This window comes from Stenotrophomonas sp. STEN009 (assembly GCF_056760395.1).
This window is the reverse complement of record NZ_JBRRES010000027.1, coordinates 1-54,706: the sequence shown is the minus strand read 5'-3', so window position 1 is coordinate 54,706 and position 54,706 is coordinate 1. Positions and strand designations below refer to the sequence as shown.

General features: G+C 67.5%; 53 protein-coding genes, 1 pseudogene and 1 riboswitch. Of the genes and pseudogenes, 22 read left to right on the top strand and 32 right to left on the bottom strand.

The features are described 5' to 3' along the window. Positions 1–58: 58 nt before the first annotated feature. The 3 genes from ACVOMM_RS13405 to oleC form a co-directional block, all read right to left on the bottom strand. Positions 59–214 (bottom strand): DUF1328 domain-containing protein, encoded by a 156-nt coding sequence (locus ACVOMM_RS13405; RefSeq protein WP_004153593.1) that lies wholly within the window; start codon positions 212–214, stop codon positions 59–61. Positions 215–335: 121 nt separating this feature from the next. Then, positions 336–1,325, bottom strand: a complete 990-nt coding sequence (oleD, locus tag ACVOMM_RS13400; protein WP_111186525.1) for a 2-alkyl-3-oxoalkanoate reductase — start codon at positions 1,323–1,325, stop codon at positions 336–338. Further along, positions 1,322–2,980 carry an olefin beta-lactone synthetase gene (gene oleC / locus ACVOMM_RS13395; RefSeq protein WP_065182050.1) on the bottom strand — a complete coding sequence of 553 codons (1,659 nt, stop codon included), beginning with the start codon at positions 2,978–2,980 and terminating at the stop codon, positions 1,322–1,324. The genes oleD and oleC overlap by 4 nt, the downstream gene beginning before the upstream one ends. Positions 2,981–3,084: 104 nt before the next feature. Here oleC and ACVOMM_RS13390 point away from each other — a divergent pair, with 104 nt between their 5' ends. Next, positions 3,085–3,516, top strand: coding sequence for a YkgJ family cysteine cluster protein (locus ACVOMM_RS13390; RefSeq protein WP_053518425.1), 432 nt, complete (start codon positions 3,085–3,087; stop codon positions 3,514–3,516). 92 nt (positions 3,517–3,608) lie between these two features. Here the strand turns inward: ACVOMM_RS13390 and ACVOMM_RS13385 are convergent, their stop codons facing one another. The 4 genes from ACVOMM_RS13385 to ACVOMM_RS13370 form a co-directional block, all read right to left on the bottom strand. Next, positions 3,609–4,499, bottom strand: coding sequence for an alpha/beta fold hydrolase (locus ACVOMM_RS13385; RefSeq protein ID WP_053518424.1), 891 nt, complete (start codon positions 4,497–4,499; stop codon positions 3,609–3,611). A 61-nt stretch (positions 4,500–4,560) separates the two neighbouring features. After that, a complete protein-coding gene (locus ACVOMM_RS13380; protein ID WP_008264841.1) occupies positions 4,561–5,577 on the bottom strand; it encodes a 3-oxoacyl-ACP synthase III in 1,017 nt (338 codons plus the stop codon). Between the two features lie 103 nt (positions 5,578–5,680). Continuing rightward, a complete protein-coding gene (locus ACVOMM_RS13375; protein WP_053518422.1) occupies positions 5,681–5,998 on the bottom strand; it encodes a DUF4156 domain-containing protein in 318 nt (105 codons plus the stop codon). A gap of 97 nt (positions 5,999–6,095) precedes the next feature. Then, the gene (locus tag ACVOMM_RS13370; protein ID WP_053518421.1) at positions 6,096–8,945 is read right to left on the bottom strand and encodes a M16 family metallopeptidase; all 2,850 of its coding nucleotides are present in this window, start codon (positions 8,943–8,945) and stop codon (positions 6,096–6,098) included. A 415-nt stretch (positions 8,946–9,360) separates the two neighbouring features. On the opposite strand from ACVOMM_RS13370, the gene ACVOMM_RS13365 reads away from it, so the two are divergent. Both ACVOMM_RS13365 and ACVOMM_RS13360 read left to right on the top strand, forming a co-directional pair. Continuing rightward, complete coding sequence (locus tag ACVOMM_RS13365; protein WP_065182052.1) at positions 9,361–9,837, top strand: XAC0231 family protein; 477 nt, start codon at positions 9,361–9,363, stop codon at positions 9,835–9,837. A gap of 69 nt (positions 9,838–9,906) precedes the next feature. Beyond that, positions 9,907–10,386 (top strand): tRNA (cytidine(34)-2'-O)-methyltransferase, encoded by a 480-nt coding sequence (locus ACVOMM_RS13360; protein WP_061479351.1) that lies wholly within the window; start codon positions 9,907–9,909, stop codon positions 10,384–10,386. A 141-nt stretch (positions 10,387–10,527) separates the two neighbouring features. Here ACVOMM_RS13360 and ACVOMM_RS13355 read toward each other — a convergent pair whose 3' ends face one another. Further along, entirely contained in the window at positions 10,528–11,691 is a 1,164-nt protein-coding gene (locus tag ACVOMM_RS13355; protein WP_043400717.1) for an acyl-CoA dehydrogenase family protein, read from the bottom strand. 257 nt (positions 11,692–11,948) lie between these two features. Between ACVOMM_RS13355 and ACVOMM_RS13350 the strand changes: the two genes are divergently transcribed. Further along, entirely contained in the window at positions 11,949–13,625 is a 1,677-nt protein-coding gene (locus ACVOMM_RS13350; RefSeq protein ID WP_481526353.1) for an electron transfer flavoprotein-ubiquinone oxidoreductase, read from the top strand. A 65-nt stretch (positions 13,626–13,690) separates the two neighbouring features. After that, on the top strand, positions 13,691–14,092 hold the full coding sequence (locus ACVOMM_RS13345; protein WP_053518416.1) for a c-type cytochrome: 402 nt from the start codon (positions 13,691–13,693) through the stop codon (positions 14,090–14,092). Here ACVOMM_RS13345 and ACVOMM_RS13340 read toward each other — a convergent pair. Continuing rightward, positions 14,086–17,688 (bottom strand): ATP-binding protein, encoded by a 3,603-nt coding sequence (locus tag ACVOMM_RS13340; RefSeq protein WP_481526352.1) that lies wholly within the window; start codon positions 17,686–17,688, stop codon positions 14,086–14,088. The two genes, ACVOMM_RS13345 and ACVOMM_RS13340, sit on opposite strands and share 7 nt — an antisense overlap. 75 nt (positions 17,689–17,763) lie before the next feature. Between ACVOMM_RS13340 and ACVOMM_RS13335 the strand changes: the two genes are divergently transcribed. The 5 genes from ACVOMM_RS13335 (at position 17,764) to pnuC (ending at position 23,202) form a co-directional block, all read left to right on the top strand. After that, a complete protein-coding gene (locus ACVOMM_RS13335; RefSeq protein WP_053518414.1) occupies positions 17,764–18,402 on the top strand; it encodes a response regulator in 639 nt (212 codons plus the stop codon). Between the two features lie 188 nt (positions 18,403–18,590). After that, complete coding sequence (locus ACVOMM_RS13330) at positions 18,591–18,974, top strand: glycine zipper 2TM domain-containing protein (RefSeq protein ID WP_253118345.1); 384 nt, start codon at positions 18,591–18,593, stop codon at positions 18,972–18,974. 124 nt (positions 18,975–19,098) lie between these two features. Beyond that, a complete protein-coding gene (locus ACVOMM_RS13325) occupies positions 19,099–20,223 on the top strand; it encodes a phosphotransferase enzyme family protein (protein ID WP_481526351.1) in 1,125 nt (374 codons plus the stop codon). A gap of 43 nt (positions 20,224–20,266) precedes the next feature. Continuing rightward, positions 20,267–20,361: riboswitch (TPP riboswitch) on the top strand. A 70-nt stretch (positions 20,362–20,431) separates the two neighbouring features. After that, a complete protein-coding gene (locus ACVOMM_RS13320; RefSeq protein ID WP_481526350.1) occupies positions 20,432–22,621 on the top strand; it encodes a TonB-dependent receptor in 2,190 nt (729 codons plus the stop codon). An 8-nt stretch (positions 22,622–22,629) separates the two neighbouring features. Further along, positions 22,630–23,202 (top strand): nicotinamide riboside transporter PnuC, encoded by a 573-nt coding sequence (gene pnuC, locus ACVOMM_RS13315; RefSeq protein WP_053518445.1) that lies wholly within the window; start codon positions 22,630–22,632, stop codon positions 23,200–23,202. Between the two features lie 16 nt (positions 23,203–23,218). On the opposite strand, the gene ACVOMM_RS13310 is transcribed toward pnuC, so the two are convergent. The 3 genes from ACVOMM_RS13310 to ACVOMM_RS13300 form a co-directional block, all read right to left on the bottom strand. Next, on the bottom strand, positions 23,219–23,638 hold the full coding sequence (locus tag ACVOMM_RS13310; protein WP_481526349.1) for a hypothetical protein: 420 nt from the start codon (positions 23,636–23,638) through the stop codon (positions 23,219–23,221). Between the two features lie 73 nt (positions 23,639–23,711). After that, positions 23,712–24,686 (bottom strand): Dyp-type peroxidase, encoded by a 975-nt coding sequence (locus ACVOMM_RS13305; RefSeq protein WP_065174161.1) that lies wholly within the window; start codon positions 24,684–24,686, stop codon positions 23,712–23,714. A 220-nt stretch (positions 24,687–24,906) separates the two neighbouring features. Next, positions 24,907–25,482, bottom strand: coding sequence for an OmpO family porin (locus tag ACVOMM_RS13300; protein ID WP_065174160.1), 576 nt, complete (start codon positions 25,480–25,482; stop codon positions 24,907–24,909). A gap of 320 nt (positions 25,483–25,802) precedes the next feature. Here ACVOMM_RS13300 and ACVOMM_RS13295 point away from each other — a divergent pair, with 320 nt between their 5' ends. Then, positions 25,803–26,327, top strand: coding sequence for a DUF6622 family protein (locus ACVOMM_RS13295; protein ID WP_346480086.1), 525 nt, complete (start codon positions 25,803–25,805; stop codon positions 26,325–26,327). Positions 26,328–26,361: 34 nt separating this feature from the next. Here ACVOMM_RS13295 and arsH read toward each other — a convergent pair whose 3' ends face one another. Beyond that, positions 26,362–27,102 carry an arsenical resistance protein ArsH gene (gene arsH, locus ACVOMM_RS13290; protein ID WP_481526348.1) on the bottom strand — a complete coding sequence of 247 codons (741 nt, stop codon included), beginning with the start codon at positions 27,100–27,102 and terminating at the stop codon, positions 26,362–26,364. Between the two features lie 17 nt (positions 27,103–27,119). Here arsH and ACVOMM_RS13285 point away from each other — a divergent pair, with 17 nt between their 5' ends. Genes ACVOMM_RS13285 through arsB form a run of 3 tightly spaced genes read left to right on the top strand, consistent with a single transcriptional unit; the run spans position 27,120 to position 29,052 of the window. Beyond that, entirely contained in the window at positions 27,120–27,449 is a 330-nt protein-coding gene (locus tag ACVOMM_RS13285; RefSeq protein WP_053518034.1) for an ArsR/SmtB family transcription factor, read from the top strand. Between the two features lie 38 nt (positions 27,450–27,487). After that, positions 27,488–27,991, top strand: coding sequence for an arsenate reductase ArsC (locus ACVOMM_RS13280; RefSeq protein WP_065182163.1), 504 nt, complete (start codon positions 27,488–27,490; stop codon positions 27,989–27,991). Positions 27,992–28,005: 14 nt separating this feature from the next. Beyond that, a complete protein-coding gene (gene arsB / locus ACVOMM_RS13275) occupies positions 28,006–29,052 on the top strand; it encodes an ACR3 family arsenite efflux transporter (protein ID WP_459062550.1) in 1,047 nt (348 codons plus the stop codon). Between the two features lie 82 nt (positions 29,053–29,134). Here the strand turns inward: arsB and ACVOMM_RS13270 are convergent, their stop codons facing one another. Both ACVOMM_RS13270 and ACVOMM_RS13265 read right to left on the bottom strand, forming a co-directional pair. After that, a complete protein-coding gene (locus ACVOMM_RS13270) occupies positions 29,135–29,659 on the bottom strand; it encodes a transporter (RefSeq protein ID WP_128989278.1) in 525 nt (174 codons plus the stop codon). 363 nt (positions 29,660–30,022) lie between these two features. After that, positions 30,023–30,349, bottom strand: a pseudogene (locus ACVOMM_RS13265) (winged helix-turn-helix transcriptional regulator); the annotation flags it as partial. Between the two features lie 115 nt (positions 30,350–30,464). Here ACVOMM_RS13265 and ACVOMM_RS13260 point away from each other — a divergent pair. The 4 genes from ACVOMM_RS13260 (at position 30,465) to ACVOMM_RS13245 (ending at position 33,772) form a co-directional block, all read left to right on the top strand. Next, positions 30,465–31,451, top strand: coding sequence for an MDR family oxidoreductase (locus tag ACVOMM_RS13260; RefSeq protein ID WP_481526347.1), 987 nt, complete (start codon positions 30,465–30,467; stop codon positions 31,449–31,451). A gap of 26 nt (positions 31,452–31,477) precedes the next feature. After that, on the top strand, positions 31,478–32,263 hold the full coding sequence (locus tag ACVOMM_RS13255) for an SDR family NAD(P)-dependent oxidoreductase (protein WP_481526346.1): 786 nt from the start codon (positions 31,478–31,480) through the stop codon (positions 32,261–32,263). A 562-nt stretch (positions 32,264–32,825) separates the two neighbouring features. Beyond that, positions 32,826–33,197 carry a hypothetical protein gene (locus ACVOMM_RS13250; RefSeq protein ID WP_065174145.1) on the top strand — a complete coding sequence of 124 codons (372 nt, stop codon included), beginning with the start codon at positions 32,826–32,828 and terminating at the stop codon, positions 33,195–33,197. A 95-nt stretch (positions 33,198–33,292) separates the two neighbouring features. Continuing rightward, the gene (locus tag ACVOMM_RS13245; RefSeq protein ID WP_481526345.1) at positions 33,293–33,772 is read left to right on the top strand and encodes an SgcJ/EcaC family oxidoreductase; all 480 of its coding nucleotides are present in this window, start codon (positions 33,293–33,295) and stop codon (positions 33,770–33,772) included. Positions 33,773–33,923: 151 nt separating this feature from the next. On the opposite strand, the gene ACVOMM_RS13240 is transcribed toward ACVOMM_RS13245, so the two are convergent. From ACVOMM_RS13240 to ACVOMM_RS13220, 5 genes are all read right to left on the bottom strand, one after another. Then, positions 33,924–34,949 carry an NAD(P)H-dependent glycerol-3-phosphate dehydrogenase gene (locus ACVOMM_RS13240; RefSeq protein WP_053518041.1) on the bottom strand — a complete coding sequence of 342 codons (1,026 nt, stop codon included), beginning with the start codon at positions 34,947–34,949 and terminating at the stop codon, positions 33,924–33,926. 19 nt (positions 34,950–34,968) lie between these two features. Beyond that, positions 34,969–35,487 carry a protein-export chaperone SecB gene (secB, locus tag ACVOMM_RS13235; RefSeq protein ID WP_004153553.1) on the bottom strand — a complete coding sequence of 173 codons (519 nt, stop codon included), beginning with the start codon at positions 35,485–35,487 and terminating at the stop codon, positions 34,969–34,971. Between the two features lie 100 nt (positions 35,488–35,587). Further along, entirely contained in the window at positions 35,588–36,025 is a 438-nt protein-coding gene (locus ACVOMM_RS13230; RefSeq protein ID WP_053518043.1) for a rhodanese-like domain-containing protein, read from the bottom strand. A gap of 56 nt (positions 36,026–36,081) precedes the next feature. Next, the gene (locus ACVOMM_RS13225; protein ID WP_053518045.1) at positions 36,082–36,507 is read right to left on the bottom strand and encodes a hypothetical protein; all 426 of its coding nucleotides are present in this window, start codon (positions 36,505–36,507) and stop codon (positions 36,082–36,084) included. 32 nt (positions 36,508–36,539) lie between these two features. Further along, on the bottom strand, positions 36,540–37,007 hold the full coding sequence (locus tag ACVOMM_RS13220) for a YiiD C-terminal domain-containing protein (protein ID WP_053518047.1): 468 nt from the start codon (positions 37,005–37,007) through the stop codon (positions 36,540–36,542). A gap of 35 nt (positions 37,008–37,042) precedes the next feature. On the opposite strand from ACVOMM_RS13220, the gene ACVOMM_RS13215 reads away from it, so the two are divergent. From ACVOMM_RS13215 to ACVOMM_RS13205, 3 genes are all read left to right on the top strand, one after another. After that, positions 37,043–37,849, top strand: coding sequence for a uroporphyrinogen-III synthase (locus tag ACVOMM_RS13215; RefSeq protein ID WP_053518049.1), 807 nt, complete (start codon positions 37,043–37,045; stop codon positions 37,847–37,849). 104 nt (positions 37,850–37,953) lie between these two features. Next, positions 37,954–38,940 (top strand): uroporphyrinogen-III C-methyltransferase, encoded by a 987-nt coding sequence (locus ACVOMM_RS13210; protein ID WP_279942037.1) that lies wholly within the window; start codon positions 37,954–37,956, stop codon positions 38,938–38,940. Further along, complete coding sequence (locus ACVOMM_RS13205) at positions 38,937–40,247, top strand: heme biosynthesis HemY N-terminal domain-containing protein (protein ID WP_053518053.1); 1,311 nt, start codon at positions 38,937–38,939, stop codon at positions 40,245–40,247. Before ACVOMM_RS13210 ends, ACVOMM_RS13205 begins: the two co-directional genes overlap by 4 nt. 97 nt (positions 40,248–40,344) lie before the next feature. Here ACVOMM_RS13205 and ACVOMM_RS13200 read toward each other — a convergent pair whose 3' ends face one another. Then, the gene (locus tag ACVOMM_RS13200; RefSeq protein ID WP_111186508.1) at positions 40,345–41,640 is read right to left on the bottom strand and encodes an acetyl-CoA C-acetyltransferase; all 1,296 of its coding nucleotides are present in this window, start codon (positions 41,638–41,640) and stop codon (positions 40,345–40,347) included. Between the two features lie 93 nt (positions 41,641–41,733). Between ACVOMM_RS13200 and ACVOMM_RS13195 the strand changes: the two genes are divergently transcribed. After that, positions 41,734–42,621 (top strand): hypothetical protein, encoded by an 888-nt coding sequence (locus ACVOMM_RS13195; RefSeq protein ID WP_128989265.1) that lies wholly within the window; start codon positions 41,734–41,736, stop codon positions 42,619–42,621. Positions 42,622–42,772: 151 nt separating this feature from the next. On the opposite strand, the gene ACVOMM_RS13190 is transcribed toward ACVOMM_RS13195, so the two are convergent. The 11 genes from ACVOMM_RS13190 to ACVOMM_RS13140 all read right to left on the bottom strand — a co-directional run bounded on the left by ACVOMM_RS13190 (position 42,773) and on the right by ACVOMM_RS13140 (position 54,323). Next, entirely contained in the window at positions 42,773–43,393 is a 621-nt protein-coding gene (locus ACVOMM_RS13190; RefSeq protein WP_481526344.1) for a superoxide dismutase family protein, read from the bottom strand. A gap of 32 nt (positions 43,394–43,425) precedes the next feature. Then, positions 43,426–43,992 (bottom strand): superoxide dismutase family protein, encoded by a 567-nt coding sequence (locus tag ACVOMM_RS13185; protein WP_053518061.1) that lies wholly within the window; start codon positions 43,990–43,992, stop codon positions 43,426–43,428. Positions 43,993–44,085: 93 nt separating this feature from the next. After that, positions 44,086–45,534, bottom strand: coding sequence for a nitrogen regulation protein NR(I) (gene ntrC, locus ACVOMM_RS13180; protein ID WP_065174140.1), 1,449 nt, complete (start codon positions 45,532–45,534; stop codon positions 44,086–44,088). Beyond that, positions 45,527–46,588, bottom strand: a complete 1,062-nt coding sequence (locus ACVOMM_RS13175) for a two-component system sensor histidine kinase NtrB (protein WP_053518064.1) — start codon at positions 46,586–46,588, stop codon at positions 45,527–45,529. The genes ntrC and ACVOMM_RS13175 overlap by 8 nt, the downstream gene beginning before the upstream one ends. 65 nt (positions 46,589–46,653) lie before the next feature. Continuing rightward, the gene (locus ACVOMM_RS13170; RefSeq protein WP_481526343.1) at positions 46,654–48,699 is read right to left on the bottom strand and encodes a TonB-dependent receptor; all 2,046 of its coding nucleotides are present in this window, start codon (positions 48,697–48,699) and stop codon (positions 46,654–46,656) included. An 82-nt stretch (positions 48,700–48,781) separates the two neighbouring features. Next, positions 48,782–49,063 (bottom strand): hypothetical protein, encoded by a 282-nt coding sequence (locus tag ACVOMM_RS13165; protein WP_481526342.1) that lies wholly within the window; start codon positions 49,061–49,063, stop codon positions 48,782–48,784. 144 nt (positions 49,064–49,207) lie between these two features. Next, positions 49,208–50,161, bottom strand: coding sequence for an alpha/beta fold hydrolase (locus ACVOMM_RS13160; protein WP_065182072.1), 954 nt, complete (start codon positions 50,159–50,161; stop codon positions 49,208–49,210). Between the two features lie 184 nt (positions 50,162–50,345). Beyond that, entirely contained in the window at positions 50,346–51,506 is a 1,161-nt protein-coding gene (gene mltA / locus ACVOMM_RS13155) for a murein transglycosylase A (protein WP_481526341.1), read from the bottom strand. Between the two features lie 144 nt (positions 51,507–51,650). Then, entirely contained in the window at positions 51,651–52,397 is a 747-nt protein-coding gene (locus ACVOMM_RS13150) for an N-acetylmuramoyl-L-alanine amidase (protein WP_065182073.1), read from the bottom strand. A gap of 137 nt (positions 52,398–52,534) precedes the next feature. Further along, the gene (gene amt / locus ACVOMM_RS13145; RefSeq protein ID WP_053520267.1) at positions 52,535–53,962 is read right to left on the bottom strand and encodes an ammonium transporter; all 1,428 of its coding nucleotides are present in this window, start codon (positions 53,960–53,962) and stop codon (positions 52,535–52,537) included. A gap of 22 nt (positions 53,963–53,984) precedes the next feature. After that, on the bottom strand, positions 53,985–54,323 hold the full coding sequence (locus tag ACVOMM_RS13140) for a P-II family nitrogen regulator (protein WP_004134334.1): 339 nt from the start codon (positions 54,321–54,323) through the stop codon (positions 53,985–53,987). Positions 54,324–54,706 lie beyond the last annotated feature (383 nt).

Here is a 54,706-nt window from a genome sequence, read left to right as displayed (position 1 = left end):
AAACAACCGCTTCCGCCGGAGCAGTGCCGGCCATCGACCGGCACTGCTCCGGGGCTCACTAGCCGCGCTTGCGGAACATCGAGATCACCGCCAGGACCAGGAACACCACGAACAGGATCCAGGCAATGTTGCTGGCCGCGCCGGCGATGCCGGAGAAACCGAGCACGGCGGCGATGATGGCGATGACGAAGAAAATGACGGCGTAATGCAGCATGGCGCTCCTCGCAGATATTCGGCCGTGGGTGGCGTGGGGTCCATCCTCCCGGTCCGGCGGTGTGCAACCGGTGATGGCCGGTTCTGCGCGCGATGAAGTCTTCAGCGCCGTGAGGCTGCCGTCATGACGACGCGGCCTGCAGCCGACGCAGCCCTTCCTCGATGCTGACCTGCGGCACATAGCCGAAATCACGGCGCGCCGGCTCCATGCTGTACCAGTGCGGCGTGCACAGCTGCTCGGCGAGGAAACGCGTCAACGGCGGCTCGCCGCGCAACCGCAGCAGCGGCCACAGGCGCTCGCAGATCGCACCGATCCGGTAGGCGGTCCTGAAGCTGATTGCCTTCTCCACAGGGGGGGCGCCCACGGCCTGCAGCAACTTGTTGACCAGCTCGCGCATCGGCAGTGGCTCGCCATTGGAGATGAAGTAGGCCTTGCCGGCGCAGGCCGCCGCCGGGCCCAGCGCCTCGAATGCCAGGAAGTGCGCCAGCGCGGCGTTGTCGATGTAGGTGGTGTCGACCTTGTTGCTGCCATCACCGACCAGGCGCAGCCGGCCCTGCCGTGCGCGCTCGGCCAGACGCGGCACCAGCTGCTGGTCGCCCGGCCCCCAGATCAGGCGCGGACGCAGCGCCACCGTGGCCAGCGTCGCGTCGTTGGCGGCCAGCACCCGTTGTTCGGCGATCGCCTTGGTCGCCGCGTACGGCGCCTGGAAATCCTCGCCGTAGGGCACCTCGTCCGCGCCCAGTCCTTCCACCGGGTGGGTGGCACGATGGGTCACGCTCGGTGTGGAGGTATAGACCAGCCTGCCGATGCCATGCGCACGGCAGGCAGCGATGACATTGTCGGTGCCGACCACATTGGCCTGGTGGTAGCTGTCGTAACTTCCCCAGGCACCGGCCTTGGCACCGTTGTGGAATACCGCATCGACACCGGCCACCGCATGCAGCACGGCCTGCGGGTCCGCCAGGTCGCCACGGATCTGGCCCACTCCCAGCGCCTGCAGCGCCGGGTAGTGGCTGCGGTTGAATGCCAGCACCTGGTGGCCGCGCTCGACCAGCCCGCGGCACAGCGCCTGGCCAAGGAAACCACCACCACCGGTGACCAGGATCTTCATGCGCGCTTCTCCAGTTCGGCGCTGGCCCAGACGGCGAGCTTCTCGCGGCCGATCTTGGCGTTGTGACGGATATCGACGGGAAACGCCGGATGCACCAGGAAGTGCTGCAGCCCGGCCTCGGGCAGGCGTGCGCCGGCAAGGGCGCGCAGCACTTCATGCAGCGCCGGGCTGTCGGACTGTCCACGCTGCAGCTCCACGCACAGGACCGGCACCTGCGCGCCCGCGGGACCCACGCCGACCAGCGCGGTGCGTGCCACGCCCTGCACCGTGTTGAACACCGGCTCGACCTGTTCGGTGTAGAGCGGGCCGTGCGGGGTTTCCACGCGCTGGGTCTTGCGTCCGCAGAACCACAAACGGCCCTGCGCGTCGAAATAGCCGACATCGCCCATGCGATGCACGATGCGGGTACTGCCATCGGCCAGCGTTTCGGCAATCTTCGCCGCAGCGGTGGCCTGCGGGCGATTGAAATAGCTGTCGGTGGCGGTGGGGCCGGCCACGGTGATCTCGCCCACCTCGCCGGTGGCCAGCACGCGCACCTGCGACCAGTCGGCCAGCGGTGCATCGTCGATGGCGATGATGCGCACTTCGTTCGGGGCCACCACGTTGCCCACGCAGGTACCCGCACCGCCCTCGGTGGCCGCACGGGTGCGCTCCAGTTCATGGCCTTCCACCACCGCCACCGGCAGGCATTCGGTGGCACCGTACGGCGTCCAGAACTGCGCGCCGGCCGGCAGCAGGCCACGGATGGTGGCGACCACATCCGGCGGAACCGGGGCACCGGCCGAGGTCACCCGGGTCACCGACGGCAGCGGCCGGCCATGGCGGGCCAGGACCCGCATCAGCGCAGGCGAGCCGAACAGCTGGGTCACGCCGAAGCGTTGGATCGCATCATGCAGGCGTGCCGGATCGGCCTGCGCGGGCCGCGTGGGGTCCATGTCCGGGATCACCGAGGTCAACCCCAATGCGGGATCGAACAGGGCGAAGGGCGGGAAGGTCGGCAGGTCCACCCCGCCGGCCTCCATGCCGAAGGCGCTGCCCAGCAGCTCGATCTGGCCCAGGAAATGGCGATGGCGGTAGACCACGCCCTTGGGCACGCCCGTAGAGCCGCTGGTGAACAGGATCGCGGCCATGTCCTCGCCGTCGGTGGCCGCCAGCATCGGCCCGGCCTGCGCGCCCGCGCGCTCCAGCGCGGCCAGGGTGGTCCCGCCCCAGGCCAGCCGCCGTCCCACCGTGACCAAGCGGGTCGCCGACGGCGCCCAGCGCAGCGCCAGCCGTGCCACGTGGGCCAGCGGGATGCCGATGAAGGCCTCCGGCTGGGCTTCGTCCAGGCACTGCTTCAGCGCGCGCCGGTCGATGCCGGGATCGACCAGCACCGGCACCGCACCCAGCTTGAACAGGGCGAACATCAGCAGGAAGAACTCCGGCGAGGGCCGCACCATCACCACCGTGCGCACGCCGCGCCCGATCCCGTAGCCGGCCAGGCCGGCGGCCATGGCGTCGCTGCGGGCATCCAGCTGCCGATAGTCCAGGGTCACATCGTAGGCCGCCATGCCGTTGCCGGCGCCGCGGCGGCCGGGGCAGCGGATGGCGATCTGGTCGGGGCGTTCACGGGCCAGTTCAGGCAACCGCGCAGCAATGTTGCAGGGTCGGTTCATCCGTTCATTGTCGCCGCTTACGGAATTTCTTGCGCGGCGGCTCACTTCGTGGAAAATCCGCAGCCTCGTTCCCGATTCCGACTGCCGCCCGAGGCGGCTTGCCCATGCAACACCCCTGCATGACCTGCGGCGCCTGCTGCACCCAGTACCGCGTGGCCTTCCACTGGATGGAATCGGACGAGGTCACCCCGGGCGGCGTGCCCCACCAGCTGACCGAAGTGCTCGACCCGCATCGCCTGTGCATGCGCGGCACCCACTCCAAACCGGTGCGCTGCGTGGCACTGGATGCGCAGATCGGCGTGTATTCGCGCTGCACGATCCACCCCAACCGGCCCAGCGTGTGCCGCGAAGTGGATGCCTCATGGGAGTACGGCAAGGCCAGCCCGCAGTGCGACAAGGCCCGCATCGCCTACGGCCTGGACCCGCTGACGCTGGCCGACTGGCGCTGGCGCGACGAGGCGGACAACGACGACGATCATCCGGACGACAACGGCAGCAGCCCGTCGTCTCCGCCGCAGGCGCCGATCGCGGCGTGACGGTCGGGGTCGGTCCCGTTTCCGGCACGGAAGGGCTCTGACTCCCTGTACGACAACGCCGGGCATGGCCCGGCGCTACCGAGGGGATCCGATCAGATCGGGTTCGCGTCCAGGAAGGCGCGGATCTCCGGCACCAGCACCTCGTGCTTGTCTTCCAGCACGTAGTGGCCCGCGTCCTTGAAGGCATGCACCTGGGCCTGCGGCAGCGCCGCCTGGAAGCCCTGCAGGAAATGGTGGTCGAACACGAAGTCGCGCAGGCCCCAGCCTATGAAGGCCGGGCGATCGGCAAACGACGGCAGCGCCTTGCCTGCACGCTCCAGCAGCGACCACGCCTTGTCGGCCGGGCCCAGCGGAATGTCCTGCATGAAGCGGATGGTGCTGATGCGGTTGGCATAGCTGTTGTACGGCGATACATACGCGCGGCGCACGTCGGCGGGCATCTTCCGCTCAACGCCCAGCCACGATGCGCCGGCGGAGAAGGCATTGAAGGTGCGGATGATCCACTCGCCGATCTTCCAGTGCCGTCCGAGCGCGATCTGCCACGGCATCTTCTTCGCTGCCGGCATCGGGAACGCGGCGGTGTTGAGCACCACCAGCCGCTTGACCTGCGCGTGGTGCGACAGCGCCCAGCCAAAGCCGATCATGCCGCCCCAGTCGTGCACGGCCAGGGTCACCGGGCCGGTGATGCCCAGGTGCCTGAGCAGCGCATCCAGGTCATCCACGCGCGATTGCAGCGTGTACGCATAGCCACGGTCATCGGGCTTGTCCGACAGGCCCATGCCGATGTGGTCGGGCACGATGCAACGGTACTTGTCCGACAGGCCGGCCACCAGCGTGCGCCAGTAATAGCTCCACGACGGATTGCCGTGCACCATCACCACCACCTCACCGTCGCGCGGGCCCTCGTCGAGATAGTTCATCGACAGGCCGGGGCGAACCTCGAAGCGTTGGGGATGGGCGGGGTAACCGGGAAGCTTGGACATCGGGTCGCACCTGTAAAAAGGGCCGGTAGTACCGGCCCCAGGATTCAACGCAGGGGTCTGTTTACCAGACCACTTCGGCCATCGAGCAGTTCAGGCCCGAGCCGATGCCCAGAAGCGCGATGCGATCACCCTTCTTCAGCTTGCCCAGCTGCTTGAGCTTGCTCAGCACGATCGGTACCGACGCCGGGCCGATGTTGCCGTGCTCGCCGAAGATGGTCATGACCTTCTTCGGGTCGATGCCGAAGTTCTTGATGAATGCTGCGGTGTGCGGCTGGCTGACCTGGTGGATGACGAACTGGTCCAGTTCTTCCACCGCCCAGCCCAGCGCGATCTTGGCCGCAGTGAACGTCTTCTGCGCCAGCTTGATGCCTTCGATCAGCAGCAGGCGGGTGTCGGTCACCATGCGGTCCAGGTTGCCCAGGCACAGCTGGTTCCATTCGGTCGCCGAACGGGTGACGCCGCCCTTGTAGCGCGGGGCATCCGGCACCAGTTCCGAGCGCGCCATCACCATGGCGGCAGCGCCCGAACCGGTGGTCAGCGCCGCCAGTTCGTTGCGGAAATCGTCGGCGGTGACGTCCGGCGCGGTCATGCGCTCCAGCGTCTTCTCGTACACCAGGTTGGCGGTTTCGCCATCCACCACCAGCGCATAGTCGATGTCACCGCGCTCGATCATGCGCGCCGCGATGTCCATGCCGTTGATGAAGGCCAGGCAGGCATTTGCGACATCGAACGTCATGCATTCGTCGCTGACACCCAGATTGCCCGAGACGATGGAGGCCGTGGACGGCTCCAGGTAGTCGCGGCTGACCGAGGTATTGACCAGCAGGCCGACCTGGGTGGCTTCGATGCCGGCATCTTCCAGTGCCTTGCGACCGGCCATGGTGGCCGCGTCCGAGGCCAGCACGCCGTTGTCCCACAGGCGGCGGGCGTGGATGCCGGCGATATCGCCGAGCACGTCGGTGCGGATGCCCAGCCGGTCCAGCGTCGGCTGCAGGCGTTCGTTGATTTCCTTCGTCGTCAGCGTATGAGGCGCATCGACGTGTGCCAGGCCGGCGATCGAGACATTCTTGAAGAGCATCGAGGTTAGCGCCAAGGCTCAGGCAAAAGGGGGCGCTATTCTATAACCCCCCGGGCCTTCACCGCATCTTTACGAATTCAGGCTTGCCCGTATGGTGAAGGATTCAGCGCGGCGGGCACTGGAAGGCGGCAAAGCGCTGGCTGCCATCGGCCGGCGGTGCGGCGGCCTGTACGGCATTGGCGCCGGCGCTGGGGGCCTCGTTGCGGGCCAGCGTTTCCAGTTCTTCCTGCACGCGCAGCGGGTTGCGGTTGTAGAAGCCGACCTTGCTCTTCACGGTGACCACCACCTCGCCCTTGGTGATGCAGCCGGTCGGCGCCGGCCCGGCCGGCAGCACGCGGACGGTCTTCCCGGCCGGTTCGATCGGCACCCAGGTACAGGCGGTGACGGTGAGCAGCAGGGAGGAAAGCAGCAGAACGCGCATGGGCAGATCCTGGAAGGGTATGAGGGGGATTCTGCCTGAACCGCCTGAATCGAGGGTAGCCGGGAGGCCTGCCCGCCGTGGCGGGCAGGCCTGTCCCTTACTTCTTGACCGGCTTGCCTTCGGCATCCAGCACGGTCACCTCGCCCAGGTTCAGCGCGCGCACGGCCGCCTCGGTCTGCTTGAGGTCGCCCACCACTACCCAGGTCAGCGCCTGCGGCTTGATCTCGGCCGCAGCCTGCTGCACCTGGGCCGGCGTCATCGCCTCGATCTCGGCCTTGCGACGCAGCACATAGTCATCCGGCCGCTTGAACTGCACGATGCTGCTGATGGTCGCGGCGACCGCACTGGCGGTCTCATAGGCGCCCGGCAGGCTCAGCGTCTGGATGTTGCGGATGCGGTTGACCTCGGCAGCGGTGGCCGGCTTGCTGCCCGTGCTGAACTCGACGATTTCCTTCTGCATCTCGGCCAGCGCCGGGCCGGTCTTGTCGATCTGCACGGGGGCACTGGCCGCCCACGGCCGCTGTCCGACCGAGTTCGGCGCACTGCTGCGCGCGCCATAGGACCAGTGCTTGTCCTCGCGCAGGTTCATGTTCAGGCGCGAGGTGAAGTCACCGCCGATCACACCGTTGGCGATATCGAAGCGGGTCGAGCTGGCGTCACTGGACGGCGGCACCACCTGGCCGGCGAACAGGTTTGCCTGCACCGCACCCGGCTGATCGATCAGGAACACGCGCGGGCCCTTCGGCAGCGCCACATCGGTGGCCGCCTTCACCTGCGGCGCATCGCCCGTGGCCTTCCAGTCGCCCAGCTGCTTGTCCAGCAGGGGCACGATCTCGGCCAGCGTGGTATCGCCAACCACGATCAGGGTGCCATCCTGCGGGCGCAGCCAGTCGCGGTGGAAGTCGACCAGATCCTCGCGGGTGAGGCTGCTGATGGCCGCTTCATCGCCGCTGCCAGTGAACGGAATGGCGTACGGATGGCCTTTGCCGTACAGCAGCGGCGGCAGCACGCGCATGGCCACCGCGTTCGGGTTGACCTTCTCCTGCTGGATGCCGGCGATCCAGGTGGCCTTGACCCGGTCGATCTCGGCCTGTTCGAAGCGCGGCTCGCGCAGCAGATCGCGGTACAGGGCCAGCGATGGCACCAGGTTCTCCTTCAGTGCCGACAGGTCCACGGTCACCGAATCCAGGCCGGCACCGGCGTCCAGGCTGGCACCCAGCGCATCGGCGGCATCGGCGAAGGCCAGCGAGCCGAGCTTGCCGGCGCCTTCGGTCATCAGGTTCATGGTGAAGTTGGCGGTGCCCGGCTTGCGGCCCTGGTCGGCGGTGAAGCCACCCGGGAACTGGTAGCTGAACTGCACCACCGGAATCTCGTGGCGCTCGGCCAGCACCACCTGGGTGCCGTTCTTCAGCGTGGCGCGCTGCAGGGCGGGGAACTTCAGCTGCGGGAATTCACGGGTCTGCGGCACGCCGGCCTTGCGGTCCACCTGCTCCGGCAGAGTGCTGTACTTCGGGTCCACCGCCGGCACGTTGAACGGCTTCGGCGCCTGTGAGGGATCTTCCTTCAGCGCCACGCGCTCGCCCGGTTCGACCACCAGCGTGTGGCTGCCGACGTCCAGCCACTGTGCGCCCAGGCGCTTCAGGTCGGCCGCGGTCGCCTTGTCGATGTTGGCCAGCGACGTGCGGAAGCAGCCCGGGTCGCCGGTGTAGACCGCGCATTCGGCCAGTGCGTCGGCCTTGCCACCGAAACCACCGATGCGCTCGATGCCGCGGATGAACGCTGCGCGCGAGCCGGTCTTGGCACGCGCCAGCTCGTCGGCCGTGGGGCCCTCCTTGATCAACCGGTCCAGTTCTTCGTCGATGATCTTCTCGACCTTGGCCGGATCCTGGCCCTGCTTCACCGTGGCCATGACGATGAAGTTGGAACCCAGCTGCGAGGCGTAGGCGCCGGCGCTGATGTTGTCCACCAGCTTGTCCTGGTGCTGCAGTCGCTGGCTCAGGCGCGAGGACTTGGCGCCGCCGAGCACATAGGCCAGCAGCTGCAGCTGGTCGACGTCGGTGGTGCCGACCTGCGGCACGTTCCAGGCGCGGTAGATGCGCGACTGCGGCACCTTGTCGGTCATCGTCTCGCGGGTGTCGGCCGGGCGCTTGGCCACGTCGACCTTCGGCTGCGCCATGCTCGGACCGGCCGGGATGCTGCCGAAGTAACGGGCCACCTTCTCCTTGGCGGTGGCCACGTCGATATCGCCCGCCAGCACCAGCACCGCGTTGTTCGGGCCATACCAGGTGCGGAACCAGGTCTTGACGTCATCCAGCGAGGCCGCGTTGAGGTCGTTCATCGAGCCGATCACGCTGTGGTGATACGGGTGGCCGGCCGGGTACATCGCACGGTTGAGCTTCTCCCAGGCCTGGCCGTAGGGCTGGTTCTCGCCCTGGCGCTTCTCGTTCTGCACCACGCCACGCTGCTCGTCCAGCGCCGCCTGGTCGATCGCACCGAGCAGATGGCCCATGCGGTCCGACTCCATCCACAGCGCCATGTCCAGCGCGGTGGTCGGCACGTTCTCGAAGTAATTGGTGCGATCGGTATTGGTGGTGCCGTTCTGGCCGGTGGCACCCACCTGCTTGAACGGTTCGAAATACTCGCCGTCGTGGTTTTCGCTGCTCTGGAACATCAGGTGTTCGAACAGGTGGGCGAAACCGGTGCGGCCCGCAGGCTCGTCCTTGCTGCCGACGTGATACCAGACGTTGACCGCCACGATCGGCGCCTTGCGATCGGTATGCACGATCACGCGCAGCCCGTTGGGCAGGGTGAACTGCTCGAACGGAATATCGACCTTGGCCGGCGTGACCGTCTTGGCCGCCAGTGCAGGAGTGGGCGCGAGCGTGCCCAGGGCAGTGCTGAGGGCAACAGCGAGCAGTGCAGCACGCGGGCGCAGGGCGAGAGACATTTCCGGATCCTTGGTCACGTTGGTGAAGCCCGATCCTAGCGCGCCCATCCGGGGCCCGGAATCCGCCAGCAGTCACTGGGGGTGTTTGCCCCCGTAGCCGTTCAGGGCCTTGTCGGCGGCCCCCGACAGCAGTCACGTCTCCCCCGCCCCTGCGTCCGGACAGTGTCCGCGCCCCCTCGGATGGACAGGTGTCCGCCCCGCGGACACTTTCCGACGGGAGAAAAACCCTTTCAAATCAATGATTAAAAGTTGGCACGGGGTTTGCTTGGTACTTCCTGCGCCAAGAAGGGCTTCAGACAAAAGCTGACTGAAGACTGAACAAATGCAAGAAATCGAAAATTTCCCTTGCATCCCCCGAATTGGTGTTCTACCTTACTACCACACCACCGCTCAACAACACTAAACAGGCCCCGTCATGAACGCCAAGACCATTGCCATCGCCATCGCCCTGATCGCCGGCACCGCGGTTGTTTCGTCGGTGCAGGCCTCCGAATCCATCAAGACCCTGGCCACCGTGCAGGTTCGCCCGGCCGCCGACCAGCTGGCCCAGCAGGCTTGGGAACAGGCCAGCGGCATTCCGACCCTGGCCACCGTGGAAGTGCGCCCCAGCGCCGACCAGCTGGCCGAACGCGACGGCTTCACCGCCGCCCCCGTCGCCGCCGCCCTGCCGATCACCACCCTGGCCGCGGTGGAAGTGCGCCCGAGCCTGGAACAGCGCGTCGCCCTGGCCGCCGAACTGGAAGCACAGCGCTACGCCGCCACCCTGGCCGCCGCCGCCACCAGCGTCGCCAACCAGGTGATCGTCAACCTGCCGACCCTGCAGGTGCGTCCGAGCGCGGCCGACCTGCAGGCCCTGGCCACCGAAACCGCCCAGGTCCTGCTGCGCCCGTAAGCGGTGCCGCCCTGCCCCGCGCAGGGCGCGCGCCGTAAAGCAGGCCGCCGTCGCAGGTACACTGCGCCGATGAATGCCGCACCCCAGTTCCACGTGATCCTGTTCCAACCGGAAATCCCGCCCAACACGGGCAATGTGATCCGGCTCTGCGCCAACACCGGCGCGCAGCTGCACCTGGTCGAGCCACTCGGCTTCGCACTGGAAGACAAGCAGCTCAAGCGCGCCGGCCTGGACTACCACGAGTACTCGCGCCTGCAGGTGCATCCGGATCTGGACACCGCGCTGGCGCGGATTGCACCGAATCGGTTGTTCGCACTCAGTACCCGCGCCAGCGTGCGCTACGACAGCGTGGCCTTTGAAGAGGGCGACGCCTTCCTGTTCGGCCCGGAAAGCCGCGGCCTGCCGCAGGACGTGCTCGATGCACTGCCGGATGGCCGCCGCCTGCGCCTGCCGATGCGGCCGGACAACCGCAGCCTCAATCTTTCCAACACCGTTGCCGTGGTGATGTATGAAGCCTGGCGGCAGCACGGGTTTGCCGGCGGCGCGTGAGAGGAAGCAGCCGAGCATGGGCTCGGCTCTACACGTACGTGTGACCTGCTTATGGTGGGTGCGGACCTTGGTCCGCACCGATGCCCGGATGCGCGCCGAGGAAATGTGCCGACCAAGGTTGGCACCCACCGGAACCCGCTGTCAGAACGCGTTGATGCCGGTCAGTTCGCGGCCAATCACCAGCTGGTGCACGGTCTCGGTGCCTTCATAGGTGATCACCGATTCGAGGTTCAGCGCGTGCCGGATCGCCACGTGTTCGGTGGTGATGCCAGCCCCACCGAGCAGATCGCGACACTCGCGGGCGATATCGATGGCCATGCGGCAGTTGTTCCACTTGGCCAGGCTGACCTGCTGTGGCTGCAGCTGGCCGGCTTCCTTCAGGCGGCCCAGCTGCAAGGCCAGCAGCTGCGCGGTGGTGATGCGGCGGGCCATCTCGGCCAGCTTGATCTGCGCGCTCTGCGTGGCCGCCAGCGGACGACCAAACAGCACACGCTCCTTGGCATAGCCCAGCGCTTCATCCAGGCAGGCAATCGCCGCACCGATCGGCCCCCAGCTGATGCCGTAACGGGCCTGGGTCAGGCAGCCCAGCGGTCCCTTCAGGCCCTTCACGTTCGGCAGGCGGTGGCTGTCGGGCACGCGCACATCGTCGAAGAACAGCGCGCCGGTCAACGAGGCGCGCAGGCTCATCTTGTGCTTGATTTCCTGCGTGGTGAAACCGGCCATGCCCTTCTCCAGCACGAAGCCCTGGATGCCGTCCTCGGTCTGTGCCCAGACGATGGCCAGGTCGGCCACCGGGCCGCTGGTGATCCACATCTTGCTGCCGCTGATGCGCCAGTCGCTGCCGTCGCGTACCGCTCGGGTCTTCATGCTGGCCGGGTCGGACCCACCGTGCGCCTCGGTCAGGCCGAAGCAGCCGATCAGTTCGCCGCGTGCCATCGCCGGCAACCACTGCTGGCGCTGTTCCTCGCTGCCGTACGCGTAGATGGGATACATGCACAGCGAGCTCTGCACCGAAACGAAGCTGCGCAGGCCCGAATCGCCGCGCTCCAGCTCCTGGCAGATCAAGCCATAGCTGACCGCGCCGAGGCCACCGCCACCGTATTCGGCCGGCAGTGTCGCGCCGAGCAGGCCCAGCGATGCGATCTCCGGTACCAGTTCAGACGGAAAACGGGCCTGGTCGAAGGCATCGCCGATGATCGGCAGCACGCGCTCGTTGGTGAAGCGGGCGACACTCTCCTGCACCGCACGCTCTTCCTCGTTGAGCAGGGAACGGACATCGAACAGATCGTACGGATGCAAAGCCATGGCACTCACACGCAGTCAGGACCCGGCCATTGTCGGTCATCCGGGCAGCGCGTGCCGACCAGGGTTAGCCCCCACCAGGGCTGAGGCACTACGCTGCGCTGCAGCAATCGTGCGGTGAACGGCGTCTATCTAGCTCGATCACGCCCGTCCCGGTACCCTGACACATTCAAACAACCGTTTCGCCGTGGCTGCACGCGCGATTTCCAGGCAACCGCCGGTGGCCCTGCCACCGGCACTACCCACGAGTCATGCAATCGATGAGCGCTGAAGCCAACGCCCTGCCCCCGCGTGAAGTAATGGAGTTCGACGTGGTGATCGTCGGTGCCGGCCCGGCCGGCCTGGCCACCGCGATCCGCCTGCGCCAGCGTGCGATCGAAGCCGGCCGCGAACTGTCGGTGTGCGTGCTGGAGAAGGGCTCCGAGCCCGGTGCACATGTTCTGTCCGGTGCGGTGATGGACCCGCGCGCCCTGACCGAACTGTTCCCGGACTGGGCCGAACGCGGCGCACCGCTGAAGCAGAAGGTCACCCGCGACGAGTTCCTGTTCCTCAGCGAGACCGGGTCGCGCAGCACGCCCAATGCGCTGCTGCCGGAGTGCTTCCACAACGAAGGCAACTACATCATCAGCCTGGGCGAAGTGACCCGCTGGCTGGCGCAGCAGGCCGAGGCGCTGGAGGTTGCGATCTTCCCCGGCTTCGCCGCCGCCGAGGTGCTGTACGGCGACACCGGCGAAGTGATCGGCGTGGCCACCGGCGACATGGGCATCGAGAAGGACGGCAGCATCGGCCCGGCCTTCGAGCGCGGCATGGCGCTGCATGCGAAGTACACGATCTTCGCCGAAGGCGCGCGCGGCCACCTTGGCCGCCAGCTGATCGCCCGTTACAGGCTCGACGAAGGCAAGGACCCGCAGGCCTACGGTATCGGCATCAAGGAACTGTGGCAGATCGACCCGGCCAGGCATGAGCCGGGCCTGGTGGTGCACGCCGCCGGCTGGCCGCTGGACAGCGACACCTACGGCGGCGCGTTCCTGTACCACGCCGACGGTGGCAAGGTCGCCATCGGCTACGTGGTCGGCCTGGACTACAAGAACCCCTGGCTGAGCCCGTTCGAGGAATTCCAGCGCTTCAAGACCCATCCGGATATCCGCAAGCATCTGGAAGGCGGTACCCGCATCGGCTACGGCGCGCGTGCGATCACCGCCGGCGGCCTGCTGTCGCTGCCGAAGACGGTGTTCCCCGGTGGCGCGCTGGTCGGTTGCGAGGCCGGTTATCTCAACGCCAGCCGCATCAAGGGCAGCCACGCCGCGATCAAGACCGGCATGCTGTGCGCCGACGCCGCGTTCGACGCGCTGGCCGCCGATCGCCAGCACGATGAACTGAGCGCCTATCCGCAGGCCTTCGAAGCCAGCTGGCTGTTCACCGAACTGCAGCAGGCCAAGAACTTCAAGCAGTGGTTCAAGAAGGGCCAGACCGTGGCCACGCTGATGACCGGCGTGGAGCAGTGGCTGCTGCCGAAGCTGGGCGTGCGCAACCCGCCGTGGACGCTGCACCGTACGCAGCCGGACCACGCCTGCCTGGAGCCGGCGGCCCAGCACACCCGCATCAGCTACCCGAAGCCGGACGGGGTGCTGACCTTCGACCGTCTCAGTTCGGTGTTCCTGAGCAGCACCAACCACGACGAGAACCAGCCCAGCCACCTGACCCTGAAGGACCCGAGCATTCCGGTGAAGGTGAACCTGGCCGAGTACGCCGGCCCGGAAGCGCGCTACTGCCCGGCCGGCGTGTACGAGTTCGTTGGCGAAGCCGACAACGCACGCCTGCAGATCAACGCGCAGAACTGCGTGCACTGCAAGACCTGCGACATCAAGGATCCCACCCAGAACATCGTCTGGGTGACCCCCCAGGGCGGCGGCGGCCCGAACTACTCGGGCATGTGACCGCAGCGGGCTGCGACCGCGTGTCGCAGCCCGGCCCGCGGCGGCCACGGCTATCCTCTCCGCCCATGCGTGCCTTCCGTCTGCTCCCTGCCCTCGTCCTGCTGCTGGCGTGCAGCGGCTGCCAGCGCACGGCCACGCCACCGGCCACGCCTGAGCAGGCGCGACAACAGGCGATGCAGCGCGCATTCGAACTGTGTGCGGGCTGCCACACGGTGCAGGCCGGTGGCATCCACCGGTTCGGCCCCAACCTGCACGGTGTGATCGGACGCCGCGCTGGCAGCCTGCCCGACTATGGCTATTCGCAGGGCATGCGCCGGGCCGACATCGTCTGGACCGCGCAGACCCTGGATGCCTTCCTGCAGTCACCAACGCAGCAGGTGCCCGGCACGCGCATGTACAACGCGTTTCCCAGCGCCGAACGACGTGCGCTGGTGATCGCTTACCTGCAGCAGCAGTCCGCTCAGTGAGACAGCCCCTGCAGCTGCTGCTGCAGGCGTGACAGGAACGCCTGGACCTCGGCGAACAACGGCGCGCTGTCCACTTCTCCGGCGTCTTCCAGGCGTTCGACCAGGGCATTGGCCTGCGTTGCCAGCGCGTGCGCGCCCACCGCCCCGAGCCCGCCGGCCTGGCGATGCAGGTGCAGGGCGGCGGCCTCGCGGTCGCCGGCCTGCACCGCACGCTGCACGGCCGCGATATCCACCTCGCTGGCCTGCAGCAGGGTGGCGGCCAGCTGCACGGCGACCGCATGCGAACCGAAGCGCCGCTGCAGGCCCGCCAGGTCCAGCGATGCGTCGCCCTCCACCGCTGCGGACGACTCGGCGGTCGCCTCCGGTGCCACGGACGCCTGCGGCAGCCATCGCATCAACGCCGCGCGCAGCGTAGCCAGCGACAACGGCTTGGCCAGCACCTCATCCATGCCGGCCTCGCGGCAACGTCGCGCGTCGTCGTCCAGCACGCTGGCCGTCAATGCCAGTACCGGCATGCGCGCCTGGCCCTGGCGGCCTTCGCGCTCGCGCAGCAGGCGGGTGAACGCAAAGCCATCGAGAACCGGCATGCGGCAATCGGTGATCACCAGGTCGAAGCGTTCCGACGCCACCCGGTCCAGCGCCTGCTGGCCATCACTCACCAGCACGTGCGGAAGGCCCAGCTGCTGCAGCCGCCAGGCCATCATCGCCTGGTTGGTCGGATGATCCTCGATCACCAGCACGCGGCTCTGGCGCAGCGCGGTCGGCAGCAGCGCCGCCTGCTCGTGCTCGCTCGCCAGCACGGCGACGTCCTCGATGCCGGCTTCCACCAGCGACAGACGCACCTCCGCGCGGGTGCCCTCGCCAAGCGTGCTCTGCAGGGTCAACGTGCCGTCCATCATCTGCACCAGCCGCTGGCAGATGCTCAGGCCCAGGCCGGTTCCGCCATGGTCGCGCTGGATGTATGCACCGGCCTGGGTGAACGGCGCGAACAGGTGCTGCAGCTGTTCCGGCGCGATGCCCATGCCGGTATCGATGACGCTCAGGCACAACGGCTGGCTGCCATCGGCGGTGGTCGGCCCGAGCACCTCCAGCCGCAGCCACACATCGCCCTGCGCGGTGAACTTGATGGCATTGCTGAGCAGGTTGAAGACGATCTGCCGCAGGCGCACGCCATCCACTTCATGCGCCGCAGCCAGCTGCGGATCGATCTGCACGTGCAGGGCCAGGCCACGCGCGCTGGCCTGCGCCGACATCAGCCGGCACACGCCTTCCAGCAGGGTCCGCAGTGACAATGGCACCGGTTCCAGGCGCAGCGCACCGGCTTCGATGCGCGAGTAGTCGAGGATGTCATCGAGGATCTGCCGCAGCATCTGCGCAGAATCCTCGATCACGGCAAGGATGCGCTGCTGTTCTGCATCCAGCGGCGAGTGCGCCAGCACTTCCAGCATGCCCAGTACACCGCTCATCGGCGTGCGGATCTCATGACTCATCGTGGCCAGGAAGCGTGATTTGGCCTCGGCCGCCTGTTCCGCCTCGATCTTGGCCGCCGCCAGCGCATCGGCCTGTACGCGTGCCTGGGTCACGTCCACCCAGTAGCCGCTCCAGGTGACGGCGCCGGCCTCGGTGGCGTAAGGGTGAGCCTGGCTGCGTACCCAGCGCGCGGGCGTGCCGTCATCACCCGGCAGCAGGCGGAACTCGAAGGCCAGCGGCGCGAACTGGCGGGCCGCCTGGTCGATGGCCTTCAGCACGGCCTGGCGGTCGGTGTCCTCGATCCGCGCCAGCAGCGCCTGCGCATCCTGCTCGGCACGCTGCCGCGGAATGCCGAACAGTGCCTGCAGGTCGCCGGCGATGAAGGGGAAGGCCAGGCTGCCGTCCGCGTCGCGACGTGCCTGGTAGACCACCGCAGGCAGATTGTCGGTGACCTCGGCCAGGCGCTGCTCCAGATGGCGGCGACCGGCCACCTCCCGGCGCAGCCGCCAGTGACCGACGCCATGCACCACCGCCCCGGTCAGCAGCACCAGCAGCAGCGGAAGCCCCCAATGCAGCACGGCGTCCCAGTCCACGCCACTGCGATATTCCACGGCCAGCCAGTCGCCCCGCAGCGCCTCATGCTCCCGCGGTGACATCTGCAGCAGCAGGCGGTCGAAGGTGGTCGCCAGGGCGGCATGGCGACGGTCGACAGCCAGCGCCAGCTGGTCGCCGAATCCGGCCGGCGCAAGGATCTGCAGACGGCCCGGGAAGCGGTTGCGCAACAGGTGATCGACCAGGACCAGGTTGCCCACGTAGGCATCGGCCTCGCCATTGGCCAATCGCTGCAACGCCTGCTCGCCACTGCGCGCGGGAATGATCTTTGCCCGTGGCGCCTGCTGCAGCACGTAGCCGCGCAGGCGTTCCGGGTCGGACAGCAGCACGCGCTTGCCCTGCAGATCGGCCAGCCCCAGGATCGCCGGGCTGTCGCGCGTGCCGACGATCACGCTCGGCACGCTGATGAAGGGCTGGCTGAACACCCAGTCCGGCCCCAGGTAGCGCGAATCGGTGGGAATGCCCATCACCGCCTGCACCTCACCCTGCAGCGCCTTCTCGCGCACCTCGAACCAGTCGTGGCTGGTTTCCACCTTCAGGTTGGCGCCGACCTGGATCAGCCGCCGCAGGTACTCGCTGGTCAGGCCGCTGGGCTGGCCGTCGTCGTCGGTGAACGAAAGCGGCGCGGCATTGGGCGCAAAGGTGATCTTCAACGGCTGCTGCAGCACGCGCTTTTCGGCCTGGCTCAGGGCCAGCTGCGCCGACGCGGACCATTCCGGAGGCCGCAGCCAGCGCTGGGCCAGCGCGTCCCGCTGCGCCTGGCTGGTGGCAGCCAGCGCAAGATCCAGCGCCTCGGCCAGCGGTTGCTTGCTGTTGGGGACGCCGAAGTGCGCCCGCTCCGGCGGCAGATCGCTGGGCCGCAGCAGCACCACTCCCTTCAGCTGATGGGCCGCGATCAGCTCGGTGGCGACATAGGCATTACCGATATAGACGTCGGCCTTGTCGTCTCTGACCATCTGCAACGCCGCCAACGTGCCATTTGCGACAAGTTGTCGAGCGCGTGGAAATCGTGCACGCACCTGCGGTGCGGTCAGGAAATCCTGCTCGATCACGACGCGCAGTCCGTCAAGATCCGGCATCTCCGAAGCACGCAGGTCTCCAGGTCGTCCGACCACCGCCAGCGGCGCTTCGACATAGGCCGAGGTGTAGACCATGCAACGGGTTCGGTCGGCACTCAGGCCGATGTTCATGACCACATCGATCTCGCCCCGGCATGCCGCGTCCAGCACGGATGTCCAGTCCGGATAGCGGCGTGCCTCGACTTTCACGCCCAAACGACGAGCCAAAAGCGACAAGTAGTCCGGTCCCAGGCCGACCTGCTGGCCTTCGTGGATCGACTCGAAAGGGGGCCAACCGCTGTCATACTGCCCGACGACGATGCGAGGGTGCGCGGTCAGGTATTCGCGTTGCAGGGGACTCAACGGCAATGGGCCGGGCGCGAGTTGCGCCCAAGCGACGGCAGGACCCAACATGGCCAGCAGCAGGACCCGCCCGCGAACAGCCCAGCTACGCATCGGCGTTGATCTCCTAGAATCCTGCCAGGAGCCGCGATGGTCGCGGCCCGGCGTGCCCGGTGGTCATACTAGAGCATGAGCTTGCGCATCATCATCGCAGACGACCACCCCGTGGTCCGTATCGGAACCCGCGCCGTCATCGAGTCCAGCGGCGTTGGCCAGGTCGTCGGTGAAGCCGACAGCGCCCAGGCGCTGATGGCGCTGCTGACCAGCCAGCCATGCGACCTGCTGGTCACCGACTATTCGATGCCCGGCAGTCCCCAGGCCGATGGCTTCGCCATGATCGGCATGATCCGGCGCCGCCATCCCGACCTCAAGGTGCTGATGCTCAGCGTTTCCAGCAACCTGGCGATCCTGCGCATGGTGCTCGACAGCGGCGTGCTCGGCCTGGTCGACAAGAGTTCGTCGATGGACGAGCTGCCGCAGGCGATCCAGGCGGTGAACCGCGGCCAGCTCTATATCAGCCGCAGCCTGCGCGAGCGGGTCGAGGCCGCCGGCAGCTGGCGCATGCGCGAAGGCGACGGCAAACCGCTGTCGCCGCGCGAACTGGAAGTGCTGCGGTTGCTCGGCACCGGCATGACGGTGAAGGAGATCTCGGTGCAGCTGCACAAGAGCGTCAGCACCATCAGCCGGCAGAAGGGCGATGCGATGCTGAAGCTGGGCCTGAAAGGCGATGCGGAGCTGTTCGACTATCTGCGTGACGGCAAAATCTGAATCCTGTCCATCCGGCCATTGAACTTTCAGGCAGGCTTCATGCCTCCTGACGCTAGATGAATACGCACGCCGCCCAGTGGCCCACGCAATGTTCCGGCAATCTCCGGGCGCCAGCGTGGTCACTACGGCAGCCAGGGCGCCCGCGCCCTCCCTGCCCACCGTGGCATGCCCCTACAGGAGAACCGAACATGCTCAGTACTTCCGCTCTCAGCTTCCGTGGCGTGGCGATGGCCCTGGCCCTGCTGGCCGGTGTCGCCGTGGTCAGCGACGCCAGCGCCATGTCGAGGAAGGACAAGCGCACCGTCGTCGGTGCGGTGGTGGGCGGCGTCGCCGGCCACCTGATCTCCAATGGCGATCCGGCCGCCACCGTCGGCGGTGCCGTGGCCGGCGGCGCGATCGGCAACCTGACCACCCCGGACCGCCACGACCGTCGTTATGACCGCCGCTACGACCGCGGCTACCAGCGCGGCTACCACCGGGGCTATGGCTATCGGGACCGCGGTCATGACCGCCGCTGGCGCGACAGCGACCGCCGCTACTACCACGACCGCGGTCGCCACCGCGGCTGGTAACCCTCGCCGGCACTGCCCGGCATCACCGGCAAACGGGCGGGTCGATGACCCGCCCGTTTGCGTCCGGGCCGTCCATGGCGTTGAATGCGCAGCCCTGGATGACTCCTTTGCCCCCGGCCCCCGCATGACCTCCACCGCCCACCGCGTGCAGGGCCTCAACAACGATGAGGTCGCTGCCGACTGGCCCGCGATCGATGCAGCCGAGGTTGCCTGGCTGGCCCGCCGTTATCCGGTGCTGGACGCGGACAGCGCCCTGCGTTGGCACAGCCCCCGGCCGTTGTCGGCCGCCGCGCTGGTCGAGGGTACCCGCGGCCGGGTGTTCATCAAGCGCCACCACCGCAGCGTGCGCAGTGCCGCCTGCCTGCAGGAGGAACACCGCTTCATCGCCCATCTGGACGCTGCCGGCGTGCCGGTGGTGAAGGTTCTGCCCACCGCCGGAGGCGACAGCGCCATCGAGCATGGGCCTTGGACCTATGAACTGCATTCACCGGGGGTGGGTGACGATCTGTACCGCGACGCCGCCTCCTGGACGCTGCTGACGGACATCGCACGGGCGCGTTCTGCCGGACGCATGCTGGCCCGGCTGCATCAGGCCGCCGCCAGCTACCAGGCCCCACAGCGCAGCACGCATGTCCTGGTGGCACGCGACGAGCTGATCCGCGCCGCCGACCCCATCAGCGCGCTGGAAGCGGGTCTTCCCGACCGCCCGGGACTGGCGCGCTACCTGGCGCGGATTCCGTGGCAGGCGCAGCTGCGCCGCGACGTCCTGCCCTGGCATGCCGGCCTGGCCGAGCGCCTGTCCGCCGAGCCGCCGCTGTGGGCGCACAACGACTGGCATGTCTCAAACCTGCTGTGGCGCGGCGACGACGTCAGCACCGTGCTGGATTTCGGCCTCGCCTCACCCACCAGCGCGCTGTTCGACCTGGCCACCGCGATCGAGCGCAATGCCGTGGCCTGGCTGGAGCTGGAGCGGGGCCATGAGGCGGTGCGCATCGACATCGCGCTGGCGCTGCTCGACGGCTACCGCGAAGTGCTGCCGTTGTCGGCCACCCGCCTGCACCTGCTGGCGGACCTGCTGCCGATGGTCCACTTCGACTTCGCACTGTCCGAAGTGGAGTACTTCGAAGGCATCACCGGCTCGACGGCGAACGCCGATGTCGCCTGGTATCCCTTCATGCTGGGCCATGCCGCGTGGTTCGCCAGCGCACCCGGCCAGGCCCTGCTGCAGGCGCTGCATGCCGCCGCCTGAAGGGCATCGGCTCGCAAATCCCTGCCATCTGTAGTGAAATAGCGGCCTGAAGCGGGGGTGCCTGGATCTGCAGGCTGAGAGAGTCCCTTGGAACCTGATCCGGTTTGCACCGGCGTAGGGAGCTTTGAGCCGCAACCACACCCCCGTTCCGGGCCGGTGCACCTGCGCGCCGTCGCTTCGTCTCCCCTGTTGTCCGAAGACGAATCGAATGAACCGCTGCCTGCGTCCCACCCTGCTCGCTCTCGCCCTCTGTGCCGCGCTGCCACTGCATGCCAGCGAGGCTGGAGCCTCCCCCGACCTGGCAGCCGACAGCGGCGAACGTTCGCCCACCGAGCTGGCAGCGGTCCGCGTGCAGGCCGGCAGGCCGGCGGCCGACAGCGCGCGGGTCAGTGCATTCGGCGCCGGATCCTGGAAGGACACCCCGGCCTCGGTGAACGTGCTCGAACGCGACTACCTCGACCGTCGACAGGTGCGCTCGTTGTCCGAACTGGCCAGCAATGACGCCTCGCTCGGTGATGCCTACGCGCCGGTGGGCTACTACCAGAACGTCGCCATCCGCGGCTTCGCGCTCGATGCCGCCACCGGCTACCGCTTCAACGGCCTGGCCATCGCCGGCGAGCAGCGGCTGGCGCTGGAGAACGTGCAGGCGGTGGAGATCCTGAAGGGTGAAGCCGGCCTCGCCGCGGGCGTGATGGCGCCCGGCGGCATCATCAACTACATCGGCAAGCGCCCGGCGGAAGTGCGCGCGGCTACCCTCGGCACCGATTCGGAAGGCTCGCGCTATGCCGCCGTCGATGTCGGCCACTGGATCACGCCGCGTTTCGGCATCCGCCTCAATGCCGCCTGGGAGGGCAGCGAGTCCTACGTCGAGCACGCCGACGGCCGCCGCAACTTCTATTCGCTTGCAGCGGACTGGCTGATCGGCGAGCGCGGCAAGCTGGAAGTGGACGCCAACTACCAGACCAGTTCGCAGCGCTCGGTGTCCGGTTACCAGCTGCTGGGCGCACGTGAGCTGCCTCGTGGCGTCGACCGCGAGCACCTGCTGGGCTATCAGCCGTGGCAGCGCCCGGTGGAAATCGCCAGCACCAACATCACCGCCGTACACACCTACGACTTCAACGAGCGCTGGCAGTCGCGGCTGTCGGTGGGCCACAGCCGCTCGGTCATCGACGACAACGTCGCCTTCGCCTATGGCTGCTACTACGCCGACGCGTGCGCTGATGGCAGCGTGCCCGGCAACTACTTCGCCCCCAACGGTGACTACGACATCTACGACTACCGCAGTCCGGACGATACCCGCCGCAACCAGCAGGCACGTGCCGAGCTGCGTGGCCGCTTCGACACCGGCAGCGTCGGCCACCAGCTGACGGTCGGCGCCGACACGTTCCGCCGCACGGTGGACAGGCGACCGAGCGTCAACGAGTACGTAGGCAGCAGCAACATCCACGACACGCGAGTGCCGGTGTACGAACCCTCGCCGCTGATGCCCGGCCCGTCCGCGCGGCGCCTGGACAGCCGCCAGACCGCCGTGTTCGCGCTGGACCGCATGCAGTTCGGCGATGACTGGCAGTGGCTGGCCGGTGGCCGCTTCGTCCGCCTGGACGAGCGCGCGTACGACAAGCGCGGCACGCCGCAGCGGCACAGCCGGCTGTCGCGCTTCCTGCCGCAGACCGCGCTGGTATGGAAGGCCACCGACCAGCTCAATGCGTACGCCAGTTATGTGCGCGGCATTGCGCTGGGCCAGGAGGCACCGTTCTGGACCTCCAACGCCGATGCCTTCCTGCCGGCGGTGCAGTCACGGCAGCTGGAAGCCGGCGTCAAGTACGTGCCAGCTGCGTCGCTCACCCTGGGCGCCGCGCTGTTCCGCATCTCGCAGCCCTACCAGTACGCCATGCCGGATGACAGCGATGCCGGTTACACCTTCGTCGAGCGCGGCACGCAGACCCATACCGGCCTGGAGCTGACCGCCAACGGCCAGCTGACCGATGCGCTGCAGATCGTCGCCAGCGCCAGCGTGCTGCAGGCGCGTGCACGCGATACCGGCACGCCGGGCCAGGAAGGCCATCAGCTGGTGAACGTGCCGAAGGTGCGTGCCAGTGTGCACCTGGCCTACGCACTGCCGTTCGTGCAGGGCCTGGATGTCACCGGTGGCTGGCGCTATGCCGCCGCCAATGTGGCCCGTGCCGACGGCGGCGTACGCGCGCCGGACTATTCGGTGTTCGATGCCGGCCTGCGCTTCCGCCACCGCGTGCATGAGCGCGCCGTGACCTGGAACCTGTCGGTGGACAACGTGTTCAACCGCTTCTACTGGCGCGACACCGGCAGCAGCGGCGGTGACTACTACCTGTTCCCCGGCGCACCGCGACAGGCACGCCTGTCGGTGACGTTCGCGCTGTGAGCGGCGCCGTGCTCGAGTGGACCGCCGCGCTGTGCAGCGTGCTGGGCGTATGGCTGATGGCGCGCCGGCGGCTGGCAGCGTGGCCGGTCGGCCTGCTGTCGGTGGCGCTGTACGGCCTGGTGTTCGCCGAGGCCAGGCTGTACTCCGACACGCTGCTGCAGGTCGCCTTCGCCGGCTTCCTGGTCTATGGCTGGATCAACTGGCGCCAGCACGCCGCCGATGAGGGCAGCATCCGCATTGTGCCGCTGGCACGCGGAAAACTGCTGCGTGACCTGATCATCGGCCTGTGCGGTGGCGTGGCGCTGGGCACGGTCATGCACACCTTCACCGATGCCGCGCTGCCATGGCTGGACGCGATGCTGACCGCCCTGAGCCTGGTCGGCCAGTGGTGGCAGGCGCGCCGCCATGTGGCGTGCTGGTGGGTGTGGATCGGGGTGGACGTGGTCTATGTGGGCGCGTACCTGTTCAAGTCGCTGCACGTCACGGCCGCGCTGTATGTGTTCTTCCTGGGGCTGGCGGTATTCGGCCTGCGCGCCTGGAGTGCGGCGGCGCGGGAGCGCGAGCTGCTGCCGGCGCGGTAGTGCCGCGCGGTACACCTCACTTCGGCTGCAGCACCAGCCCCAACCGCAACGGCTGGCGCATGTCGCCCGGTGGCGCCGACGACAGCGGCGCCGACTGCAGCGTCGCGCGCAGATCCGCGTCCGCCTGCGCATCGCCGAGACTGTCGAATTCCAGTTTCGCGATGCGGCCATCGGCTGCGATCCAGAGGCTGACCGGCAGCGGCGTGGGCACCTGTGGGTGCGCCTGCAGCCAGGCCAGCACACGCTGCGCCTTCGGGTCCTGCGCCTGCTGCAGGCGCTGCTGCAGCTCACTGCCTGCCGTGGCGGCGTAGGCCATCCAGTGCGGTGGAGCCTCATCGGCCGAGACGGCCCCGGCGCCGCCCAGCGCCAGAAGGCCGATCAGCGATGCCAGCGGTCGCCACCAGCGGCGACGGTCGGCGCGAAGTACGGATTCCATGGCAGCACCCTCATGCAGTCGTCCAGCGCTCCATCGTCGACGGCGCGGATGACAGGCAGATGGCGGGCAGGCATCACCCGCCCAGGTCGGCCAGCACCTTGCGCGAAGGCGCGAAGAAGGTCACGCCGGTCATCGCGGTGGAGAAGTCCAGGATGCGGTCATGCAGCGGCGCAGGGTTGCCGATGAACATGCGCTCGAGCATCTTCTCGATCACCCACAGGCGGCGCGTGTAGCCGATGAAGTACGTACCGTATTCACCGCGCCCCGGATTGGCGAAGGGCATGTTGTCACGCAGGATGTCGTGCTCGCCGTCGGCGTCCTCGATGGTGCACAGCGTCTTGTGCGACTTCTGCGCGTCGGCCGGTGCATCGTCCAGCTCGGTGTTGTCGTGCTTGGTGCGGCCGATGATCGCCTCCTGCACCTCGGTCTTCTGCGCGCGCCATGCGTCGAGGTTGTGCAGGTACTTCTGTACCACCACGTAGCTGCCGCCGGCATGCGCGGGATCCTCGTCGCCGACGATCGTAGCGTCCGGCAGCGACAACCCTTCCGGATTGGCCGTGCCGTCAACGAAATCGAGCAGGTCGCGGCCGTCGAAATAGCGGAAGCCGGCCACCTCATCGACCGTCTCCACCGCATCGCCGAACGCCATCAGCAGGTTGCGCTCGAACGCCACGATCAGGTCCATCGTGCGTGCCCGGATGTGGTACAGCAGATCGCCCGGGGTCGACACCGCGGTGTGGGTGGCGCCCTTGATCTCGCGGAACGGATGCAGCTCGCGCGGCGGCGTGCTGCCAACCAGCGGCTGCCACACACGGTGGCCGATCGCCACATTGCAGGTGAAGGTCCGTTCGATCTCGCGGATGGCCGTGTTCTTGATCAGGTCATCGGTGCTGGCCAGCACGTCGCGTACCTTCGCGATCGAGTCCGCATCATCCTTCACCTTCAGCACCAGGAAGGCGGCCGAGTGGGTCAGCGGCGCAGTGATCTGCTGCGGCTCGTTGTCGAGCGTGTGATTGAGGGCGGTGATCGGTGCGGGCTGGGAATTCACGGCAGTTCCTGCGGGCTTGAGGCGGGCGCATCGCGCATGGTGCAGCGATGTGCGGGCGATCATAGCGGAACGGCTTCCGCTGCGACGGAGCGGTTCTCAGTCGCGCGCCAGCCGCTTGGGGCGCAGAAAAGTGAAGCCCGGCGCGAGGCCGGGCTTCGATGGCGTGCGGGAGAGAGAGAGAGTCACACGCCAGTTACACGCACTAACGACAGAGCGTTTCTTACCAGGTGAAGCGCGGGCCGACGAACCACTCGCGGTCGCCCGCCTTGGCCAGCTTCACTTCGCCACTCAGGCCCCAGTTCTGGTTGAACTTGGCGGTGGCACCGACGCGGCCGTAGAACTCGCCGTCCGGGTTGTAGCCGTGCTTCTTGCTGAAATCTTCGTAGCCGGCCAGCGCGTAGCCTTCCAGGTACGGGTTGAACGCGGTGCGCACGCCCACTTCAGTGGAGTAGCCATTGAAGTCCAGGCCGCGCTTCTCGTCGTACTTCTGATAGGCCACGCGGGCCACCAGGTCGGTGTTCGGCGCGATGCCGTAGTTGTAGCCGACACCCAGGCGCCACTGGTCGACGTCATTCTTGAAGCGGTCGGTTTCCTGCGCGCTGTAGTCGCCGAAGATATGGAAGTTCGGGTGGACGGCCACCGAGCCCTTCACGCCCCAGCCATCGGCGTCGCCGCCCTTGGCATCGGTGTTCACGTAGCCGCCTTCAACGTAGTTGTACGACAGGCCATCGGCAGCCGATGCAGCGAACGGCAGGGCAGCCAGCAGACCCAGGGCAAGCAGCGAATTCTTGTTCATCGGGACACACCTTTAATTATTTTGGTTTCGTCGACCGCCTCCCGGGAGGGGGAGAGAGGAGAGGCGGTCGACAGGTGTGAATTATCCGTTTGTTGGCGAAATCAGCCCTGAATATTGAACTGACCGGTACATGAATGAAGTTGCTGTTCAGGGAACTCCGGGGCTGGTCGACAGCAGCATGCTGCTGCATGCCAGCGCCACCTACCCGTCATGTCCCTTCAGGCGGCTGACACCTGTCACTGGTTCGGGAAGGCTCCGGCGCGAATAGTACGCGTCACCGCCCGGCACCACTGCGCCGGCACTCACCAAGGGGACCTGTCATGAGCCTGTTCCAGCAACTCCTTTCGCATACTCCGATCTGGGTCTGGGTGCTGATGGTGTTTCTCATCACCCGGGGCATCGCGGCCATGAAGCCCGGCGAAACCTCGTTGCCTACGCTGGCGATCGTGCCGGCGGTGTTCGCGGCATGGGGGGTGTGGTCCATCAGCCACCGCTACGGCGCATCGTGGTCGGCCTGGGGCGAGTGGCTGGTCGGCGTCGGCGCAGGAACGGGCCTGGGTTGGCTGTTGCTGCGCCGGGCCCGCGTGGCCATGAACAGTGCGACGGGGCGGCTGTGGCGCAGCGCGGATTACAGCCTGCTGCCGCTGCTGCTGATCACGTTCCTGGTGAAGTATGGCTTCGAAACGGCGCTCGCAGTGTCGCCCGCGCTGAGCGCGAACGCAGGTTTCAGCGCTGCCTACCTGCTGCTGTCCGGTGGTTTCACCGGCATCTTCATCGGCCGCTACTGCCGGTATCTGTCGGCGGCACGCCTTGAGGGGCACAGCCGGATGGGGGCTGCCAGCTGAGGCGGGTGCACCCGGGAGGCGTCGCGCAGTGCCGTCACCCGGTGCCGGCTGCGGTCGTCGCCCCTGCGGCCTGCGCCAGCGCTGCCGCTGCAGCGTCACCCTTGCGCTCGCTGTAGCGATCCACCAGGTAGTCCGCCCGGCCCCGCGTCAACAGGGTGAACTTCACCAGTTCCTCCATGACATCCACCACCCGGTCGTAGTATGGCGAGGGCTTCATTCGTCCGTCCTCATCGAACTCCTGCCAGGCCTTGGCCACCGAAGACTGATTGGGGATGGTCAGCATGCGCATCCAGCGCCCCAACACCCTCAGGGTGTTGACGGTGTTGAACGATTGGGAGCCGCCACTCACCTGCATCACGGCCAACGTTCTGCCCTGCGTGGGCCGCACGCTGCCGTCCTCCAGCGGCAGCCAGTCGATCTGGTTCTTGAACACGCCGGTGACGGTACCGTGCCGTTCCGGGCTGACCCACACCTGCCCCTCAGACCACTGCGACCACGCGCGCAGCCGCTGCACTTCGGGGTGGCTCCTGTCCACGCTGTCCACCATCGGAAGCGCATGCGGATCGAACACCCGGGTTTCGCAACCCAGATACTGCAGGAGCCGCTCGGCTTCCAGGGCCAGCTTGCGGCTGAACGACTGCGGCCTCAGCGAACCGTAGAGCAGCAGGATGCGGGGCGGTCCCAGATTCCCCGCGGCGAGCAGGCTGGGGTCGGGCTGGGGCAGCGAGGCTTCCCTCAGATTCGGCAGCTGGGTACTTGCGATCGCCTTATTCATTCGACTATTCTAGAAATATGGAAACGTCAAATGCAATCGTCGCGCTCACCGCGTTGGGCCACGCCACCCGCCTGGCGGCCTTCCGCCTGCTGGTGGAAGCCGGTCCAGCGGGGCGCGTGGCCGGTGACATCGCGGCGGCCCTGCAGGTGCCACCGGCCACACTCAGCTTCCACCTGAAGGAGCTGGTACAGGCCGGCCTGGTGGAGAACGAGAGCCAGGGCCGCAATGTCTGTTACCGCGCCAACTTCGCCGCCATGACCGGCTTGATCGAGTACCTCACGCACAACTGCTGCGCGGGTTCGCCGAGCGAGGAGTGCGGGCCCACTGCGCCCGCATGCAAGTGCTGAAGCCCGATCCCACCTCCTGCCATCACAACGACTGCACCATGACACGCAACGTCCTGTTCCTCTGTACCGGCAACAGCGCCCGCAGCGTCCTTGCCGAGGCCACGCTGCGAGCCTGGGGCGCTGAACGTTTCAATGCATTCAGCGCAGGCAGCCACCCCACCGGCCAGGTCAACCCATTCGCACTCGCTCAGCTGCAGGCCGAAGGAATCACCATCGATGGGCTGCGCAGCAAATCGTGGGATGAGTTCGTGGATGCTGCGCCCATGGACCTGGTGATCACCGTGTGCGATTCGGCCGCGGCAGACGCCTGCCCGGTGGTGTTTGGCGACTTCATTCGCAGCCACTGGGGCCAGCCGGATCCCGCCGCAGTTGCAGGCAGCGATGCCGAGAAAGCAGCCGCATTTGCGCGCGCGCATGCCATCGTAAAATCGCGGCTGCGTGCGTTGATCGATCTGCCCGGATCGTTGTGGTCCGACCGCGAGGCAATGCAGAACGCTCTGGATCAGATCGGCCGGTTGCAGCCGACCGACAGCACACCGTGACGGCGCCCGCGCGCATGCGCCTGTTCGAGCGCTACCTCACCCTGTGGGTCGCGCTGTGCATCGCGGCCGGTACCCTGCTGGGACACCTCCTGCCCGGCGCCTTTGCGGCACTGGCGTCCGCCGAAGTGGCCAAGGTCAACCTGCCGGTCGCGGCACTGATCTGGCTGATGATCATCCCGATGCTGCTGAAGGTCGACTACGGCGCAATGCGCCAGTTGCAGCAGCACTGGAAAGGCATCGGCGTAACGTTGTTCATCAACTGGGCGGTCAAGCCCTTTTCGATGGCACTGCTGGGCTGGGTATTCCTGCGTCACCTCTTCGCGGAATGGCTGCCAGCCGGCCAGATCGACAGCTATATCGCCGGCCTGATCCTGCTGGCAGCCGCGCCCTGCACCGCGATGGTGTTCGTGTGGAGCAACCTGTGCCGCGGCGATGCGAACTTCACGTTGAGCCAGGTCGCGCTGAACGACGCGATCATGGTGGTGGCCTATGCGCCGGTGGTCGCGTTGCTGCTCGGCATGTCCGCGATCACTGTTCCGTGGGACACCCTGCTGCTGTCAGTGGGTTTGTACATCGTTGCACCTGTCGGTGTTGCCACCCTGCTGCGGCGCTGGATGCTTTCGCGCAGCGGCGAGGCCGGTCTGCAGCTGGCGCTGACCCGACTCGGCCCGGTTTCGCTGTCGGCCCTTCTACTGACACTGGTGCTGCTGTTCGGCTTTCAAGGTCAGCAGATCGTCGAGCAGCCGCTGGTCATCGCGCTGATCGCCGTGCCCATCCTGATCCAGGTCTATTTCACTTCGGGCCTGGCCTATCTGCTCAACCGTCGTCTGGGCGTCGCCCATTGCGTGGCCGGCCCGTCGGCGCTGATCGGCGCGAGCAACTTCTTCGAGCTGGCGGTCGCCACCGCCGTCGGGCTCTTCGGTGTGCATTCGGGCGCCGCACTGGCCACCGTTGTCGGTGTGCTGATCGAGGTGCCGGTGATGTTGTCGGTCGTTCGTATCGTGAACCGTACTGAAGGCTGGTACGAGAGGCAGGGTGCGGGTGACCGCGGGCAGTCGTAGAGGGGCGATGCCTGCTTCTGGGCGGAGGCGGAACCCCGATCTCCTTGCGCGTCTCCACCGGCGCGCGCTGTCGGCAGGGCAGTTACCGGGACGGAGGCTTCGGAAACAGCAACCTGGGGGTTGCGGATAGTAGCCAGGCTGCCATGGCAGCCCCATATGCGAGTACGCCACCCACTAAACAGGTGCCGAACAGGCTACCGGTGAACAGTCGGTACACGCTCCGGCCGCGACCAGCAGCGTCATCTCCCACAGCAAGCACGATCACCGGCAGCATGATCATTCCGGTGCAGAGAATGAGCGAGAAAAGGCCCAGCAACCAACGCTTTCCGCGGGGGTTCCAAGGAACCGGATAGTGTGAGAGCAGTTCTCTCATTCGAAGAAACAACGTCGGAACCAGGAACACGTACATCAGTCCCACGTACAACGACGTGCGTGCATCGACATCGCTCGCAGTGAAGACCGATTGAGGATAGACGCCTGTCCGATGAAGCAACTCCGCGCAGGCGGTGAGTGCAACGCTCATTGCCATTGCAGGCCAGAACAACCTCGAGACTTTGGACCACTGTGCATCACGCTGTTGTTGCTTCCCATCGGTCAACCCCGGCATCAGACGTCTCCTGCGCAGCTGTGCTGACGACAACGAAAGAGGGAAGAGCATGCGCCGCAACGATGCGCATGAAAGCCAAAGGGGGATGGGAACACTGCCCAGGCATGAGCATCGTCTGGGGCTTGTTCGCCCAAGGCCGAGGAGACAACGCAGTCTCTCTTCAGTCCTGTAGTCCTCGAACCCGAAGTCCAACGCCCGTCGAGGGTCGCTTGCGGCCAGAAGCGGACGTACTCAATGAGCGACCTTCTGCGCGGCATGTACGGTGCCCTCACCCTCCATGGCGGCACTCTGCGCCCCTTTCTTCCTGCGCTTCACTGCGTTTGCCGAAGCATCGCAGCCGCATTCAATTGGCGGTAACCGCTGCTCATATTCTCTGTAATTCTCTCCCCATTCCCGCAGGCTCAGCATTACTGGCGCAAGAGTGCGCGCAAGTTCGGTCGCTTCATACTCAACACGAGGCGGAACTTCAGCATATACATGGCGATTGATGAGGCCGTCGGCTTCCAGCTCCCGCAGCTGGAGCGTCAACATTCTCTGGGTTGCGGTGGGAATCAGCCGGGTCAATTCCATGAAACGCTTCTTTCCCATGAGCAGGTGAAACAGCAACAGTGGTTTCCAGACCCCACCAATGACGGAGAGGGTCAGCTCTACGGCACACCCGCTTTTGGGATCCAGTCGTTTGGTACGCATGCGTCTTCTCCAGGCTCATAGGCACACGGATGATAGTAAGGGCGATAAATGTACGTTCTTACGAACATCGCCGAGCACGCCTATATTCGCACCACACACACCCCAAGGATACGCCGTGTCATTCAGTGCTCTGGTCTCCGACCGATCCGCAGACCGTCCGGTCACCACAGACGTTCAGCAGTTGGAAGAGTCTTCATTGGGAGATGATGCCGTCACCGTACGGGTGGCGTGGTCCAACCTGAACTACAAGGATGCGATCGCCCTGGCCGGCATGCAGATCATCCAGAAGTTTCCGCTGATTCCAGGCATTGATTTCGCCGGCACGGTCGAGTCTTCGGCAGACCCGCGCTTCAGCGCGGGAGACACGGTTGTGGCAACGGGCTGGGATCTCAGCCAGACCCACCATGGCGGCTTCTCGCAGCTTGCTCGAGTTCCGGCCGACTGGCTGGTAAAGCTTCCGGCTGCCATCGACGCACGTTCGGCCATGGCAATCGGAACCGCAGGCCTCACGGCCATGCTCAGCGTGCTGGAAATTGAACGACACGGCGTCAAGCCAGGCGATGGGGACGTACTGGTCACGGGTGCATCGGGTGGTGTCGGATCCGTCGCCGTGGCCCTGCTATCCGGCCTGGGCTATCGAGTTGTGGCGTCTACAGGCAAAGCAAGCGAGGCGAACTATCTGAAGTCGCTGGGCGCTGCTGACATAATTGATCGCTCGACGCTGTCCGCAGAGGCTCCCCCGGTTCAAGCCGAGCGTTGGGCGGCTACGGTAGACGCGGTTGGCGGCCGTACTCTGGTCAACGCCCTGGCGCAGACGCGGTATCGCGGTATCGCCACTACCTGCGGGTTCGTCGGCGGGCGCGAGCTGCAAGGTACGGTTCTGCCCTTCATTCTGCGCGGAGTGACCCTTGCCGGTATTGATTCCGTCCGCGCACCCGCTGAACTGCGCGAGCAAGCATGGCGGCGGCTTGCCGCTGACCTGGACCTGGCCAAGCTGGCATCAACCACCCGGGAGATCAGTCTGGGCGATGTTCCGGCTGCCGCCGCGCAGATGCTTCAAGGCAATTCGAAAGGCCGTACCTTGGTCGATGTCAATCGCTGATGAATCACTCCAATCAGGATAAGACGATGAGTTCCCAATCTGTTGCACTCGTCACTGGCGCCGCCACTGGAATCGGAGCGGTGTACGCGGACCGCCTCGCGCGTCGCGGCTACGGCCTGGTACTGGTCGCGCGCGACGCACAGCGGCTCGGCTCGCTCGCCGATGCGCTTCGGGCTGAGACCGGCGTGCCGGTGGAGATCATCCCCGTTGACCTGACGCTGCCGGAAGGGCTTGCCGTGGTCGAAGCACGCATCGATCAAGGTGATATCGGCCTTGTGGTGAACAATGCCGGTATGTCACTCAAAGGCGGAATGCTCGAGAACGAGCCGGCAGCGCTGGAGAGAATCATCGCGTTGAATGTCACCGCACCGACCCGCTTGTGTGCTGCGGCAGCCCGCGCGTTCCTGCGCAGAGGCGAAGGCGCGATCATCAATCTGTCGTCCGTGCTTGCACTGGCGCCAGAGATGTTCGAAGGCGTCTACAGCGGGACCAAGGCCTATCTATTGAATCTCAGTCAAGCGCTGGCGGCGCAACTGGGGCCTTGCGGAATCTACGTCCAGGCAGTCCTGCCTGGCGCGACCCGCACGGAACTCTGGGAAAAGGCGGGGCGGAGCATGGACGAGTTTCCACCTGGCTTCCTGATGGAGGCTGGTGCGATGGTCGATGCTGCGCTGGTGGGCTTCGACCGCCGCGAAACGGTAACCATCCCTCCGTTGCCTGACGAAGCACAGTACCTGGCCCTTCAGCAGGCCCGCCTGGCAATGGCGCCCAACCTCTCACGCAGTGAGGTCGCCGCTCGCTACCTTCGCTGAGAGGACGCACCGATGACTGACTCAGCGGATCTACGCATGGATGTCGACGCAGTCGGAAGCACGTCATGGCGAGCGCGACTCTTGCGTTCTGACGAAAGCCGCGCAGGCGATCTGCGCTCGTCTCACCTGTCGCAATCGTCCAGGTTTCGTGGCGCCCTTAAGCACTCAACCACGACTCGTGTCGCAGATTCCCCGAATGCGTGAGGCCCTTGCGCCATCAACGTCTGCGACTACTTAACCGTGTGCGAGGATGCTGAAAGCGTCGAGCATCGTGGGTTGAATACAACTCGGCTCATTGGCGTTGCGCAGTGACACAGGTACAGATGCGGTGCCACCCCAAAAGGTGGCCGGGTTCGAAATCCCGGATTGATGCCGAGTGTTTGCGCTTGCCAGCCGACGTCACCTTGCGTGGCGTCGGCTGGCAATCCGTCTGCCGGTCATGGCGGGCGGTGCGTGGGGACCTTCGGGTCCACCGGTTTGGCATCTACCGGATTTCGAACCATGTACCGCCCGCCACCTTTATCCGTGGCGGCTACCGTCTGTCCTGCACGGAGCCTCATCAATGACCACACCCGAGTTTCCCCCTCCGCATTCCGACAGCGCGCCGGCCAACGACGCCGATGCGACCCCCCAACAGTCCCCGTCCGACCCCAACACCTTCATCGCCACGCTGAAACGGATCGGCAGCGGCGCAGCCGCCGATGGCCTGCCCTGGCCGGAACGCCATCCGCTGCCTGGCCGTCAGCTGGCGCTGGCCGATGCCGACTGTGCGCACGCCGGCCTGCGGGTGGCGCTGGAGATGCTGCTGGCCGCCGAGCGTGTCCGGCAGAACGGGCCGGAGGAGCAGTACGTGGGCGATCGCGTGATGGAAGGACTGGTGATGGCCTGCCTGTCACTGTCAGTGCAGGCCGGCACCTTGCTGCGTCCGGGCTGACAGGGAGGTTTCGCGCACCTCGGCCGCGCGATCCGGGGCCGGCCCGTGTGGTTATTCTTGCGGCCAGGCTTCTGCCACCGCCCGGGACTCTTCGCATGCGCCACCCCTTCCATGCCGCGATCCTTCTTGCCACCGTGCTGCTGGCCGGTCCTGCCCTCGCGCAGCACGCCAGCAGCGCACCGCCGCCCGCTGAACGCCTGCCCGACGTGGCACTGCCTGCGGCACTGGATCGCGTGCTGCGCGACTACGAGCGGGCGTGGAGCGCGGGCGATGGCAAGGCACTGGCGGCGCTGTTCGCCGAAGACGGATTCATCCTGCAAAGCCACCAGCCGCCGGTGCGCGGGCGCGACGCGATCGCGGCCGCCTACGCCGGACAGGGTGGAAGCCCGCTGCGCCTGCGTGCGCTGGCGTACGCGGTGGACAGGAGCACGGCCTACATCATTGGTGCCTACACGTTTGGCGGCAACGTCGGCGATACCGGAAAGTTCACGCTGACGCTGAAGCGCGCGGGCGATGGACCCTGGCTGATCTTCTCGGACATGGACAACGGCAACGCGCCGCCACGGGCGCGGTGATCGGGCGTTGCAGTGGATCCACGCCATGCGTGGATATGCTGCACGCGTGATGCCAAGCAAGCTTGGCACCCACCAAAGCCTGTGTCCGGTCCGGCACCCGCATGGGGTACTCCCTGATGAAAAAACCCCGGCGCATGGCCGGGGTTTTCGGTTACTTGAACAGCGTGTCCGGATATTCCGGTTTCTGTTCGCGCGCCAGCAATGCGCGCAGGCCCTCTGCCGGGGTCTGCTCGCCGTGCAGTACGGCGCGTACGCCATCGGAGATCGGCAGGTCGATGCCGTGTCGGCGTGCCTGACGCATCACCTCATCGGCCGTCTGCACCGATTCGACCACCTGCCCGATCTCGCGCACGGCATCCTGCAGCGTCTGCCCGCGGCCCAGGGCCAGGCCCAGGCGGCGGTTGCGCGACAGGTCGCCGGTGCAGGTCAGCACCAGATCGCCCAGGCCCGCCAGACCCATCAGGGTTTCCGGCTTGGCACCGATCGCCGCGGCCAGCCGCAGCATCTCGTTGAGGCCGCGGGTGATCAGGCCGGCACGGGCGTTGAGGCCCAGCTGCATGCCATCGGCAACGCCGGTGGCCACGGCCAGCACGTTCTTCATCGCGCCCCCCAGCTCGGCACCAACCATGTCGTCGCCGGTGTAGGCACGGAACGCCGGGCCATGCATCGCTTCGGCCACGGTCTGCGCGAACGCCGGCACGTCGCCGTGCACGGTGATCGCGGTGGGCAGGCCCTGGGTGACTTCCTTGGCGAACGACGGCCCGGTGACGACAGCCAGCGGCACGTCCTCGCCGAGGATCTCGCGCGCGACTTCATGCAGGAAACGGCCGGAGCCGGGCTCGAAACCCTTGGTCGCCCAGGCCACGCCGGCACCGGCCGGACGCAGCGGCGCCAGCGCGCGCACGGTCTCGTTGAACGCGTGCGACGGGGTCACCACCAGGATCCAGGCGGCACCGTGCACCGCCGACGCCAGGTCGGTGGTGGCATGCAGGCTGTCCGGCAGCGGGATGCCCGGCAGGTAGCGCGGATTCTCGTGGCGCTGGTCGATGGCCTCGACCACGGCGGCATCACGCCCCCACAGCACGGTCGGATGACCGTGCCGGGCGAGCAGGCTGGCCAGCGCGGTTCCCCAGGAACCGGCGCCCAGCACGGCGATCTTGTCAGCGGTAGTGCTCATCCGTGACGTCGCGGCGGATTCAGGCGTTGCCGGCCGGCTCGGAGTCAGCCAGCGACGGTGCGTCGCCCTGCTCCTGGCGCTGGCGCAGGGTTTCTGCGTACAGGCCTTCGAAGTTGATCGGCTGCAGGAAGAACGGCGGGAAGCCGCCGGCCTGGATCAGATCGCTGACCAGCTGGCGCACGTACGGGAACAGGATGTTCGGGCACTGGGTGCCGAGCAGCACGTCGATCGACTGCGGGTCCAGGCCGACCAGGCCGAACACGCCGGCCTGCTTCACTTCGGCCACGTAGGCGGTGCGCTCACCGGCCTGGCAGGTCAGGGTGACGGCCAGCACGACTTCGAACGCGTTCTCACCCAGGCGCTGCACCTGCTGGTTCAGATTCAGCTGCAGCTCCGGCTGCACCTGGTCATTGAAGATGGTCGGTGCGTTCGGCGACTCGAAGGAGACGTCCTTGACGTAGATCTTCTCGACGGTGAAAGCGGGGCCGGTAGCGGCATCGACCGGCGCAGCGGCGCCGTTGGTGATCTCTTCGGACATTTCCAGTAACTCCAGGTGAATGCAATGAAAACTAGGGTCGAATTACTGCGATGGGGGCGGCATCAGGCCCATACAAGGCCGGATCCGCCACCTGCGGCAATCAGTTGCGGCCCTTGACCAGCGGCAGTTCGGCCTGCTGCCAGGCGGGAATGCCGCCCTCGAGCACGAAGACCTTTTCGAAACCGGCCTTCTTCAGCGCCTTGGCGGCGGTTTCCGATGCGTTGCCGTTTCGGCACACCAGAACCACCGGCGCCTGCTTGGCGCTGGCCACGAGCTTGTGCTCCGGGCCGAACGCGCTGGCCTGCGCATTGCGGCTGCCGGCGATGTGGCCCTTTTCGAAGTCACCGCTGGCGGACAGGTCCACCACCACCGTGCCGCCCGCATTCATCAGCTGGGTCAGTTCGGCGGGCTTGATGCCCTTGAAGCCCCGGAACAGGCGGCGGATTTCGGTGACGATGAGGGCCACGGTCAGGCCGACCAGGGCCGCGGACAGCATCGGGTTTCGGCCTGCAAAGGCCAGCAACTCTTCGTAATTCACTCAGGTCACGGGTCGATAAGCGGGCGCCGATTGTCGCACAAGCCGGACGCGGCCCGTCACTGCCCCTGCCACAGATCCGGCAGGCCACCGGCCTGCCACCAGCGCTTGGCCTCGGCATCCCAGCGCCACCGCTCGGTCACCACCACGGTGCGCTCGGCCTGGGTGTTCTGGTTGATGACGCCGATTTCCACCCGGCGCTCGACCTGGCCATCGGGCAGCGAGGCGCTGCTGCGCTCGCGGTAGGAGGACACCCGCAGCTGTGCATAACGGTTGAGCTCGAACTCGGTGGGCGGCTTTTCCTTGCGCAGCACCGGATCCAGGTAGCCGATGGCGTCGTCCATGCTGCCCCAGCGGATCGTCGCCCCGTAGGCGATCTGGGTCTCTTCCAGCATCTTGCGCTGCTTGCGGCTCAGCTCGTCGGCACCGGCCATGGCGCTGACCAGCAGCAGGGAACACAACAGGATCTGGATGAGGCGGCGCATCAGGGGTTTCCGCAGGGCGTCAGCCTGCCATCCTACCCTTTGGCGAAGGCAACGAAGCGACCGCTGAACTCGGCAGCGGCCCGGCCGTCGGCGGCCGGCTGGGTGGCGATGATGCTGATGCGGGCCTTGCGACGCTGGCGGAAGGTGGCCAGGAAGGTGTCCCAGGCACCGCTTTCGGCCGCCTCGGCCTGCGCGTGCAGGTCTTCATAGACCGGTGCCAGGTAGCGCAGGTTGCTGTCGGCCACGTAGACCTCGGCGTCGTGGCCGGCCAGGCGCAGGCGCAGGCTGACCAGCGCCCAGCCGGACAGGGTCAGCACCGAGGCCAGGCTGCCACCGAAGGCGTTGCCCTTGTCGTTGACGTTCGCCGTCAGCGGCGCGGTGATGCGCAGCACGCCATCGGCATAGCCGTCCAGGCGGATCTGCATGGCACGGACCGCAGGCATGCAGTCCAGCACCTCCTGCAGGGAGGCCAACGAGGAGCTCAGGGCATCAACGGACATCGGAGCAGCAACCACGACAACGGCGGGCCCGCATAATGCAGGCAATGGATGACCATACGATACCCACTGGCAGCGCGTGCCGCGGCGCGGGCTGGACGCTGATCTCGCTGCGTCCGCAGGGCCAGCATGCGGCGCTGCGCCGCGCCGTTGCTGGGCTCGGCGGGCAGTTGGTGGCGCTGTCGCCGTGGCGGCTGCAACGCTTGCAGGGCCCTGCCGTGGTGCGCCAGCTGCAACGCGCGCTGAACTGCGATCGGGTGGTGTTCACCAGCCCCGCAGCCGTCACGGCGGCTGCCGCGCTGCTGCCGCTGCGCCCGGCGCAGCACAGCCCGTGGCTGACGGTTGGCGAGGGCACCACACGCGCGTTGCAGGCGCACGGCATCAGCGAGGTCCACGCGCCGCAGCGGATGGACAGCGAGGGGTTGCTGGCCCTGCCTGTACTGGCGGCGGTACAGGGCCTGCGGATCGGGCTGGTCACCGCGCCCGGTGGCCGGGGCCTGATTGCCGCCCGGCTGCAGGCGGCGGGTGCCAGCATCGAACGTGCCGACGTCTATCGGCGCCAACCACTGCGCCTGTCGCCTCGCGCCCTGTCACGGCTGGGAGAGTGTTCTGCGCCCTGGCTGATGGCGGTCAGCAGCGGTGAAGCCCTGCAACGTGTGTGGGAGCAGCTGTCGCCGCAGTGGCAGCAGCGGCTGCAGGCCCATGCCACCGCGCTGGTCGCCAGCGAACGGCTGGGCGTGCAGGCGCAGGCGCTGGGCCTGCGGGTGGTACGCAGCGCGGGGCCGACCACCCCGCAGTTGATCGCCGCTGCACACACCACGCTCACCGGGCCGGCAGCGACCTGAACAGGGACGTGGGTCACGCTTGCCGCTGTCGTCGGCAACAGGGATGCTGTGCCTGACGCTGCCTGCCGGAACCCTTCCGGCGACGCCGCCGACAAGGAAGCCTGATGAACGACACCGCCCCCGTTTCCCCACCCCGCCGCTCCCTGCGCTGGCTGCTGCCGCTGGCGGTGGTGGCCGTGCTCGGTGCAGGGGGCTATGCCGGTTGGCGTTTCTGGCAGCAGCAACAGCATGAGCAGGAAGCACAGTCGCGGACGATGGCGGTGCAGTTGCAGGGCCTGGAGGCCACGCTGGATGCGCTGCGTCGCGACCAGCGCGCAACCAGCCAACGCCTGCAGGACGCGGCCGCAACCAACCGTGTGCTGCGCGACGAGATGCTGGGCCTGTCGCAGCGCAGCGCGCTGCTGGAGGAAAACCTCGCCAAGCTCGCCGACAGCGCCAACCAGGGCCGGCAGGCCGTGCAGCGCGACGAGGCCGAACTGCTGCTGACCCAGGCCGCACAGCGCTTGAACTACGCCGACGATGTCGAAGGTGCCCGCCGTCTTTATGCACAGGCCGCGACCGCGCTGGCCGCGCTGCCCGACAGCGAGGGCCTGAACCTGCGCCAGGCGCTGGTACAGGAGCGCGATGCCCTCGATGCGTTGGGTGCCGGACCCCGCGTTCAGGCGCTGCAGCGACTGGATGCGTTGGCCGGCGCCCTGCAGGGGCTGCCGACCCAGGTGGCCAGTACGCCGGCCGGCGACCAGACGCGACCGTGGTGGCAGGCCGCTTTGGCGCCCTTCGTCGATATCAGCCCGAGCCGCCAGAACGGTCCGCTGACCGCCGCCGAACGGCGCAACGCCGACGATGCACTGCAACTGGAACTGACCCTGGCCCGGGCGGCGATCGAGCGCGGCGACCGTGCCGGCCGTGACGCCGCGCTGTCGCGCGTGGAGCAGTGGGCACAGCGGCGCTGGCCGGATTCACCGGCCCTGCGCGCGCAGCGTGCTGAACTGCAGGCCTTGCGCGAGCTTCCCTTGCAGACCAGCAACACCGTCCTAGGCAGCACCCTGCAACAGCTGCGCACCCAGACCGACCGGAGGCTACCCGAATGAAACCCCTGCAATCCCTGGTCGTGCTGTTGCTGGCCGTGGCCATTGGTGTGGTCGCCGCGCAATGGCTCGGCACCGACGATCTCAACCGCTACGGCGAAGTGATTCTGCGCTATGGCGGCTACGACTATCACAGCAATCTGCCGAAGGTGGCGCTGCTGACGGTGATTGCAGTGCTGGTGCTGTGGCTGCTGTGGAGCCTGATCGCCGCACCGTTCCGTGCGTGGGGCCGCTACCGCCGCAAGCAGGGCCGGGTGCGCCTGATCGATGGCCTGCAGGCTTACGAGCACGGCCAATGGCAGCGTGCGGAAAAGCTGCTCGACGGCGCCGCCAAGGATCCGGAAGTGAGCGCGGTGGCGCTGGCCAATGCCGTGCGCAGTGCACAGGCACGTGCTGACGCCAGCGCAGGTGAGGCGCTGCTGCAGCGGCTGGGTGAATCCGATGCCACCCTGCAGGCGCTGCTGCGCGCCGAGCAGCTGCTGGCGCGCGACCTGCCGGTGGACGCGATCAACGTGCTGGATGTGGCCGCGATCCAGCCGCTTCCGCCGCGTGGCCTGTGGCTGCGCACCGAGGCACTGGCCCGCGCCGGTCGTGCGCACGAAGCGTATGGACAGCTGGGCGCCCTGCGTCAGAGCAAGGTGCTGCCGGCCGAATCCAACAGCGAACTGGAAGCGCGCCTGGCCGCGCAGGCGCTGCTGGAAGCGGCCGACGTCAATGCGTTGGCCGCGCAGTGGGAAGCCACGCCGAAAGCGCTGCGGCCGACCCCCGACGTGGTGGGCGCCTATGCCAGCCGCGCGGTGGCGCTGAACTGGGACGAGCCGGCGCTGCTGGCGCTGGAGCACGCCCTGGACCAGCGTTGGGACGACGAACTGGTGGCCCTGTATGGCCGCCTGCCCGCCGAACGCCTCGCCACCCGCCAGGCCAACCTGCAGCGCTGGCGCAACGTGCATGACGATTCGGCGGCGCTGCGCCTGGCACAGGGCCGCGTCGCCCTGGCCCAGCAGCAATGGGACGCTGCCGATACGTTCCTGCACGAAGCGATCGCCAGCGGCGCCGGTGCCCCGGCCTGGGAAGCGCTGGGTGAGCTGTTCGCCCAGCGGGGTGAACATGCCCTGGCTGCACAGTGCCTGGCCAACGCGCTGCGCCTGCAGCGCGGCGAGGACAGTGTGGCGCTGGTGCGCACGGCAGGGGCCGGTGCCGATGAAGTGCCGCCGCGCGCCACCGTGGAAGATCTGCCGACGGTGCCGCAACCCCCGGTGTACAACGCCAACGAAGAGCGCGACGAGTTCGGCAACCCCCGTCTTCCCTGATCGGTGCAGTGCCGGCGAAGGATCGGCACCCCACCGGGTCCGCAACGAAAAAGCCGCCCATCCGGGCGGCTTTTCCATGTACAGCCTTCTGCAGCGATCAGCGCTCGACGATCGCCACCACGCCCATGCCGCCTGCCGTGCAGATCGACACCAGCGCGCGGCCGCCGCCGCGTTCGGCCAGCTGCTTTGCGGCCGTGGCGATCACACGCGCACCGGTAGCGGCAAACGGGTGACCGGTAGCCAGCGACGAGCCCAGCAGATTGATCTTGTCCGGATCGATGCGGCCCAGCGGTGCCTCCAGGCCCAGCCGGTTGCGGCAGTAATCCTCGCTCTCCCACGCGCGCAGGGTGCACAGCACCTGTGCGGCAAACGCTTCGTGGATTTCGTAGATGTCGAAGTCCTGCAGGGTCAGGCCATTGCGCTTGAGCATCTCAGGCACGGCCACGGTCGGTGCCATCAGCAGGCCTTCGCCGTGCACGAAATCGACGGCCGAGACATGCGCATCGCGCAGGTAGGCCTGCGGCTCGTGCCCGTGGGCGCGGGCCCATTCCTCGCTGGCCAGCAGCACCGCCGCGGCACCATCGGTGAGCGGCGTGGAGTTGGCGGCGGTCAGGGTGCCGCGGCCGGACACCTTGTCGAACGCAGGCTTCAGCGTGGCCAGCTTTTCCAGCGAGGTATCCGGGCGCAGGATGTTGTCGCGCTCCACGCCGCGGAACGGCGCGATCAGGTCGTTGAAGAAGCCACGCTCATAGGCGGCGGCCAGCTTCTTGTGCGAGGACACCGCCCACTCGTCCTGCGAGTCACGCGAGATGTTCCATTCCTTGGCCATGTCCTCGCAATGATCGCCCATGCTCTTGCCGGTGCGCGGTTCGGCCACGCCCGGGAACTCGGGCTTGAGTTCGGAGAACTTGAAGCCGGAGGTCAGCGCGCGGATCTTGTCGCCGGTGCTCTTGGCGCGGTTGGCGGCCAGCAGGCGTGCACGCAGCTTCTTGCCGTACACGATCGGCACGTCGGAAGTGGTGTCCGACCCGCCGCCGATGCCCGATTCGATCTGGCCCAGGGCAATCTTGTTGGCGACGGTGATGATGCTGTCCAGCGACGTGCCGCAGGCACGCTGCAGGGTGATGCCCGGGGTGAGCGGCGACAGTCCGGAGGACAGCGTGGCTTCGCGGCCCAGGTTCCAGTCGCTGGAGTGCTTGATTACCGCACCCATCGCCACTTCACCCAGCTGCTGGCCGTGCAGGCCGAAGCGTTCGACCAGCGCACCCAGCGTGCGTACCGACATGCCGAGGTTGCCGACATCCGAATACGCGGTGTTCTGGCGGCAGAACGGAATGCGGACGCCACCGAGAATGGCGACGGGACGAGCGTTGGGCATGGAGATACCTGGCATGGATGAGGGTGTCTGCAACATGGCCTGCACGACAGAGCAGGCATAATGGGGCCAAGTGTAGCTGCCGCCCTGTGATGGGCCAACCGTGGAACCATGAGCAAACCCGACCCCGCGATGAATGCCCTTGGCGTGCTGGCCCTGGAACTGGCCGGCGGCGAGATCCCCCGCCAGGCGGTACTCAGCGCAGACCAGGCCGGTGAACTGGCCGAGCGCGTCGGCCGCGACCTGTCCAAGCTGGTACCGGCCGTGGCCGAGCTGGACCTGGTCCTGGCCGCCGCCCATTTCGACCCGGCCGAAGTGCTGCGCCCGGGCTGGCCGATCCATCGCCGTCTGGAAGAACTGCAGATGCGCGCGCCGGGCCGCAACCAGGGCCCGCGGCTGCTGGCCTTCGGTACCGATGCCAATGGCGATGTGCCGCTGCCGTTCCAGGCCGATGCGACGCTGGTGGGTGGCGGCCTGCGTGTGCTGCCGTTCCTGCTGACCGGCAGTGATGTGGCGACCACCCGTGCGGTGGCCGATGCGTTGGAAGAGGTGCTGCTGGCCAATGGCATGGCCCATGCCGATACCGCGCTGATGGCGCAGAACAGTTTCGGTGCCCGCATCGAGCATGCGCGCTATTTCACCGTGAACGATCTGGCCGCGATGATGTCGATGCAGTACGACAACCAGGGCCTGGCCGCGCTGTGGCCGTTGATCGAGACAGCGATCATGGCGCCGGGCGAGGATGAATGGCTTGAGGCCGCACCGGAGCCGTTGCTGCGCTACAGCCATGGCGAGGCGCGCATGGCGTTGTTCGATCCGGCCGGCTGGTGCGCCCACTACAGTCATGACAGTGGCGACTGCGATCGCCTGCAGGGCATCTATGAGCAGTTCCTGATGCGCCAGCGGCAGATGGCGGCAGTGCTGGAAGCACACGGTGTGCCGGTGCTATTCGTGCATTGCGAGGCGGGACAGGACGCGCGCGAGTTGCTGGCGCGCTGAAAAGGAAACGGCGGCCGCGTGTTGTAGAGCCGAGCCCATGCTCGGCTCAGGCCGCCGGAAAAGCAGCCGAGCCTGGGCTCGGCTCTACAGAAAGGGATGCAAAGAAAAACGCCGGCCTGCGCCGGCGTTTTCCAATCCAGCGGGGCCGGCCTTACGGGGCCTTCTGGATCACTGCGCAGGCCAGGCGCGCACCGGCGTTGCCGGTCGGCTGGCTGGTGTAGTCATCCGGATCGGCGTGGACGATCAGGCCACGGCCGATGATGTCGAAATCATCGCCCTTGCCGATGTTCACGTTGCTCGACACCGGGCCATCGATGGTGGCCACGCCCTTGTCGTCGGCCTTGATGTTGGGCATGTCGCCACCGTGGTGCGGGTCACTGGCCACGCTGCCATGGTCCTGCTTGCCCGGGTTGAAATGACCGCCGGCGCTGGTGCCGTCCGGCGCACTGCAGTCGCCCTTCTCGTGGATGTGGAAACCGTGTTCGCTGCCGGGCTTCAGGCCACTGATCTGGCCCGTGACGTGCACTTTGCCGTCAACCCGCTTGAAGGTGACGCTGCCCTTGGTCTCGTTGCCCTGGGTGGGTGCCAGCTCGGCCGTGGCCGAGGCATCGGCGGTGGACGCCGGTTCTGCAGCGGGCGCCGGTTGGGTGGTTGCGCTCTCGGCCGGCGCGGCCGGCTGCGTCTCGGTCTGCGGGGTGTCGGCCGGCTTGCCGCAGGCCGCCAGGCCCAGGGCGGCGATGGCCGCGAACAGCGAAGTATGGATCAGACGCATGGATGCTCTCCTTGGAATATGGCCGGCGGCGATCAGCGCGTCACGCGGATCACGCCGCAGGCGATGCGAACGCCGGCATTGCCGGCAGGCTGGCTGCGATAGTCATCGGCATTGGCATGCACGACCAATGCGCGTCCTGCGATATCGGTGGCGGCGCCTCCGCCCAGAGTAACGCCCTTGAGGTGGATGTCGACGTTGGCGCGGCCCTGGGCATCGGCACGCAGGTTGTCGATGTCGCCCAGGTGATGCGTGCCGGCACCGGCGCGACCGTGCGCGACCCCGCCGGGATTGAAGTGATTGCCCGCACTGCTGGCATCCACAGCGCTGCAATCACCACGCTCGTGGATATGGAAGCCTGCCTGCTGCATCGGCTGCAGGCCACCGACCAGGCCGGTGATATGTACGCCTGCCGGTTCGACCTTCAGCACCAGCCGGCCACTGACGATGCTGGCCGACGCCGGGGCCAGATTCGCCTCGGCCTGCTGTGCGGTACTGGTCACGACCGGCGGCGGTGGCGTGGGCTGCGGCTTCGGCGTACTGCCACACGCGGACAGCAGCGCGGCGGCGGACAGCGGAAGAAGGGCAGGTAACAGGCGCATCGAAGACTCCTTGCAGGTGACACTACGGACGGCATCGTCCATGAGGGATCAACGGTTCGGCAAGCGGATGCGAGGATCGCGTGCAGGGACCGTTCAATGGGGGCCGCGGCGGCGGCCTGCGCCCAGCTTGCGGGTCAGCGTGTTGCGGCCCAGGCCCAGCCGCGCCGCTGCTTCCGCGCGGCGACCGTGGGTGATCTGCAGGGCAGCGTCCAGCAGGGCGTGATCGACGCGCTCGCGCACCTGCGCATGCAGCCCTTCCACGCCCTCCGCCAGTTGCCGCCGCGCCCACTCCGACAGCAGCGCCTCCCACTGCCCCGGGTCGGTGCCGCCGGTGCTGCTGCGCCGGGTGCGTGCCCGGTTGAGCGCGGTATCCACGTCGGCCACGCCGATGGTGTCGGCGGCGGCCAGTGCGGCCATCCGCCAGCACACGTTCTCCAGTTCGCGCACATTGCCCGGCCAGTCGTGCTCGCGCAGCGCCTGCAAGGCAGCGGCGGTCAAGCGCTTGGTCGGCGTATCCAGCCGGCGTGCGGCCGCCGCCAGGAAGGTGGTGGCCAGCTGCGCGATGTCCTCGCGGCGCTCACGCAGCGGCGGCAGCTGCAGGCGCACCACGTCCAGGCGATGCAGCAGGTCGGCGCGGAACAGCCCCTGCGCCACCCGTCCTTCCAGGTCCTGGTGGGTCGCTGCGATCACGCGCACATCGACGCGGATCAGTTCGCGACCGCCGACACGGAAGAACTCGCCCTGCGCCAGCACGCGCAGCAGGCGCGTCTGCAGCGGCAGGGGCATGTCGCCGATTTCATCGAGGAACAGGGTGCCACCGTCGGCCTGCTCGAAGCGGCCGATGTGCCGGCGCTGTGCGCCGGTGAATGCACCGGCTTCATGGCCGAACAGTTCACTCTCCAGCAGCTCGGCGGGAATGGCGGCGGTGTTCAATGCCACGAACGGGCCCTGCGCACGCGGCGATTCGCGGTGCAGCGCGTTGGCCACCAGTTCCTTGCCGGTGCCGGTTTCACCGGTGATGAGCACCGCCAGCGGCGCCTGCGCGAGCCGGCCGATGGCGCGGAACAGCGCGCGCATCGGCGGCGTATCGCCAACCAGCTGCGGCGACGGGTCGGCGGAGGCCTCCGTGGCCGGTACCGGCGCGGCCAGTGCCGGCGCGACCGCCGGCAGCACGCGCTGGGCCAGCGCTACGGCGTCATCCAGATCGAACGGCTTGGACAGGAATTCGTGCGCGCCGCCGCGGAAGGCGCCCGCCGTGCTGGCGACATCGGTGTAGGCCGACATCACCACCACCGGCAGCTGTGGCAAGGCAGCCTTGAGCTTGTCGAGCAGCACCAGGCCGTCATCGCCGGGCATGCGCACATCGGTGAACAGCAGTGCCGGCGGAGACCCCTCGGCCAGCGCCTGCAGGGCGGCGGCGGCGCTGTCGAAATCATCGACCCGGTAGCCCGCCTCGCGCAGCGCGGTGCACAGCACGAAGCGCACGGCGCGGTCATCGTCGACCACCCAGATCCGCTGGGGTGAAGGGGACGCGTCAGACATCGCGCGGGGCCTCCTCGGCCGGAACGGTGCCGCTGCCGATCGGCAGCAGCAGGGTGAATACGGTGTGGCCGGGCCGCGAGCGGTAGGTCAGCGTGCCGCGATGCTCGCGCGCGACCTGCTGGGCCAGCGCCAGGCCCAGGCCGGTGCCTTCGGCGCGACCACTGACCAGGGGCAGGAACAGATGTTCGGCCAGCTCCTCGGGTACGCCGCGACCGTCATCGGCGATCTCCAGCCGCAGCGCCAGCGTATGCAGCCGCTCGGCAACCCGCGCACCATGCTCCACGCGCGTGCGCAGGGTGATGGTGCCCGCGCCGGCCTGGATCGCATTGCGCACCAGGTTCCACACTGCCTGGGTAAGGCGGTCGGCGTCGCCATCCAGCTCGGGAATGCTGGGGTCGTAGTCGCGTTGCAGGCGCACCGCCCAGCCCGCTTCGTTCTCGGCCAGGCGCAGCACGCGCTCCAGTGCTGCATGGATGTTCAAGGCGGCATGCGGTGCGGCCGGCGCCGGCGACAGCAGCTGGTCAAGCAACCCGTTGAGGCGTTCGATCTCCGAACCGATCAGCTCGATCAGTTCGCGCTCGCTGGCATCGCGCTGTGCGGCACGGCGCGCCAGCAGCTGCGCCGCGCCTTTGAGGCCAGCCAGCGGGTTGCGCAGTTCGTGGGCCAGGCCCTTCAGCGCCGCGCTGAGTGCGCTCGGCAAGGCCTGGGTGGGATCAAGCCCGGGGAACTCATCGACCGGATGCGCCTCCAGCAGCCAGCCGCCATCATCACGGCGGCTCATCCAGCCTTCGGCGAAGCGGGGTGCCTCTCCCGGTACCGCCAGTGCCAGCCGGTGCAGGCGCAGGCTGTCACGCTCGTCGCGGGCCAGGAAGTGGGCCAGCGCCTCGCCCTGCACCTCCAGCGCCGCCAGGGGCTGGCCCAGCAGGCGACGGCCGCTGACGCCCAGCCAGCGGCCGAAGGCCGGATTGCAGCCGGTGATGCGGCCGTCGGCAGCGGCCCAGGCCAAGGGGGTACCCAGGGCATCGAGGGACGGTGGCGGCGCGGGGTCGGACATTGCACCAATGTAGTGCAAAAGCGTGGCAGATGCGTTCCTTCCGCAGCCCGAAGCGCCCCGCCGGGCTACAGCTTCATGCTGAGGCCGACGAAGACGGTGCGGCCGGGGGCAGGCGAGAACATCGGCCGGGCACTGTCCCAGAAGAAGCTGTCGTACCACGCGTAGGCGTACTCGCGTCCGGTGACGTTCTTCAGCTGCAGGTCCACGCTCCAGCGCGGATTGATCCGGTACGCGGCAGTAAGGTCGAGCACGGCGAAGCCGCCGAACCTGCCGGCCACGTTGCGCTCTTCCAGGTAGTAGTCGCCCTGCGCGCGCGCCTGCAGGCCCAGCCGCAGTGCCTGGCTGACCTGGTAGTCCACGCCCAGGTTGCTGATGTGGCGCGGGGTGGCGGCCACTTCGCGACCCTGCAGGGACACGCCGGGGGCGCGGTTGTCGCGGGTGATCTTCGCTTCCTGGTACGCATGCGAGGCCCACACTGTCCAGTCGTCGCCCACCTGCAGGCTCAACTGCGCGTCCACGCCACGGCGCCGGGTCTTGCCCAGGGTGACGGTGGTGCCGGTGGCCGGCATGTTGGATACCTCGTTCTCCGCATCCTGCTGCCATGCCGCCAGGCGGGCCTGGGCGCCGTCAAAGGGCTGGAACTTCAGGCCCAGCTCCATGCCGGTGTTGGTGGAAGGACGCATCGGCGTCTGCCCGGGCGTGAGATAGGCCGGCGCGGTGGCGCCGGTCAGCACCTGGAACGTGCGGCCCCAGTTCGCGTAGACGTGGGTGGTGTCGCCCAGGCTGTGGATGACGCTCAGCTTGGGCTGGCCGATGGTGCCGTAGTCCTGCAGCCGCCCGCGGGTGCCATCCATCAACCGCGTGCGGCCACTGAAGCGGTCCACGCGATAGGCCGGCACGATCTTCCAGGCGGCGGCTGGCTGATAGATGGCCTGCAGATAAGCGCCCACGTTGTCGAAGCTGTGGCGGTCGTCGTTCTGCACGCGGGCCGGCGGGCGGGTGAAATCGGTGGGTTCGGCGTAGGCATACCGCTCGCGGATGTAACCGTTGTCCTGCTGCTCGTAGTTCAACCCGCTCTCCACCGTCAGCGTGGCTGCGGGCTGCCAGGTAAGCGTGGTGAGCAGGCCGGCCTGGCGCTCGTCCCACAGCCGCCGCTGGCGCGGCAGGTTGCCGGTGGGCAGGTCGCTGAAGGTCACGCGCCGATCGTCCTGGTAACGGTTGTAGTACAGCCGGGTGCCGAGAACGAGCGCGTCGGACAGCTTCAGGTCCAGATGCGCGGCGAACTGGCGCATGTCGCGGTCGTCGCCGTCATGGGCGTTGCGCAGGTCGCTGCCACGGCGGTGCGTGCGCAGTTCCTCGGCCGTCATGAAGCCGGGCTCGTCCGCCTCGTGGTGATAGGCGCGCGCGGTCAGGCCCACGCGCAGGCCATCGTCCAGTGAACCGTAGAACCACTTGCCACCCAGCGAATACTTCCTGGAGGTGTCGTGCTCGCGATAACCGTCGCTGGCCTGGGTGCCGATGAAGTAGTTCTGCGCGAAGCCGTTGGATTCGCGGCCCACCGCCAGCTGCGCATCGCGCGTGTTGTAGCTGCCATAGGCCAGCCGTGCATCGGTGTAACTGCCGCCCTGGCGAGTACCGAAGTTCACGTTGCCACCGATGTTGTGCAGCCCATAACGCGGATCGTTGGTCCCGCGCACCACCTCGATGTAGCTGATTTCCAGCGGGAACAGCATGTCGATGAAGCGCTGGTTGCCGCTGTTGACGTTGCTCGGGATGCCATCGATCAGGGTCTTGATGGCATTGAGGTAACCCTCGCCATTGAAGGCGCGGAAGCTGACCTTGCCCGACTCGGCACCCTGGCGTGTTTCGGTCAGCTGGATGCCGGGCATCTGCCCCAGCAGTTCCCAGCTGTGGGACACGGTGCGGTCTTCAATCTGGTCTGCGCCCAGAACGTCAACGGAGGTGAGTACCTGGTGCGCGCTGAGGGCGCCTTCCCGGTGCTGGTGGACATCGACCTTGCCCAGGGTGAGCGCCGCGTCGGCTGACTGCGCCAATGCGTCAGGGGCAAGGGGAGCCGCCGCCAGGGCGGCCAGCAGCGTGGGGGTCTTCATGGGGGAGGAGATGGAGTGCCAAAAATGAAACTTTATAACATTTCAGTTCTGGCAGCCATCGGGGGCGCCGGTCTGCCGGCCGTCAGGCAGACGGATAACCGGTCGCTTCCTTGGCCTTCTTCCACGCGATTTCAAATTCGCGCGCGCTGATCTCGTCGTCGGAATCGAAATCCAGGAACGAGACGGGCTGGTCGGCCAGCATGAAACGGTCATCGCTCTGGCCGTTTTCATCGGCCCATACCAGCTTGGAGCCGTAGATCTCCACCTGGCGGACGATCCTGTCGCCCCGTGCTTCCATCAGCACGTTGCCCTTGCCGAGGCCCGATTCGGCCCAGTGCTTGTAGTACTTCTTTGCGTTCTTCATTGCCGGAGTCCTGGCTGTGGAGGCAGCCGGAGAGTTCAGAGGGCGGCATTATCGCCCAGCGGGCACCGCAGGGGCCCTGCGATGACCTGCCATGCGCCCGTCGATCACGGCAGAAGGCCCCGGCTCACCGCCGGGGCCCTGCACTCACTTCTGCTGCAGGAAGGCCAGCAGGTCCTGGTTGACCTTGTCCTTGTGGGTTTCGGTCAGGCCATGCGGCGCACCCGGGTAGACGATCAGGCGGGCGCCCTTGATCAGCTTGGCCGACATGCGGCCGGCAACGTCGATGGGCACGATCTGATCGTCATCACCGTGGATCACCAGCGTCGGCACGTCGAACTTCTTCAGGTCCTGGCGGAAATCGGTTGCCGAGAATGCGGCGATCGAATCGTAGGTGTTCTTGTGCCCGCCCAGCATGCCCTGCGCCCACCAGGCGTCGATCATGGCCTGCGAGACCTTCGCGCCCGGGCGGTTGAAGCCATAGAACGGGCCGGAGGGAATGTCGCGGTACAGCTGCGAGCGGTTTTCCAGCTGCGCCTTGCGCAGGCCATCGAACACTTCGATCGGTACGCCGCCGGGGTTGTCGGCGGTCTTGAGCATGAGCGGCGGCACCGAGCTGATCAGCACGGCCTTCTTCACCCGGCCGGTGCCATGGCGGCCGATGTAGCGCGCCACTTCGCCCCCCCCGGTGGAGAAGCCCACCAGCGTCACGTCATGCAGATCCAGCGTGTTGATCACCGTGGCCAGGTCATCGGCATAGTGGTCCATGTCGTTGCCTTCCCACGGCTGGCTGGAGCGTCCATGACCGCGGCGGTCATGCGCGATCACGCGGTAGCCATGGTCGGCCAGGAAGATCATCTGCGATTCCCAGCTGTCCGAGTCCAGCGGCCAGCCGTGGCTGAAGGTGACCACCGGGCCATCCTTCGGACCCCAGTCCTTGTAGTAGAGCTGCACGCCATCGGCGGTGGTGAGGGTGCTGGCGGTACGGGCGACGGCGGTGACGGCGGTGGAGGGCGCCGCTTGCGCAGCCTGGGCGGACAGGCCGGCCTGCAGGGACAGAGCCAGGGCAGTGGCGGCCAGGGTGCGGGTGACGGTGTTCATGGTGGAATCTCCTGCGAAGTGAGTGGGTTTCGACAGGTCCACTTTGCGCCCCTTTCCGGGACTGTTTGCTACGTAAAGTCCTTAAAATTTGACCATTCGTCCGCCAATCCCCATGGCCCGCGACCGCTACCTCGCGCGGGCATCGCCGCGGCCCGGTCAGCGGTCAGCGGTCAGCGGTCAGCGGTCAGCGGGCCGGCAATGCCACACCCTTCGGCCACAGCATCCACAGGCTGCCCTGCTGCTTCATGTCGCCGGCCAGCTTCCCAGCGGCATCACCGGTGCCCCAGTACAGGTCGGCGCGGACTTCGCCGGCAATGGCGCCACCGGTATCCTGCGCGGCCACCGGGCGTACCAGCGGCGTACCGTCCGGACGGGTGGTCGACAGCCACAGCAGGCTGCCCAGCGGTACCACGGTGCGATCCACGGCAACGCTGTAGCCGGCAGTCAGCGGTACGTTCAACGAACCGCGCGGGCCTTCCGGGCTGTCGGCGCTGCGCACGAAGAACACGTAGCTGGGATTGCTGCGCAGCAGCTCCGGAACACGCGCGGGATTGGCCTTCGCCCACGTGCGGATGGCGTCCATGGTGACGTCTTCCTTGCGCAGCTCGCCCTGCTCCACCAGCCAGCGGCCGATGGCGCGATAGGGATGGCCGTTCTGCTCGGCGTAGGCCAGCCGCACCTGCGTGCCATCGGCCAGGCGCACCCGGCCCGAGCCCTGGATCTGCAGCAGCTGCAGGTCCATCGGATCGGTCAGCCAGGCCAGTACCGGCGCCTTGGCACCCTTGCCGGCGATGGTGCCTGCGTCGTCATAGGGCTTGAGTACCTTGCCGTCCAGGCGGCCGCGCAGGCGCTTGCCCTTCAGTTCGGGGTAGACGCTGTCCAGCTGCACCACGATCAGATCATCGGGGGTGCCATAGACCGGCACTGTTGCCGTGTCCGTGCGGCTGAGGCTGCCGGGGTAGATCGGCTCGTAGTAGCCGGTGATCAGGCCTTCGGCCTGCTGGCCACCCGCACGCAGCGCATAGACGTCCAGATCACGCTGCAGGAACTGGCGGATGGCGGCCGGGTCCTTGTCTGAAACCGCAGCGGCTGTGGCGCAGGGTCTGGCCCAGACCGCATCGTTCTTCAGGCGGGTGCAGCTGCTGCGCCAGGCGACGAAGCCGGCCTGCAGGTCGCTGTCCGAGACCGGTGGCAGCGCATTCCATTCAACCCTGGCGTAGGTGGCCGCAGCGGGCGTGGCAGCGGCAGGCGTGCCTGGGCGGGTGCCGGTGGTGGAACACGCGGCGAGCAGGGCTGCACCGAGCAGGAGGAGCAGCGCGCGCGGCAACGACTTAACAGTGATCATGGTCGCAATGTAGTGGGGCGGGTGCTGGCCCGGCAACCTCATGCAGGTGAAGCGCCGGCCCATGGCCCGCGGAAAGCGGATCCCGCGCTGTGCGCTCGCCGGGCATGGCCCGGCGCTACCGGCATTCCGACCCGGCGCTGCCGGTCACGGCGTCTGCAGCAGCAGCGAGTACAGGATGCGCGCGTCTTCCGCATCCAGCGTCTTCGGCAGATCATCGCTGCCACGGAATCGACGGTGGAACGCGGCCACCGCCGCGTCCCTATCCTCCAGCGGGTAACCGAAGCGGGCCAGCGCATTCCAGGCATCGAAGCCTTCCGGTGCGGGACCATCGCTGGCACGCGGCCACACGCCGAAGCCGGCCTCTGCCAGCTGCTGCCACGGGAAGAAGCGGCTGGGATCCTGCTTGCGCGTCGGCGCCAGGTCGGCGTGACCGATGACCTGCCGCGGCGGAATGTCCAGGCGCGCGGTGAGGTCGCGCAGCAGCACGATCAACGATTCGATCTGCGCCGCGCTGAAGGGTGTGCGGCCGTTGTTGTCCAGCTCGATGCCGATGGACGCCGAGTTGAGGTCGGTGATGGTGCCCCATCGGCCCGTGCCGGCATGCCAGGCACGACGTTGATCGCTCACCAGCTGGTAGCGATGGCCATCGGCGCCGATCAGGTAATGCGCGCTGACCCGGCCGCCACTGTTGGCGGTGCGCAGCGTGCGCAGGCTCTGCTGCACCGAATCCTGTTCGGTGTGGTGGATGACGATGATGACCGGCCCCCGCGCGTTGTGGTTCGGCGAGGGCACCCAGGTCGCGAGCGGATTGCGCGGCTCCGGCGGAGCGGACGCACAGGCGGCCAGCAGCAGGCAGGCCGAGAGCAGCAGGGACGTGCGGATCGGGTGCATGCCCCTGATTGTGCGCGATCGGGATGGATCGTGCATGGAGGCGCACGCGGCGCGTGGCCGGTGCCCTGACGGACGCAGCCGGGCATGGCCCGGCTGCACAGCGTGCGGGCGGCCCTTCCGGACCGCCCGCCCCTGCATCAGGCCTCGTACGCGGATTCGCCGTGCGAGGTGACGTCCAGGCCGGTACGTTCGGCCTCTTCGGTCACGCGCAGGCCGACCACCACCTTCACCAGCAGCAGGATGACCGCGGTCACCACGGCGGACCAGACCACCGTCAGGCCGACGCTGACCACCTGCACCCACACCTGGTGGCCGATATCCAGATCGGCCTTGGTGCCGCCCAGCGACTGCGCACTGAACACACCGGTGAGGATCGCGCCGACGATGCCGCCGACGCCGTGCACGCCGAACACGTCGGCCGTGTCATCCACCTTCAGCAGGCGCTTGAGACCGGTGACGCCCCACACGCAGACGGTGCCGGCGACGAAACCAATGACGATGGCCCCCAGCGGCCCGACCGTGCCGCACGCGGGCGTGATGCCGACCAGGCCGGCCACCGCGCCGGAGGCCGCACCCAGCGCCGACGGCTTGCCCTTGCCGATGGCTTCCACCAGCGTCCAGCCCAGCACTGCGGCGGCGGTGGCCAGCACGGTGTTGAGGAAGGCCAGCGATGCCACGGTATCGGCCGCGGCGGCGGAGCCGGCGTTGAAGCCGAACCAGCCCACCCACAGCAGCATCGCGCCGATGTAGGTGAACGGTACGTTGTGCGGCTTCAGCGCGGTCTGGCCGTAGCCGAGGCGCTTGCCGACGAACCACGCGGCGACCAGGCCGGCAACGCCGGCGTTGATGTGCACCACGGTACCGCCAGCGAAGTCGATCGCGCCCAGCTCACCCAGGTAGCCACCGCCCCAGACGATATGCGCCATCGGGATGTAGCTGAAGGTGAACCACAATGCCGAGAACAGCAGCACCGCACGGAACTTGATGCGCTCGGCGAAGGCACCGACGATCAGCGCGGTGGTGATGCCGGCGAAAGTCGACTGGAAGGCGACGAACAGATAATCCGGCAGGCCCGCGATCGGCGTGTTGCCCACCGAGTCGGGCGTGAAGCCCTTCAGGAACGCGAACTCGGTGAATGAACCGAAGAACGGATTGCCGGCGCTGAACACCGCGCTGTAGCCGTAGGACACCCACAGCAGCAGCACCAGCGAGAACACCACCAGGATCTGGCTCAGCACGGACAGCACGTTCTTCGAACGCACCAGGCCGCCGTAGAACAGGGCCAGGCCCGGCACCACCATCAACAGCACCAGCAGGGTGGAGGTCAGCATCCAGGCGACGTCGCCGTGATCGAAGGCCGGGGCCGCAGCCTCGGCAGCCGCGGGAGCGGCGGCGGCCGGTGCCTGCAGCGGCTCGACCGCTACCGGTTCACTGCTCAACGGTGTCACCTGGGCCTGGGCGTGGGCGTTGCCCGGCCAGACGCCCGCGGCCAGCGCGCTGAGCAGCATCAGCAGGCACACGAGATGGAACCGGGCTTGCCACCCGGTAAGAAGGCGCATCTTCATTGGGGGAGTCTCCGGAAGGGGGTTACAGCGCGTCTGCACCGATTTCGCCGGTGCGGATGCGGATGACCTGTTCGACGGCGGTGACGAAGATCTTGCCGTCACCGATCTTGCCGGTACCTGCCGACGATTGGATCGCCTCGATCACCGCATCGGCGCGCTCGTCGGTGACCACGGTTTCGATCTTGATCTTGGGCAGGAAATCGACGACGTACTCTGCGCCGCGGTACAGCTCGGTATGGCCCTTCTGGCGGCCGAAGCCTTTCACTTCGGTCACGGTGATGCCCGACACGCCAGCATCGGAGAGGGCCTCGCGGACCTCGTCGAGCTTGAACGGTCGGATGATGGCGGAGATCAGTTTCATGCGCATGTCCCGATGGTGGATGGGGCCAGCGCGCCAACGCGCGATGGCATCAGGCAACCACGGGGCCATCACATCGATGGCCGTGGCTGTTGCACCGGACACGAACGGGGCCGGGACGGTCGTGCCTCTCTCCTTGCACGACCGACGCGGGAGGGAGGGCGGCCCATGTCGCGTATCCGGTCTCTCTTGCCCCTGGATCAACGGACCCACGGTCCGCTCTACCACGGTGGGCCGGAGCCCACCCTGCGGCTCCCCAGCCGCAAAGATCGGAGGCGATGGGGGGGGGGGGGGGGGGGGAGCCCCCCCCCCAACCCCCCCCGGGAAAATGGGGATTTAACCCGGGATTACAAGCGGGGGGGGGGCGCGCGGGACATTGGGAACTA

What these genes read in the sequence shown, in the direction of transcription:
- ACVOMM_RS13190 (WP_481526344.1), bottom strand. Translation starts at nt 43,393, where the DNA reads ATGCGTCTGATCCATACTTCGCTGTTCGCGGCCATCGCCGCCCTGGGC.
- ACVOMM_RS13355 (WP_043400717.1), bottom strand. Translation starts at nt 11,691, where the DNA reads ATGGCTTTGCATCCGTACGATCTGTTCGATGTCCGTTCCCTGCTCAAC.
- ACVOMM_RS13405 (WP_004153593.1), bottom strand. Translation starts at nt 214, where the DNA reads ATGCTGCATTACGCCGTCATTTTCTTCGTCATCGCCATCATCGCCGCC.
- ACVOMM_RS13375 (WP_053518422.1), bottom strand. Translation starts at nt 5,998, where the DNA reads ATGCGCGTTCTGCTGCTTTCCTCCCTGCTGCTCACCGTCACCGCCTGT.
- ACVOMM_RS13225 (WP_053518045.1), bottom strand. Translation starts at nt 36,507, where the DNA reads ATGCGCCGCCTCATCCAGATCCTGTTGTGTTCCCTGCTGCTGGTCAGC.
- ACVOMM_RS13300 (WP_065174160.1), bottom strand. Translation starts at nt 25,482, where the DNA reads ATGAACAAGAATTCGCTGCTTGCCCTGGGTCTGCTGGCTGCCCTGCCG.
- ACVOMM_RS13150 (WP_065182073.1), bottom strand. Translation starts at nt 52,397, where the DNA reads ATGCACCCGATCCGCACGTCCCTGCTGCTCTCGGCCTGCCTGCTGCTG.
- ACVOMM_RS13365 (WP_065182052.1), top strand. Translation starts at nt 9,361, where the DNA reads ATGAACGCCAAGACCATTGCCATCGCCATCGCCCTGATCGCCGGCACC.
- ACVOMM_RS13240 (WP_053518041.1), bottom strand. Translation starts at nt 34,949, where the DNA reads ATGAGCACTACCGCTGACAAGATCGCCGTGCTGGGCGCCGGTTCCTGG.
- arsB (WP_459062550.1), top strand. Translation starts at nt 28,006, where the DNA reads ATGCGCCTGTTCGAGCGCTACCTCACCCTGTGGGTCGCGCTGTGCATC.
- mltA (WP_481526341.1), bottom strand. Translation starts at nt 51,506, where the DNA reads ATGATCACTGTTAAGTCGTTGCCGCGCGCGCTGCTCCTCCTGCTCGGT.
- ACVOMM_RS13200 (WP_111186508.1), bottom strand. Translation starts at nt 41,640, where the DNA reads ATGCCAGGTATCTCCATGCCCAACGCTCGTCCCGTCGCCATTCTCGGT.
- secB (WP_004153553.1), bottom strand. Translation starts at nt 35,487, where the DNA reads ATGTCCGAAGAGATCACCAACGGCGCCGCTGCGCCGGTCGATGCCGCT.
- ACVOMM_RS13350 (WP_481526353.1), top strand. Translation starts at nt 11,949, where the DNA reads ATGAGCGCTGAAGCCAACGCCCTGCCCCCGCGTGAAGTAATGGAGTTC.
- ACVOMM_RS13170 (WP_481526343.1), bottom strand. Translation starts at nt 48,699, where the DNA reads ATGAAGACCCCCACGCTGCTGGCCGCCCTGGCGGCGGCTCCCCTTGCC.
- ACVOMM_RS13255 (WP_481526346.1), top strand. Translation starts at nt 31,478, where the DNA reads ATGAGTTCCCAATCTGTTGCACTCGTCACTGGCGCCGCCACTGGAATC.
- ACVOMM_RS13280 (WP_065182163.1), top strand. Translation starts at nt 27,488, where the DNA reads ATGACACGCAACGTCCTGTTCCTCTGTACCGGCAACAGCGCCCGCAGC.
- ACVOMM_RS13140 (WP_004134334.1), bottom strand. Translation starts at nt 54,323, where the DNA reads ATGAAACTGATCTCCGCCATCATCCGACCGTTCAAGCTCGACGAGGTC.
- ACVOMM_RS13185 (WP_053518061.1), bottom strand. Translation starts at nt 43,992, where the DNA reads ATGCGCCTGTTACCTGCCCTTCTTCCGCTGTCCGCCGCCGCGCTGCTG.
- oleD (WP_111186525.1), bottom strand. Translation starts at nt 1,325, where the DNA reads ATGAAGATCCTGGTCACCGGTGGTGGTGGTTTCCTTGGCCAGGCGCTG.
- ACVOMM_RS13270 (WP_128989278.1), bottom strand. Translation starts at nt 29,659, where the DNA reads ATGCCGGGGTTGACCGATGGGAAGCAACAACAGCGTGATGCACAGTGG.
- ACVOMM_RS13160 (WP_065182072.1), bottom strand. Translation starts at nt 50,161, where the DNA reads ATGAACACCGTCACCCGCACCCTGGCCGCCACTGCCCTGGCTCTGTCC.
- ACVOMM_RS13295 (WP_346480086.1), top strand. Translation starts at nt 25,803, where the DNA reads ATGAGCCTGTTCCAGCAACTCCTTTCGCATACTCCGATCTGGGTCTGG.
- ACVOMM_RS13330 (WP_253118345.1), top strand. Translation starts at nt 18,591, where the DNA reads ATGCTCAGTACTTCCGCTCTCAGCTTCCGTGGCGTGGCGATGGCCCTG.
- ACVOMM_RS13245 (WP_481526345.1), top strand. Translation starts at nt 33,293, where the DNA reads ATGCGCCACCCCTTCCATGCCGCGATCCTTCTTGCCACCGTGCTGCTG.
- ACVOMM_RS13205 (WP_053518053.1), top strand. Translation starts at nt 38,937, where the DNA reads ATGAAACCCCTGCAATCCCTGGTCGTGCTGTTGCTGGCCGTGGCCATT.
- arsH (WP_481526348.1), bottom strand. Translation starts at nt 27,102, where the DNA reads ATGAATAAGGCGATCGCAAGTACCCAGCTGCCGAATCTGAGGGAAGCC.
- ntrC (WP_065174140.1), bottom strand. Translation starts at nt 45,534, where the DNA reads ATGTCTGACGCGTCCCCTTCACCCCAGCGGATCTGGGTGGTCGACGAT.
- ACVOMM_RS13370 (WP_053518421.1), bottom strand. Translation starts at nt 8,945, where the DNA reads ATGTCTCTCGCCCTGCGCCCGCGTGCTGCACTGCTCGCTGTTGCCCTC.
- ACVOMM_RS13320 (WP_481526350.1), top strand. Translation starts at nt 20,432, where the DNA reads ATGAACCGCTGCCTGCGTCCCACCCTGCTCGCTCTCGCCCTCTGTGCC.
- amt (WP_053520267.1), bottom strand. Translation starts at nt 53,962, where the DNA reads ATGAAGATGCGCCTTCTTACCGGGTGGCAAGCCCGGTTCCATCTCGTG.
- ACVOMM_RS13360 (WP_061479351.1), top strand. Translation starts at nt 9,907, where the DNA reads ATGAATGCCGCACCCCAGTTCCACGTGATCCTGTTCCAACCGGAAATC.
- ACVOMM_RS13345 (WP_053518416.1), top strand. Translation starts at nt 13,691, where the DNA reads ATGCGTGCCTTCCGTCTGCTCCCTGCCCTCGTCCTGCTGCTGGCGTGC.
- ACVOMM_RS13195 (WP_128989265.1), top strand. Translation starts at nt 41,734, where the DNA reads ATGAGCAAACCCGACCCCGCGATGAATGCCCTTGGCGTGCTGGCCCTG.
- ACVOMM_RS13215 (WP_053518049.1), top strand. Translation starts at nt 37,043, where the DNA reads ATGCAGGCAATGGATGACCATACGATACCCACTGGCAGCGCGTGCCGC.
- ACVOMM_RS13380 (WP_008264841.1), bottom strand. Translation starts at nt 5,577, where the DNA reads ATGCTCTTCAAGAATGTCTCGATCGCCGGCCTGGCACACGTCGATGCG.
- ACVOMM_RS13250 (WP_065174145.1), top strand. Translation starts at nt 32,826, where the DNA reads ATGACCACACCCGAGTTTCCCCCTCCGCATTCCGACAGCGCGCCGGCC.
- ACVOMM_RS13310 (WP_481526349.1), bottom strand. Translation starts at nt 23,638, where the DNA reads ATGGAATCCGTACTTCGCGCCGACCGTCGCCGCTGGTGGCGACCGCTG.
- ACVOMM_RS13285 (WP_053518034.1), top strand. Translation starts at nt 27,120, where the DNA reads ATGGAAACGTCAAATGCAATCGTCGCGCTCACCGCGTTGGGCCACGCC.
- ACVOMM_RS13335 (WP_053518414.1), top strand. Translation starts at nt 17,764, where the DNA reads ATGAGCTTGCGCATCATCATCGCAGACGACCACCCCGTGGTCCGTATC.
- ACVOMM_RS13340 (WP_481526352.1), bottom strand. Translation starts at nt 17,688, where the DNA reads ATGCGTAGCTGGGCTGTTCGCGGGCGGGTCCTGCTGCTGGCCATGTTG.
- ACVOMM_RS13325 (WP_481526351.1), top strand. Translation starts at nt 19,099, where the DNA reads ATGACCTCCACCGCCCACCGCGTGCAGGGCCTCAACAACGATGAGGTC.
- oleC (WP_065182050.1), bottom strand. Translation starts at nt 2,980, where the DNA reads ATGAACCGACCCTGCAACATTGCTGCGCGGTTGCCTGAACTGGCCCGT.
- ACVOMM_RS13220 (WP_053518047.1), bottom strand. Translation starts at nt 37,007, where the DNA reads ATGTCCGTTGATGCCCTGAGCTCCTCGTTGGCCTCCCTGCAGGAGGTG.
- ACVOMM_RS13385 (WP_053518424.1), bottom strand. Translation starts at nt 4,499, where the DNA reads ATGTCCAAGCTTCCCGGTTACCCCGCCCATCCCCAACGCTTCGAGGTT.
- ACVOMM_RS13390 (WP_053518425.1), top strand. Translation starts at nt 3,085, where the DNA reads ATGCAACACCCCTGCATGACCTGCGGCGCCTGCTGCACCCAGTACCGC.
- ACVOMM_RS13210 (WP_279942037.1), top strand. Translation starts at nt 37,954, where the DNA reads ATGAACGACACCGCCCCCGTTTCCCCACCCCGCCGCTCCCTGCGCTGG.
- ACVOMM_RS13175 (WP_053518064.1), bottom strand. Translation starts at nt 46,588, where the DNA reads ATGTCCGACCCCGCGCCGCCACCGTCCCTCGATGCCCTGGGTACCCCC.
- ACVOMM_RS13165 (WP_481526342.1), bottom strand. Translation starts at nt 49,063, where the DNA reads ATGAAGAACGCAAAGAAGTACTACAAGCACTGGGCCGAATCGGGCCTC.